Source organism: Cellulomonas sp., from assembly GCF_036279715.1.
Lineage (GTDB): Bacteria > Actinomycetota > Actinomycetes > Actinomycetales > Cellulomonadaceae > Cellulomonas_A.
This window is the reverse complement of record NZ_DASUIR010000076.1, coordinates 1-57,513: the sequence shown is the minus strand read 5'-3', so window position 1 is coordinate 57,513 and position 57,513 is coordinate 1. Positions and strand designations below refer to the sequence as shown.

General features: G+C 71.9%; 51 protein-coding genes (1 of these 51 only partly in view). 31 read left to right on the top strand and 20 right to left on the bottom strand.

The genetic code is table 11. The features are described 5' to 3' along the window. Positions 1 to 371, bottom strand: the 5' portion of a protein-coding gene (locus VFW79_RS08095; protein WP_329676797.1) for a hypothetical protein. 4 nt of this gene lie to the left of the window's left edge; only the first 371 of its 375 coding nucleotides appear in the window; its start codon is at positions 369 to 371; its stop codon lies beyond the left edge, outside the window. A 179-nt stretch (positions 372 to 550) separates the two neighbouring features. On the opposite strand from VFW79_RS08095, the gene VFW79_RS08090 reads away from it, so the two are divergent. From VFW79_RS08090 to VFW79_RS08075, 4 genes are all read left to right on the top strand, one after another. Further along, positions 551 to 1,300: a response regulator transcription factor gene (locus VFW79_RS08090; protein ID WP_329676796.1), complete on the top strand. Its 750-nt coding sequence runs from the start codon at positions 551 to 553 to the stop codon at positions 1,298 to 1,300. A 5-nt stretch (positions 1,301 to 1,305) separates the two neighbouring features. After that, positions 1,306 to 2,877, top strand: coding sequence for a HAMP domain-containing sensor histidine kinase (locus tag VFW79_RS08085; protein WP_329676795.1), 1,572 nt, complete (start codon positions 1,306 to 1,308; stop codon positions 2,875 to 2,877). 108 nt (positions 2,878 to 2,985) lie between these two features. Continuing rightward, positions 2,986 to 4,293: a bifunctional glycosyltransferase family 2/GtrA family protein gene (locus tag VFW79_RS08080; RefSeq protein ID WP_329676794.1), complete on the top strand. Its 1,308-nt coding sequence runs from the start codon at positions 2,986 to 2,988 to the stop codon at positions 4,291 to 4,293. Next, a complete protein-coding gene (locus VFW79_RS08075) occupies positions 4,290 to 6,317 on the top strand; it encodes an ArnT family glycosyltransferase (protein ID WP_329676793.1) in 2,028 nt (675 codons plus the stop codon). Before VFW79_RS08080 ends, VFW79_RS08075 begins: the two co-directional genes overlap by 4 nt. 109 nt (positions 6,318 to 6,426) lie before the next feature. Here the strand turns inward: VFW79_RS08075 and VFW79_RS08070 are convergent, their stop codons facing one another. After that, positions 6,427 to 7,212: a hypothetical protein gene (locus VFW79_RS08070; RefSeq protein WP_329676792.1), complete on the bottom strand. Its 786-nt coding sequence runs from the start codon at positions 7,210 to 7,212 to the stop codon at positions 6,427 to 6,429. Positions 7,213 to 7,376: 164 nt separating this feature from the next. On the opposite strand from VFW79_RS08070, the gene radA reads away from it, so the two are divergent. Then, a complete protein-coding gene (gene radA, locus VFW79_RS08065; RefSeq protein ID WP_329676809.1) occupies positions 7,377 to 8,819 on the top strand; it encodes a DNA repair protein RadA in 1,443 nt (480 codons plus the stop codon). 153 nt (positions 8,820 to 8,972) lie between these two features. Then, on the top strand, positions 8,973 to 10,055 hold the full coding sequence (gene disA, locus VFW79_RS08060; protein WP_329676791.1) for a DNA integrity scanning diadenylate cyclase DisA: 1,083 nt from the start codon (positions 8,973 to 8,975) through the stop codon (positions 10,053 to 10,055). Between the two features lie 39 nt (positions 10,056 to 10,094). On the opposite strand, the gene nrdG is transcribed toward disA, so the two are convergent. The 3 genes from nrdG to VFW79_RS08045 all read right to left on the bottom strand — a co-directional run bounded on the left by nrdG (position 10,095) and on the right by VFW79_RS08045 (position 13,672). After that, positions 10,095 to 10,697, bottom strand: coding sequence for an anaerobic ribonucleoside-triphosphate reductase activating protein (gene nrdG, locus VFW79_RS08055; RefSeq protein WP_329676790.1), 603 nt, complete (start codon positions 10,695 to 10,697; stop codon positions 10,095 to 10,097). Between the two features lie 9 nt (positions 10,698 to 10,706). Further along, positions 10,707 to 12,944, bottom strand: a complete 2,238-nt coding sequence (gene nrdD, locus VFW79_RS08050) for an anaerobic ribonucleoside-triphosphate reductase (protein ID WP_329676789.1) — start codon at positions 12,942 to 12,944, stop codon at positions 10,707 to 10,709. 131 nt (positions 12,945 to 13,075) lie between these two features. Further along, entirely contained in the window at positions 13,076 to 13,672 is a 597-nt protein-coding gene (locus VFW79_RS08045; RefSeq protein WP_329676788.1) for a hypothetical protein, read from the bottom strand. A 101-nt stretch (positions 13,673 to 13,773) separates the two neighbouring features. On the opposite strand from VFW79_RS08045, the gene VFW79_RS08040 reads away from it, so the two are divergent. After that, complete coding sequence (locus tag VFW79_RS08040; RefSeq protein WP_329676787.1) at positions 13,774 to 14,673, top strand: A/G-specific adenine glycosylase; 900 nt, start codon at positions 13,774 to 13,776, stop codon at positions 14,671 to 14,673. A 44-nt stretch (positions 14,674 to 14,717) separates the two neighbouring features. Next, the gene (locus VFW79_RS08035; RefSeq protein ID WP_329676786.1) at positions 14,718 to 15,071 is read left to right on the top strand and encodes a cupin domain-containing protein; all 354 of its coding nucleotides are present in this window, start codon (positions 14,718 to 14,720) and stop codon (positions 15,069 to 15,071) included. A gap of 42 nt (positions 15,072 to 15,113) precedes the next feature. Here VFW79_RS08035 and VFW79_RS08030 read toward each other — a convergent pair whose 3' ends face one another. Together VFW79_RS08030 and VFW79_RS08025 are read right to left on the bottom strand one after the other, a co-directional pair. Beyond that, complete coding sequence (locus VFW79_RS08030) at positions 15,114 to 15,635, bottom strand: amino-acid N-acetyltransferase (protein WP_329676785.1); 522 nt, start codon at positions 15,633 to 15,635, stop codon at positions 15,114 to 15,116. 9 nt (positions 15,636 to 15,644) lie between these two features. Next, positions 15,645 to 16,646 (bottom strand): sugar-binding transcriptional regulator, encoded by a 1,002-nt coding sequence (locus VFW79_RS08025; RefSeq protein WP_329676784.1) that lies wholly within the window; start codon positions 16,644 to 16,646, stop codon positions 15,645 to 15,647. A 117-nt stretch (positions 16,647 to 16,763) separates the two neighbouring features. Between VFW79_RS08025 and VFW79_RS08020 the strand changes: the two genes are divergently transcribed. From VFW79_RS08020 to recQ, 5 genes are all read left to right on the top strand, one after another. Then, positions 16,764 to 18,521 (top strand): glycerol-3-phosphate dehydrogenase/oxidase, encoded by a 1,758-nt coding sequence (locus VFW79_RS08020; RefSeq protein WP_329676783.1) that lies wholly within the window; start codon positions 16,764 to 16,766, stop codon positions 18,519 to 18,521. A 193-nt stretch (positions 18,522 to 18,714) separates the two neighbouring features. Further along, positions 18,715 to 19,452 (top strand): MIP/aquaporin family protein, encoded by a 738-nt coding sequence (locus tag VFW79_RS08015; protein WP_329676808.1) that lies wholly within the window; start codon positions 18,715 to 18,717, stop codon positions 19,450 to 19,452. Between the two features lie 49 nt (positions 19,453 to 19,501). Next, positions 19,502 to 21,019 carry a glycerol kinase GlpK gene (gene glpK / locus VFW79_RS08010; protein ID WP_329676782.1) on the top strand — a complete coding sequence of 506 codons (1,518 nt, stop codon included), beginning with the start codon at positions 19,502 to 19,504 and terminating at the stop codon, positions 21,017 to 21,019. A 202-nt stretch (positions 21,020 to 21,221) separates the two neighbouring features. Continuing rightward, positions 21,222 to 22,073, top strand: a complete 852-nt coding sequence (locus VFW79_RS08005) for an NAD(P)-dependent oxidoreductase (RefSeq protein WP_329676781.1) — start codon at positions 21,222 to 21,224, stop codon at positions 22,071 to 22,073. Between the two features lie 80 nt (positions 22,074 to 22,153). Then, positions 22,154 to 24,190, top strand: coding sequence for a DNA helicase RecQ (gene recQ, locus VFW79_RS08000; RefSeq protein WP_414647912.1), 2,037 nt, complete (start codon positions 22,154 to 22,156; stop codon positions 24,188 to 24,190). A 115-nt stretch (positions 24,191 to 24,305) separates the two neighbouring features. Here the strand turns inward: recQ and VFW79_RS07995 are convergent, their stop codons facing one another. Genes VFW79_RS07995 through VFW79_RS07985 form a run of 3 tightly spaced genes read right to left on the bottom strand, consistent with a single transcriptional unit; the run spans position 24,306 to position 27,058 of the window. Further along, a complete protein-coding gene (locus VFW79_RS07995; RefSeq protein ID WP_329676780.1) occupies positions 24,306 to 25,079 on the bottom strand; it encodes an SDR family oxidoreductase in 774 nt (257 codons plus the stop codon). A gap of 57 nt (positions 25,080 to 25,136) precedes the next feature. Beyond that, entirely contained in the window at positions 25,137 to 26,006 is an 870-nt protein-coding gene (locus tag VFW79_RS07990; RefSeq protein ID WP_329676779.1) for an alpha/beta hydrolase, read from the bottom strand. A gap of 11 nt (positions 26,007 to 26,017) precedes the next feature. Beyond that, a complete protein-coding gene (locus tag VFW79_RS07985; protein ID WP_329676778.1) occupies positions 26,018 to 27,058 on the bottom strand; it encodes an aldo/keto reductase in 1,041 nt (346 codons plus the stop codon). Between the two features lie 62 nt (positions 27,059 to 27,120). Here VFW79_RS07985 and VFW79_RS07980 point away from each other — a divergent pair, with 62 nt between their 5' ends. Further along, positions 27,121 to 27,585: a tRNA (cytidine(34)-2'-O)-methyltransferase gene (locus VFW79_RS07980; protein ID WP_329676777.1), complete on the top strand. Its 465-nt coding sequence runs from the start codon at positions 27,121 to 27,123 to the stop codon at positions 27,583 to 27,585. 12 nt (positions 27,586 to 27,597) lie between these two features. Here the strand turns inward: VFW79_RS07980 and fucO are convergent, their stop codons facing one another. After that, positions 27,598 to 28,749, bottom strand: coding sequence for a lactaldehyde reductase (gene fucO, locus VFW79_RS07975; RefSeq protein ID WP_329676776.1), 1,152 nt, complete (start codon positions 28,747 to 28,749; stop codon positions 27,598 to 27,600). 457 nt (positions 28,750 to 29,206) lie between these two features. Here fucO and VFW79_RS07970 point away from each other — a divergent pair, with 457 nt between their 5' ends. Both VFW79_RS07970 and VFW79_RS07965 read left to right on the top strand, forming a co-directional pair. Further along, positions 29,207 to 30,760 carry an MDR family MFS transporter gene (locus tag VFW79_RS07970; protein ID WP_329676806.1) on the top strand — a complete coding sequence of 518 codons (1,554 nt, stop codon included), beginning with the start codon at positions 29,207 to 29,209 and terminating at the stop codon, positions 30,758 to 30,760. A gap of 16 nt (positions 30,761 to 30,776) precedes the next feature. Continuing rightward, positions 30,777 to 31,262, top strand: coding sequence for a MarR family winged helix-turn-helix transcriptional regulator (locus VFW79_RS07965; protein WP_329676775.1), 486 nt, complete (start codon positions 30,777 to 30,779; stop codon positions 31,260 to 31,262). 24 nt (positions 31,263 to 31,286) lie between these two features. On the opposite strand, the gene VFW79_RS07960 is transcribed toward VFW79_RS07965, so the two are convergent. The 3 genes from VFW79_RS07960 to VFW79_RS07950 all read right to left on the bottom strand — a co-directional run bounded on the left by VFW79_RS07960 (position 31,287) and on the right by VFW79_RS07950 (position 34,249). Further along, complete coding sequence (locus tag VFW79_RS07960; protein ID WP_329676774.1) at positions 31,287 to 32,039, bottom strand: nuclease-related domain-containing protein; 753 nt, start codon at positions 32,037 to 32,039, stop codon at positions 31,287 to 31,289. A gap of 157 nt (positions 32,040 to 32,196) precedes the next feature. Next, on the bottom strand, positions 32,197 to 32,625 hold the full coding sequence (msrB, locus tag VFW79_RS07955) for a peptide-methionine (R)-S-oxide reductase MsrB (RefSeq protein WP_329676773.1): 429 nt from the start codon (positions 32,623 to 32,625) through the stop codon (positions 32,197 to 32,199). A 136-nt stretch (positions 32,626 to 32,761) separates the two neighbouring features. Continuing rightward, a complete protein-coding gene (locus VFW79_RS07950) occupies positions 32,762 to 34,249 on the bottom strand; it encodes a DEAD/DEAH box helicase (RefSeq protein ID WP_414647911.1) in 1,488 nt (495 codons plus the stop codon). Between the two features lie 266 nt (positions 34,250 to 34,515). Here VFW79_RS07950 and VFW79_RS07945 point away from each other — a divergent pair, with 266 nt between their 5' ends. After that, on the top strand, positions 34,516 to 37,944 hold the full coding sequence (locus VFW79_RS07945) for an EAL domain-containing protein (protein ID WP_329676771.1): 3,429 nt from the start codon (positions 34,516 to 34,518) through the stop codon (positions 37,942 to 37,944). A 15-nt stretch (positions 37,945 to 37,959) separates the two neighbouring features. Here the strand turns inward: VFW79_RS07945 and VFW79_RS07940 are convergent, their stop codons facing one another. Beyond that, the gene (locus VFW79_RS07940) at positions 37,960 to 38,676 is read right to left on the bottom strand and encodes a PilZ domain-containing protein (RefSeq protein WP_329676770.1); all 717 of its coding nucleotides are present in this window, start codon (positions 38,674 to 38,676) and stop codon (positions 37,960 to 37,962) included. Positions 38,677 to 38,961: 285 nt separating this feature from the next. Between VFW79_RS07940 and VFW79_RS07935 the strand changes: the two genes are divergently transcribed. From VFW79_RS07935 to VFW79_RS07915, 5 genes are all read left to right on the top strand, one after another. Then, positions 38,962 to 40,929: a putative bifunctional diguanylate cyclase/phosphodiesterase gene (locus VFW79_RS07935; RefSeq protein WP_329676769.1), complete on the top strand. Its 1,968-nt coding sequence runs from the start codon at positions 38,962 to 38,964 to the stop codon at positions 40,927 to 40,929. A 114-nt stretch (positions 40,930 to 41,043) separates the two neighbouring features. Further along, positions 41,044 to 41,718, top strand: a complete 675-nt coding sequence (locus VFW79_RS07930; protein WP_329676768.1) for a hypothetical protein — start codon at positions 41,044 to 41,046, stop codon at positions 41,716 to 41,718. Positions 41,719 to 41,830: 112 nt separating this feature from the next. Next, positions 41,831 to 42,490 (top strand): signal peptidase I, encoded by a 660-nt coding sequence (locus tag VFW79_RS07925; protein ID WP_329676767.1) that lies wholly within the window; start codon positions 41,831 to 41,833, stop codon positions 42,488 to 42,490. Next, positions 42,471 to 42,704: a hypothetical protein gene (locus VFW79_RS07920; protein WP_329676766.1), complete on the top strand. Its 234-nt coding sequence runs from the start codon at positions 42,471 to 42,473 to the stop codon at positions 42,702 to 42,704. The genes VFW79_RS07925 and VFW79_RS07920 overlap by 20 nt, the downstream gene beginning before the upstream one ends. A 47-nt stretch (positions 42,705 to 42,751) precedes the next feature. Continuing rightward, a complete protein-coding gene (locus VFW79_RS07915) occupies positions 42,752 to 43,447 on the top strand; it encodes a DUF1345 domain-containing protein (RefSeq protein ID WP_329676765.1) in 696 nt (231 codons plus the stop codon). A 125-nt stretch (positions 43,448 to 43,572) separates the two neighbouring features. Here the strand turns inward: VFW79_RS07915 and VFW79_RS07910 are convergent, their stop codons facing one another. Next, on the bottom strand, positions 43,573 to 45,489 hold the full coding sequence (locus VFW79_RS07910) for a DUF4914 family protein (protein WP_329676764.1): 1,917 nt from the start codon (positions 45,487 to 45,489) through the stop codon (positions 43,573 to 43,575). 488 nt (positions 45,490 to 45,977) lie between these two features. Here VFW79_RS07910 and VFW79_RS07905 point away from each other — a divergent pair, with 488 nt between their 5' ends. Continuing rightward, the gene (locus VFW79_RS07905; protein WP_329676763.1) at positions 45,978 to 46,931 is read left to right on the top strand and encodes an ice-binding family protein; all 954 of its coding nucleotides are present in this window, start codon (positions 45,978 to 45,980) and stop codon (positions 46,929 to 46,931) included. Positions 46,932 to 47,233: 302 nt separating this feature from the next. Then, on the top strand, positions 47,234 to 47,689 hold the full coding sequence (locus VFW79_RS07900) for a class F sortase (RefSeq protein WP_329676762.1): 456 nt from the start codon (positions 47,234 to 47,236) through the stop codon (positions 47,687 to 47,689). On the opposite strand, the gene VFW79_RS07895 is transcribed toward VFW79_RS07900, so the two are convergent. Together VFW79_RS07895 and VFW79_RS07890 are read right to left on the bottom strand one after the other, a co-directional pair. Further along, positions 47,673 to 47,828, bottom strand: a complete 156-nt coding sequence (locus VFW79_RS07895; protein WP_329676761.1) for a hypothetical protein — start codon at positions 47,826 to 47,828, stop codon at positions 47,673 to 47,675. The two genes, VFW79_RS07900 and VFW79_RS07895, sit on opposite strands and share 17 nt — an antisense overlap. A 38-nt stretch (positions 47,829 to 47,866) precedes the next feature. Continuing rightward, positions 47,867 to 48,265: a hypothetical protein gene (locus tag VFW79_RS07890; RefSeq protein ID WP_329676760.1), complete on the bottom strand. Its 399-nt coding sequence runs from the start codon at positions 48,263 to 48,265 to the stop codon at positions 47,867 to 47,869. A gap of 119 nt (positions 48,266 to 48,384) precedes the next feature. Between VFW79_RS07890 and VFW79_RS07885 the strand changes: the two genes are divergently transcribed. The 4 genes from VFW79_RS07885 (at position 48,385) to VFW79_RS07870 (ending at position 51,492) form a co-directional block, all read left to right on the top strand. Then, a complete protein-coding gene (locus VFW79_RS07885; protein ID WP_329676759.1) occupies positions 48,385 to 49,563 on the top strand; it encodes an MFS transporter in 1,179 nt (392 codons plus the stop codon). Between the two features lie 136 nt (positions 49,564 to 49,699). Continuing rightward, complete coding sequence (locus tag VFW79_RS07880) at positions 49,700 to 50,110, top strand: Hsp20/alpha crystallin family protein (protein ID WP_414647910.1); 411 nt, start codon at positions 49,700 to 49,702, stop codon at positions 50,108 to 50,110. A 197-nt stretch (positions 50,111 to 50,307) separates the two neighbouring features. Beyond that, positions 50,308 to 50,853 carry a hypothetical protein gene (locus VFW79_RS07875; protein ID WP_329676758.1) on the top strand — a complete coding sequence of 182 codons (546 nt, stop codon included), beginning with the start codon at positions 50,308 to 50,310 and terminating at the stop codon, positions 50,851 to 50,853. Positions 50,854 to 51,045: 192 nt separating this feature from the next. Next, positions 51,046 to 51,492 (top strand): hypothetical protein, encoded by a 447-nt coding sequence (locus tag VFW79_RS07870; RefSeq protein WP_329676757.1) that lies wholly within the window; start codon positions 51,046 to 51,048, stop codon positions 51,490 to 51,492. A 165-nt stretch (positions 51,493 to 51,657) separates the two neighbouring features. Here the strand turns inward: VFW79_RS07870 and VFW79_RS07865 are convergent, their stop codons facing one another. Further along, a complete protein-coding gene (locus VFW79_RS07865; protein WP_329676756.1) occupies positions 51,658 to 52,407 on the bottom strand; it encodes a hypothetical protein in 750 nt (249 codons plus the stop codon). 372 nt (positions 52,408 to 52,779) lie between these two features. Here VFW79_RS07865 and VFW79_RS07860 point away from each other — a divergent pair, with 372 nt between their 5' ends. Beyond that, entirely contained in the window at positions 52,780 to 54,870 is a 2,091-nt protein-coding gene (locus tag VFW79_RS07860; protein ID WP_329676755.1) for a S8 family serine peptidase, read from the top strand. A 220-nt stretch (positions 54,871 to 55,090) separates the two neighbouring features. After that, positions 55,091 to 55,384 carry a DUF4287 domain-containing protein gene (locus VFW79_RS07855; protein ID WP_329676754.1) on the top strand — a complete coding sequence of 98 codons (294 nt, stop codon included), beginning with the start codon at positions 55,091 to 55,093 and terminating at the stop codon, positions 55,382 to 55,384. Positions 55,385 to 55,456: 72 nt separating this feature from the next. On the opposite strand, the gene VFW79_RS07850 is transcribed toward VFW79_RS07855, so the two are convergent. Beyond that, positions 55,457 to 56,065: a TMEM175 family protein gene (locus VFW79_RS07850; protein ID WP_329676753.1), complete on the bottom strand. Its 609-nt coding sequence runs from the start codon at positions 56,063 to 56,065 to the stop codon at positions 55,457 to 55,459. Between the two features lie 104 nt (positions 56,066 to 56,169). Here VFW79_RS07850 and VFW79_RS07845 point away from each other — a divergent pair. Further along, the coding region (locus VFW79_RS07845; protein WP_329676752.1) for a PQQ-binding-like beta-propeller repeat protein at positions 56,170 to 57,513 on the top strand (1,344 nt) is incomplete at its 3' end.

Here is a 57,513-nt window from a genome sequence, read left to right as displayed (position 1 = left end):
GGGACCGACGTCGGCATGAGGACCGTGTGCGGGCCGGCTGCCGCGAGCTGGGCGAGCGACGCCGGGTCGGCGTGCACGCAGACGAGCGCTCCCCCGGCCGCTTCGAGCCGACGGGCCGCCTCGTCGACGACGATCGCCGCGTCGACGCTGCGCAGCTGGGCCGCCGAGAGGTCGAGGACGACCATCGACGCGCACGTCGACAGCGCGTCGAGCAGGGCCCGCAGACGGCCGGCGTCGGTGCACGTGAACACCCCGGCCGGCCGCACCGTCGCGGTGAACCAGGCGGTCCCCGGAGCTCCGGACCCCCCGCCTTGCGCGGGCCGCTGGGCGGAGCCGTCGATCCCGGGTTCCAGTGCGAGCGTCGCTGTCATGACCGTTCCTCTCGTCGACACCGTGATGCGACCACCGCGACCGGCGGCCACCACCGACGCAACGCCCGGTGGCTGTGCGTCGTCTGGGACCACACCCCCGGATCGCTGTGAACGATGACCACAGGGTTTTCACAGGAACCCGTCAGAGGGCACTCAGCCAGCGCGCGCACGATGCTCGCATGACCACCACGGCAACCCAGCGCGACCACCTCTTGCGCGTCGACGGCTCGCCCGTCCGAGCCCTCGTCGTCGACGACGAGCCCACCCTCGCCGAGCTCCTCTCGACCGCGCTGCGCTACGAGGGCTGGCACGTCGAGCACGCCCTCACGGGCCAGTCCGCGATCCGGCTCGCGAAGTCGTTCGACCCGGACGTGATCCTGCTCGACATCATGCTCCCGGACCTCTCGGGCCTCGAGGTGATGCGACGCGTCCGCGCGACCGCCCCGACCGTCCCCGTGCTGTTCCTGACCGCCAAGGACGCCGTCGAGGACCGCGTCGCGGGCCTGACCGCTGGCGGCGACGACTACGTGACCAAGCCGTTCAGCCTCGAGGAGGTCGTGGCGCGCCTGCGGGCGCTGCTGCGTCGTGCGGGCGCGGTCAACGAGCGCGAGGAGGCCGTGCTGCGCGTCGGCGACCTGGTGATGGACGAGGACAGCCACGAGGTCTCCCGGGCCGGCACGGACATCCACCTGACCGCGACCGAGTTCGAGCTGCTCCGCTACTTCATGCGCAACCCCAAGCGCGTGCTGTCCAAGGCCCAGATCCTCGACCGTGTGTGGCAGTACGACTTCGGCGGCCAGGCCAACATCGTCGAGCTGTACGTGTCCTACCTGCGCCGCAAGATCGACGCGGGCCGCTCGCCGATGATCCACACCCTGCGCGGTGTCGGCTACGTGCTGAAGCCCGGCGAGGTCGCGTCGGCCACGTGACTGCCATGACCGGGCGCAGCCCCCGCATGCGCTGGACGCTGCGCCGCCGCATCGTCGCCGTCCTGATCCTTCTGCTTGCTGCGTTCGCCGGGACGATGGGTGTCGTCTCGACGCTCGCCCTGCGCGGCTCGCTCATCGGGCAGCTCGACACCCGGCTCGTGTCCGCGAGCGAGCGCGCCGCCCACGCCCCGACGCGCGCCGAGCTCACGGGCACCGCGGGACTGCCGACAACGCCCGTCCCCACCGCGAGCCCCACGCGGCCCTTCGGCCTGCGGGGTCCGGGGCAGGACGTCGGGACCATCAACCTCGACGTCACCGACGGTGTGGTCATCGCCGGGTACCTCAAGGACAACGGGGACTTCCAGCGGTTGACGGACGCCCAGGCCACGACGCTCGCCGCGACACCCGCCGACGGCATCCCGCGGACCGTCACGATCGACGGGCTCGGCAGCTACCGCGTGATCGGCGCGACCGGCACCGCCGGGTCCCTCGTGGTCACGGGTCTGCCGACCGCCACCGCGACGGCGACCGTCGCGAAGTACGTCGCCGTCGAGATCGCCGTGGCCGTCGTCGGCCTCGCGCTCGCGGGCCTTGCCGGCACGGTCCTCGTGCGCCGCGAGCTGCGCCCGCTCAACCGGGTCGCCGCGACCGCGACGCGCGTCGCCGAGCTCCCGCTCGACCGCGGCGAGGTCCTGCTCGCCGAGCGCGTGCCCGAGGAGGACACGGACCCCGGCACCGAGGTCGGGCAGGTCGGCGCGGCGCTCAACCAGATGCTCGGTCACATCGAGCAGGCCCTCGCGGCCCGGCACGAGTCCGAGACCCAGGTGCGCCAGTTCGTCGCGGACGCGAGCCACGAGCTGCGGACCCCGCTCGCCTCGATCCGCGGCTACGCCGAGCTCGTGCGCCGACTGCCCGAGCCCGTCCCCGACACCGCCGTGCACGCCATGGCACGCGTCGAGTCCGAGACCAAGCGCATGACCGGTCTCGTCGAGGACATGCTGCTGCTCGCCCGGCTCGACGCGGGCCGGGACCTCGACCGGGTCGAGGTCGACGTCTCGTCGCTCGCGGTCGACGCCGTCGCCGATGCGCACGCCGCCGGTCCCGACCACGTGTGGCGCCTCGAGCTGGACGGCCACGGCTCCGCCGCGAGCTCGCTGGACGAGCCCGACGAGCTCGCGTGGCCGGACGACGAGGGTTCGGTGGCCGACCACGGCTCGGCGCCAGCACTCGCCCTCGGCGACGAGGCCCGGCTCCGGCAGGTCCTCGCCAACCTCCTCACCAACGCCCGCATCCACACCCCGCCCGGCACCACCGTCGTCGTCAGCGTGGGGGCGACGCCGGACGCCGTGACCCTCCAGGTCCAGGACGACGGGCCCGGCATCCCGGAGCCGCTGCGCTCGCGCCTCTTCCAGCGGTTCACGCGCGGGGACGCGTCGCGCAACCGTGCGGCCGGGTCGTCGACCGGGCTGGGCCTGGCGATCGTGCACGCCGTCGTCACGGCGCACGGAGGCAGCATCGAGGTCGACGGGACGCCGGGGCAGACGTCGTTCACCGTGACCCTCCCCGCCGCACCCTGACCTGGGTCGCCGGCCTGCGGGGCCGCGGGGTCTCCGGCCGCGGGGGTTCATAGCCTCAGCACAGGCGCTGTCCAGGGGTTGCCGACCTTGGCAGACCACGGTGGTCGCATGGACACCACGACAGCCGGGACGCACACCGAAGCCCGCCCGGAGCTCGCCGTCAGCGCGAGCGCACCGGTCCTCGACCTCGTGATCCCGGTCTACGACGAGGCGGCGGGTCTCGAGCGCGCAGTACGCACGACGCGCGCGTACCTCGACAGCCAGCTGCCGTACTCGTCGCGGCTGACCATCGCGGACAACGCCTCGACCGACGGCACGCTCGAGATCGCGCAGCGCCTCGCGGCCGAGCTGACGGGGGTCCGCGTCGTGCACCTCGACGCGCGGGGCCGTGGCCGCGCGCTGCACACCGCCTGGCTCGCGTCGGACGCGCAGGTGTTCGCGTACATGGACGTGGATCTCTCGACCGACCTGTCCGCGTTGCTGCCACTGATCGCGCCGCTGGTCTCGGGGCACTCGCACCTCGCGATCGGCACTCGCCTGAGCCGCACGGCGCGCGTGGTGCGCGGACCCGCGCGCGAGGTCATCTCGCGGTCCTACAACCTGCTGCTCCGGGGGACCCTCGCGGCGCGCTTCTCGGACGCGCAGTGCGGGTTCAAGGCGATCCGGTCCGACGCCGCGCACGCGCTCCTGCCGCTCGTGGCCGACACCGGCTGGTTCTTCGACACCGAGCTGCTCGTCCTCGCCGAGCGGGCCGGCCTGCGCATCCACGAGGTGCCCGTCGACTGGGTCGACGACCCCGACAGCCGGGTCGACATCGTGGCGACCGCGCTCGCGGACCTGCACGGCATCGCCCGCGTCGGCCGCGACCTCGCCGCGGGGCGCCTGCCGCTCGCCGAGCTGCGCGGGCACCTGCCGCTCGTCGGCGATGCACCTCCGCCCGGGCCCGACGACGCGAGCCACGGGACCGGCGACGCGCGCACGACCCTGCTGCACCAGCTCGTGCGGTTCGCCGTCGTCGGCGTCGCCTCGACGATCGCCTACGGGATCCTGTACCTGCTCCTGCGCGGTCCGCTCGGCGCCCAGTCCGCCAACGTCACGGCGCTCCTCCTCACCGCGATCGCCAACACCGCGGCCAACCGTCGCGTCACGTTCGGGATCAGCGGACGGGACCGGGCCGCGACCCACCAGGGCCAGGGTCTCATCGTGTTCGGGCTCGCCTGGGCGCTCACGTCCGGCTCGCTCGCGCTGCTCGGCGTCGTGGCACCGACCGCCGGGCACCTCACCGAGCTCGCGGTCCTCGCCGTCGCCAACCTTGCCGCGACTGTCCTGCGCTTCGTCCTGCTGCGGCACTGGGTCTTCCGGCCCCGCCGCGCCGCCGACTCCTCGATCGACCGTGCCGAAGGGACCGTCCGATGACGACCACACCGACCACCGCCGTGCCCTGGCCCGCGAGCGCCGAGCCTGCGGCGGCCGCCGAGGCGCCCTCGACGGACGCTCCCCGCGCGCGTGCCCTCGACACCGAGACGCGCCGCGCCACGCGCCCCCGCTGGGAACGGCCGGCCGTCGTCGGCCTCCTCGTCGCCACGGCCGTCCTGTACCTGTGGGACCTGTCCGCGAGCAGCTGGGCCAACTCGTTCTACTCGGCAGCTGTGCAGGCGGGCTCGCAGTCCTGGACCGCGTTCCTGTACGGCGCGTCCGACGCGGCCGGGTCGATCACCGTCGACAAGCCGCCCGCATCCCTGTGGGTCATGGCCCTGTCCGTGCGGCTCTTCGGGCTGTCGTCGTGGGCGATCCTCGCGCCGCAGGCGCTCATGGGCGTCGCCTCCGTCGGCGCCCTCTACGCGAGCGTCCGCCGCCAGCTCTCGGCCGGTGCGGCGCTGCTCGCCGGGGCCGTCCTGGCCCTGACCCCGGTCGCCGCCCTGATGTTCCGGTTCAACAACCCCGACGCGCTCCTCGTGCTGCTGCTCGTCCTCGCGACCGCGGCCACGGTGCGCGCCGTCGAGCCGTCGACGCGGCGCCGGGCCGGCTGGATGGCGCTCGCGGGTGCGCTCGTCGGGTTCGCGTTCCTCACCAAGCAGCTCCAGGCGTTCCTCGTGCTGCCCGGCCTCGCGGCCGCCTACCTGTGGGCCGCTCCCGTCCCGCTGCGTCGCCGGGTGCGCGACGGGTTCATCGCGGTCGCGGCCATGGTGCTCGCGGGCGGCTGGTGGGTCGCGCTCGTCGAGCTCGTGCCCGCGTCGGCGCGCCCCTACATCGGCGGGTCGCAGACCAACTCGTTCCTCGAGCTCACGTTCGGCTACAACGGGTTCGGACGCCTCACGGGCGACGAGACCGGGTCGGTCGGCGGCGGCGGTCAGTCCGGCGGCTGGGGCGCGACCGGGATCACCCGGATGTTCGGCTCCGACATCGGCGGCCAGATCGCATGGCTCATCCCCGCGGCGCTCGTCCTCGGCGTGGTCGGGCTGTGGCTGCGGCGGCGGTACGCGCGCACCGACGTCGTCCGCGCGGCGCTCGTCGTGTGGGGCGCGTGGCTCGTCGTCACGATGCTCACGTTCAGCCTCATGGCCGGGATCTTCCACGCGTACTACACGGTGGCGCTCGCGCCCGCGATCGCCGCACTCGTCGGCATCGGCGCGGACCTCGTCTGGGCGCGGCGCGACCAGCCCTGGGCGCTCGGCCTGCTCGCCGGCGTGACGCTGCTGACGGGCGCCTGGTCGTACGTCCTGCTCGCGCGCAGCACCACGTGGCTCCCGTGGCTGCGCTGGGTCGTCCTCGTCGTGGCGTTCGCCGGCGCGGCCACGCTCCTCGCGGGGCGCTGGTACGGCCGCGGGACCCTGCGCGCCGGGCTCGCGCTGGCCCTCGTGGCGGGGCTCGCCGGACCGACCGCGTTCACGCTGCAGACCGTCTCGACAGGTCACTCCGGGTCGATCGTGACGGCCGGACCCGGGGTGACCGGGACGAGCGGCGGGTTCCCGGGCGGTCGGGGCGGCGGCTTCGGCGGTCCCGGCGGCGGACTGCCCGGGCCAGGGACGGGGACGCAGGCCGGCGGGCTGGGCTTCGGCGGCGGCGCGATGGGCGGCCTGCTCAACGGCTCCGAGGCGAGTGCGGCGCTGACCGCGCTGCTGCTCCGGGACGCCGACTCGTACACGTGGGTCGCCGCGACGGTCGGCGCGAACAACGCCGCCGGGTACCAGCTCGCGACCGAGCGGTCCGTCATGCCGCTCGGCGGGTTCAACGGCTCAGACCCCTCCCCGACGCTGGCCGAGTTCCAGGCCGACGTCGCGGCCGGGAAGATCCACTACTTCATCAGCGGGAGCGGGTTCGGCCGGTCGTCGGGCGGCTCGTCCGCGGCGAGCGAGATCTCGACCTGGGTCACGAGCACGTTCAGCCCGCAGACGGTCGACGGGGCGACGGTCTACGACCTGACCCAGCGGGCGAGCTGACCGCAGTCAGGACCTGACGGCGCCGTCGTCAGGTGCGACGACGATCGCCTGGTCCGTCCGGTGCGGGACGGGCCAGGCGACGGTCGGCGCTGGTGCCGCGGCGTGCCGGTCAGAGCGGGTAGGCCGCGTACACGTTGCGGAGGTCGGCGATCGGCGCGGTCGCGCGGAACACCGACGAGCCGTTCGTCCACACCGCGATGCCGGTGCCGTCGCCCGCATCGACGAGCGTGTAGGTGCCGACCTTCTGCCCTGCGGCCGTGACGTCACCGGTCGCCGGGAACCCGGCGGGAGCGGCAGCCGCGGACGCGGTCGACGAGGGGTTGGCGGTGGGCGGCGTGGCCGTCGCGGGGATCGCCGCGACGATCTGCTGCGCGTACGCAGCCGCCGCCTCCGGCGTCTCCCACTGACCGGCCGTCACGACGACCTGGGCCGTTCCGCCGTCGGAGTACGACTCGGAGTACGCCTCGATGGCTCCCGCGGCGACCCAGGTGGGCTCCGACGCGGACGTGGCCAGCGCGTACTGCAGCACGGTCGTCGGCAGCGCCGAGGCGAACGCGGTGGTGGCAGCGCGCGGGACCGGGGCGACCGTCGCCGTCGGCAGCGGCAGCAGGACCGTCGACGCGGTCGGCGCCGGCAGCACCGCGGCGTCGTCCCCGCCCTGCGAGGCGACGATCGCGATGATCCCGCCGACGATGACGACCGCTGCGGCGATGCCGCCGATGAGCAGCAGCTTCCGCCGACGCGCGTCGTCGGGCGTCGCGGGCTCGGTCACGTCGGGGGCTGCGGGCTCAAAGGCCGGCAGGGCGTGCGCGCCGCTCTCCGGCTGGCCGGCCGCCGATGCGGCCCGCGGGGGGACGCTCCAACCCTGCGGTTCGTCCGGTCCGGTGGTGCTCATGCACAGCTCCCCTGCCTGCTCGATGGTCCGCCGGGCACGCGGTGCGGCGACGACTCTCGTGGCAGCCTACTGGCCCGGGCCTGCCGAGCAGGGCGCCGATCGCACACGGCGGTCCCTGCTCCGCCGTCGTGTCGGCCCCCCGGGCTACCGTTCGCCCCGTGACGATCCCCACCGCGACCCGCCGGGCCCCGACCGGCGCCGGCCGCCCCGCACGCCCCGGCTACCGGTGCACCGAGTGCGGCTGGACCGCCTCGAAGTGGGTCGGTCGCTGTGGCGAGTGCCAGGCCTGGGGCTCCGTGGTGGAGGACGGCGGGCCGGGCGGCACCGCGCCACGCACGTCCGTGACGGCTCCGACGCGCAACCCCGCCCGCCCGATCGCCGAGATCGACGTCGAGGCGAGCCGCGCGCGCCCGACGGGTGTGGACGAGCTCGACCGGGTGCTGGGCGGCGGCCTCGTCCCCGGCGCGGTCGTGCTGCTCGCGGGTGAGCCCGGAGTGGGCAAGTCGACGCTGCTCCTCGACGTCGCGAGCCGTGTCGCGCAGGGGGCAGGGGGGCGGCCCGACGGCGCTCGCAGCAGCGGCCGCGTCCTGTACGTGACGGGTGAGGAGTCCGCAGGCCAGGTCCGGCTGCGCGCCGAACGGATCGGTGCGCTCGACCCGAACCTGCTGCTCGCCGCCGAGACCGACCTCGGCACGGTCCTCGGCCACATCGAGCAGGTCGACCCGGTGCTGCTCGTCCTCGACTCCGTCCAGACCATCGCGTCGTCCGCGGTGGACGGCACCGCGGGTGGTGTCAGCCAGGTGCGCGAGGTCGCCGCCGCCCTCATCGCGGCGGCCAAGGAGCGGGACCTCCCGGTGGTGCTCGTCGGTCACGTGACCAAGGACGGCTCGGTCGCCGGGCCGCGCACGCTCGAGCACCTCGTCGACGTGGTGTGCCAGTTCGAGGGCGACCGCCACTCGCGACTGCGCCTGCTGCGCGCCACCAAGAACCGGTACGGCCCGACCGACGAGGTCGGCTGCTTCGACCTGTCCGAGTCCGGGATCGTCGGACTCGCCGACCCGAGCGGCCTGTTCGTCTCGCACGAGCTCAACCACGTCCCGGGCACGTGCGTGACCGTGACGCTCGAGGGTCGCCGCCCGCTCGCGACCGAGGTCCAGGCGCTCGTCGCCCCGAGCATGCTCGCCAACCCTCGTCGCACGACGAGCGGGGTCGACGCGAGCCGGCTCGCGATGGTCCTCGCGGTGCTGCAGCGCCGGGTGGGCGCGCGCCTCGCCGACCAGGACGTGTACGTCTCGACCGTCGGCGGCGCGCGCGTCGTCGAGCCGTCGGCCGACCTGGCCCTCGCGCTCGCGACGGCCAGCTCGCGCGAGAACGTTGCGCTCCCCCGTGGGCTCGTCGCGCTCGGCGAGGTCGGGCTGGCCGGTGAGATCCGGCCCGTGACCGGGGTCGCCCGGCGCCTCGCCGAGGCCGCGCGACTCGGGTTCGTGCGCGCGGTCGTCCCGGCCGGATCGGTCGAGGCGGGCAGCGCTCCCGCGGGCATCGAGCTGATCGAGGTCCGTGATCTCGCGGAGGCCGTCCTGGCCACGGGCGTGGCCGGTCACCGTTGAGAGCCCGGCGCAGGGCGCCCCGACCTCGCGCGGTCCGATAGATCCTGGTTCCGCAGGTCCGAGGCTCGATCGGACCCGTTCCGTGGCCCCCGTGGCGGCGAACCGCCGGACCACATCCAGTCGGGCGTCAGCCCCTGACCGTAGGATTGCGTCGTGTCCTCCACCCCCACGCCGGACGAGCTCCTGCGGTCGACGCTCGCCGCTGTCGCGCCCGGGCAGGCGCTGCGCGACGGCCTCGAGCGGATCCTGCGCGGTCGCACCGGTGCGCTGATCGTCCTGGGCCACGACGACACGGTCGAGGCCATGAGCTCGGGCGGGTTCGTCCTCGACGTCGAGTTCTCGGCGACCCGTCTGCGCGAGCTCGCGAAGATGGACGGCGCGATCATCGTCGACCGTGAGATCTCCCGGATCCTGCGGGCCGGCGTCCAGCTGCTCCCCGACCCGACCATCGAGACCTCCGAGTCCGGCACGCGCCACCGCACCGCCGAGCGCGTCGCCAAGCAGACCGGCTACCCGGTCGTGTCCGTCTCGGCGTCGATGCGGATCGTCGCGCTCTACGTCGGCGGGCTGCGTCAGGTCGTCGAGGAGCCCGACACGATCCTGTCGCGCGCCAACCAGGCCCTCGCGACGCTCGAGCGGTACAAGTCCCGCCTCGACGAGGTCAGCGGCACGCTGTCGGCCCTCGAGATCGAGGACCTCGTGACCGTCCGGGACGTGTCGGCCGTCGTCCAGCGCCTCGAGATGGTGCGCCGCATCGCCGAGGAGATCGCGGGCTACGTCATCGAGCTCGGCAGCGACGGCCGCCTGCTCTCGCTCCAGCTCGACGAGCTGACCGGCGGCATCGCCACGGACCGCGAGCTCGTCATCCGCGACTACCTCGACTCGGCCCGCCCGGACCGCGGTGAGCACGCCGTGCAGGACGCGCTCGCCGAGCTCGACTCGACCGAGCTCCTCGACCTCGCCCACATCGCCCGCGTCCTCGGCCTCCCCGGCGGCGGCGACACGCTCGACGCCGCGGCGGGTCCCCGCGGCTACCGGCTGCTGTCCAAGGTCCCGCGCCTCCCGGCCGCGATCGTGGACCGGCTCGTCGGGCACTTCGGCGGGCTGCAGAAGCTCCTCGCGGCCGGCATCGACGAACTCATGGCCGTCGACGGTGTCGGCGAGCAGCGGGCCCGCGCGGTGCGCGAGGGCCTGTCACGGCTCGCCGAGTCGAGCATCCTCGAGCGCTACGTCTGACGCAAGCACGCACGCGACCTGCACGGGCCGGCATCGCCGCTAGATGAGCGCCCGGCGTTCGAGCTGCTCGTAGCTCTCCGTCGCATCCGTCCGGCGCTCCCATGCCACCGCCGCGCCCGCCGCCACCGACGCGGGGACGTCGAGCACCCGCTGGTTGCGGCTGCCGCGGAACTGCAGGCTCAGGTCGCGCTCAGCGAGCTCGAACGGCCCGTCGACCAGCACGTCCAGGTGCTCCAGCAGGGCGACCTTGTCGGGGGTCTCGGCCGTCAGCTGCTCGAACGTGTAGCCGGTCCAGCACCAGATGTCCTTGCTGCTGCCGAACATCTGCCGGACCCGGCGCACCAGGCGCAGGCACACGCCGGTGTTGAGGAACGGCTCGCCGCCCAGCAGCGTGAGTCCCTGGACGGACTCGTGCGCCAGGTCGGCCAGGATCTTCTCCTCGAGCGCGTCGGTGTACGGCTGCCCGTAGCGGAAGCTCCAGGCCCGTTCGTTGAAGCAGCCCTCGCACGCGAACAGGCACCCGCTGACGTACAGGCTGCACCGCACGCCCTCGCCGTCGACGAACATGAACGGCTTGTAGTCGGCGACGAACCCCTGACTGACCTTCTCGGACCGCCACTCCCCCGGGCTCGGGCTGCGCATCCCGGGTCCTCAGTCCACCGCGGGCGAGGGCGCGCTGGCGAGCTCGGTGCTGCCCTCCATGTGCTTGGCCCGCGAGGCGATCTCGGAGTGCCGCCCGTGAACCATCGGCCGGGCCTGCGGGTTCCCGAGGTAGCCGCACGTGCGCTTCACGACGTCGCACGTGCGCGGGTCCGAGTTGCCGCAGCCGGGGCAGGCGAACCCGCGCGCGGTCGGCTCGAAGTCCCCGGTGAAGCCGCACGCGTAGCAGTGGTCGATCGGCGTGTTGGTGCCCAGGTAGCCGACCCGGTCGTAGGAGTAGTCCCACACCGCCTCGAGCGCCTTCGGGTTCTGCTGCAGCACGGGGTACTCGCAGTAGTGGATGAACCCGCCCGACGTGAACGCCGGGTAGTCCTTCTCGAAGTCCAGCTTCTCGAACGGCGTCGGGCTCTTGCGCACGTCGTAGTGGAAGCTGTTGGTGTAGTAGTCCTTGTCGGTGATGTCGGCCACCGAGCCGAACTTCGCCTTGTCGAGCCGGCAGAAGCGGTCGGTCAGGCTCTCGCTCGGCGTCGAGTAGACGCTGAACTGGTAGCCGTGCTCGGCGGTCCACGACGCGGCGTGGGAGTGCAGCGCCTCGAGGATCTCCAGGGTGAATGCCTTGGCCTCGGGGTCGCCCTCCCAGGAGCCGCCGTAGAACGCGGCGGCGACCTCGTAGAGCCCGATGTAGCCGAGCGACACCGTGGCGCGCCCGCCCCGGAACAGGCTGTCGACGTCGTCGTCCGGGCCGAGCTGCTTGCCGAAGGCGCCGTGCACGTAGAGGATCGGCGCGTTGCCCGGGGTCGCCTGCTTGCACCGCTCGATCCGGTACACGAGCGCGTCGTGCACCGTCGCGAGCCGCTCGGTGAGCAGCGACCAGAACGACTCGAGGCTGCCGCGGGCCTCGAGCGCGATGCGAGGAAGGTTGAGCGTGACGACGCCCAGGTTCATGCGCCCCTCTGCGACGTCGTCGCCGTTCTCGTCCTGCCAGCCCTGGAGGAACGAGCGGCACCCCATCGGCACCTTGAAGCTCCCCGTGAGCTCGACGATCTTGTCGTAGTTGAGGACGTCGGGGTACATGCGCTTGGTGGCGCACTCGACGGCGAGCTGCTTGAGGTCGTAGTTCGGGTCGCCCGGCTCGAGGTTGAGGCCGCGGCGGACGGTGAAGATGAGCTTCGGGAAGATCGCGGTGCGCCGCTCGCCGCCGAGGCCCCCGATCCGGATCTCGAGGATGGCCCGCTGGATCTCGCGCTCGAGCCAGCCCGACCCCAGCCCGAAGCCGAGCGTGGTGAACGGCGTCTGCCCGTTCGAGGTGAACAGCGTGTTGATCTCGTACTCGAGGCTCTGCATCGCGTCGTAGATGTCCTTGCGGGTCTTCTCCTCCGCATAGGGCTGCCAGCTGGACTCGTCGGAGATCCACCGCTGGGCGTCCGCCAGGTGCTTGGCGAGGTTCTTCGCGGCGTAGGGCGCGAGCAGCTCGTCGATCCGGTTGGCCGAGCAGCCGCCGTACTGGCTCGAGGACACGTTCGCGATGATCTGCGAGATCTGCGCCGTCGCCGTCCCGATCGACCGGGGCGGGTCGACCTGGGCGTTGCCGATCCGGAAGCCCTCGGCCAGCATCGTGCCGAAGTCGATGAGGCAGCAGTTCGTCATCGGCGCATAGGGGTGGTAGTCGAGGTCGTGGTAGTGAAGGTCGCCCTTCTGGTGCGCGTTCGCCACGTGCGGCGGGAGCATCCGCAGGCCGATCGCCTTGCCGACCGCGCCGGCCGTCAGGTCCCGCTGGGTGTTGAAGACCTCGCTGTCCTTGTTCGCGTTCTCGTGGACGACCGAGGACTCCTTGTCGATCAGCTGGATGATCGAGTGGTTGATGTCCGTGGTCTTGCTCCGGGCGAAGTCCCGCTGGACGCGGTAGCTGATGTACGCCTCGGCGACGTCGTACTCGCGGCTCTCGAGCAGGATGTGCTCGACGACGTTCTGGATCTCGTAGATCTTGACCGCGTCCGTGAACCGCTCGGCGAGCTCGGCGTCGATGCGCGCGACGAGGTCGTTCAGCGCGCGGTCCGTCAGCGGCGTCAGCTTGCCGTGCACCTCGACGAAGGCCTTGGCCAGCGCGGCCCTGATCCGGGAGTGGTCGAACTCCAGCGTCCGCCCGTCGCGCTTGAGAACCGTCATCCGGCGCGGCCCGGATGCCGTCCCGGCGTCGGACCCCACCTGGTCAAGCTCGACAACAGTCACAGCAACTCCCGATCCTCACGGCCCGCTCACACAACATGTGGTGTGAATGACAACCGTGTAACACTAGATCTGGTGTCAGCAGCGACCTGGGTCCTTAGTCCCGCCTGCATCGCGACCCGCGCGTTCCGGGGTCACCCGAGCACGAACACCGCAGGCTGCGAGCTCACGCCGGCGAGCGTCAGGGTCGCCGAGTACGTCCCCTTGAGAGCCGCCGGCTGGCCACCCGGGCAGCCGGCGGCGGACCGCGTGCGCTGCCACTGCACGGTGGTCGTGTCGGGGGCGCCGGGCGCGAGCAGCAGCTCCCGGGTCAGCGCGTCGCCGGACGCGCAGTCGCGGCTCGACCAGATGCGGTCGGACCCGGACATGATGACGATCTCGCGCTGCGCCTCGCCCGCGTCGACGACGCAGCCGGCGGGGCCGTTGTTGACGAGCGTGACGGTGAGGGTCGGCAGCGCGCCGGCGAGGTACGACGCGCCGTCGGCCGCGAGGGTCAGCCCCAGCTTGTCGGCCGCGCACGGCTGGGGGCCGACGGCGGCCGCGGACGTCGTCGTCGTCGGACCGGGCGCTGCGCCCTTCGCGCCGGAGAACAGGTCGCCGACCTTCCCGGCGACGAACGGCACGACCCACACCGCGATCAGGACCACGGCGACGACCGCCGCCAGGACCACGAGGCGCCGCACCCAGTACACGCGCGCGGGCAGCGAGCCCGCCGGTCGAAGTACCCCCAACGTCTTCCTCCGATCCGCTGCATCCCCGCCCTCGCAACCTACACACCCGGTGTGCCGTCCGCCGGTACCCACGGGCGGGCCGGGCGGGAGAAGATGCCAGCGTGAGCCGCGCCCCCCTCGTCCGCGACGCCGTGCTGGCGTGGTTCGACGTCCACGCGCGCGACCTGCCCTGGCGGGCGCCCGACCGCACCGCGTGGGGCGTGCTCGTCAGCGAGGTCATGCTGCAGCAGACCCCGGTGATCCGGGTCGAGCCGGCGTGGCGTGCGTGGATGGACCGGTGGCCCGAGCCGGACGACCTCGCGCGCGCCGGGACGGACGACGTCCTGCGCGCCTGGGACCGGCTCGGCTACCCGCGCCGCGCCCTGCGCCTGCAGGACTGCGCGCGGGCGCTCGTCGAGCGGCACCACGGCGTCGTCCCCGGGACCGAGGCCGAGCTGCTGGCCCTCCCGGGGGTCGGCGCCTACACGGCCGCGGCCGTCCTGGCGTTCGCGCACGGGCACCGGTCCGTCGTGCTCGACACGAACGTGCGCCGCGTGCTGGCCCGGGTCGCGGCCGGTGCCGCCATGCCCGCGCCGAGCCAGACCGTCGCCGAGGTGCGCCTCGCGGAGACGTTCGTGCCCGACGACGACGCCCTCTCAGCCCGCTGGGCCGCCGCGTCGATGGAGCTCGGCGCGCTGGTCTGCACGGCTCGCGCGCCGCACTGTGACGCGTGCCCTGTCGCGGACCTCTGCGCGTGGCGCTCGGCGGGCCATCCCCCCGATGCCCACGCCGCCCGACGCCGCACCCAGCCCTGGGCCGGCACCGACCGCCAGGTACGCGGTCGCGTCATGGCCCTGCTCCGTGAGGCGCTCGGTCCGGTCCCGGACTCGGCGGTCGACGCCGTCTGGCCCGACGTCCGCCAGCTCGAGCGCTGCGTCGACGGCCTGGTCACGGACGGTCTGGTCGCCCGGATCCCGGGCCCCGGCCCGGACGACCCGGTGGCCTACCGCCTGCCCGCCTGACCCGAGCCAGCCCGGCCCGCGCGCCGATGCGCGACCATGGCGGCATGCGACTGTTCCAGCTGCCCCGGGATGCGCTCACAGCATTCGGCTCGACCGCCGTCAGCATGGACTTCCTGCCGCGCGTGGTGGACGGCAGCGAGTGCCGCGTCACGATCGCCCACCTCGACGCCGGTGGCATCCTCGGCCGCCATCCCGCGACCCTGCGGCAGATGTTCGCCGTGGTCGCAGGCACCGGCGAGGTCGAGGCGGACGGCCTGACACGGGCGATCGGCCCGGGGACGCTCGTCGTCTGGGAGCCCGGCGAGGTGCACCAGACGCGGGCGGGCTCCGCCATGACGGCGATCGTCGTCGAGGTCACGGGGGCTCTCGACCTCGATGCGAACTTCGCTGAGCTCTGAGCGGGTCCTGCTGACGGGCGGGCGTCCGCCGAGGCGTCCCGCTCAGTCCAGCTCGAGCAGCATCCGGGTGTTGCCCAGCGTGTTGGGCTTCACGCGGGCCAGGTCAAGGAACTCGGCGACACCGTCGTCGTGCGAGCGCAGCAGCTCGGCGTAGACCTCGAGGGTCACCGGGGTCCCGTCGATGGGCTCGAACCCGTGCGCCGCGAAGAAGTCGACCTCGAAGGTCAGGCAGAACACCCGGTGCAGGCCGAGCTCGCGCGCGCGGGCGACCAGGGCCTCGAGCAGCGCGTGGCCGACGCCGTGCCGGCGCTGCGTCCGGTCGACCGCGAGCGTGCGGATCTCGGCGAGGTCCTGCCACATGACGTGCAGCGCGCCGCAGCCGATGACGTCGGGCGCGTCGTCGGTACCCATGTCGGCCACGAGGAACTCCTGGACCGCCTCGTAGTACCCGACCCACTCCTTCGCGAGCAGGATCCGCTCCTCGGCGTACGGCTGCACGAGCTCGCGGATGACGCGGACGTCCGCGGGGAGAGCCGGCCGGACGCGCAGGGGTGTGGTGCTCACGCCCCCAACCTACCGAGCGGCCTCGCGCACGCCGTTGCGCGCTCGCTGCATGCGCGCGAGCGCGAGGAGCCCTGTCGCGGTCAGCTCGTCGACGACGAGGTCCGTGACGGTCCCGGCGCGCAGCGCGGCGAGCAGCGGGACGATCTTCCCGTCGCCGGCGGCGACGCACACGCGGCGCGGGATCCGCTGCAGGTCGGCGGGTGACGGCCCGGTCGCGCGCGCGTTGAGCGGAACGTCCTCCCATGATCCGTCGGCCCGGAGGAACACGGTGCAGACGTCGCCGACCACGCCCTCGGCGTGGAGCACCGCGAGGTCCTGGGCGTCGAGGTAGCCCGCCGAGTACACATGGCTGGGGAGGGTCCCGGCCACGGCCCCGACCGAGAAGACGGCCAGGTCGGCGCGGGCCTGCACCTCGAGGACGCGGTGCACGGAGCGTTCGCGCCACATGGCCTGCTTGGTGTCGGTGTAGTCGAAGAACGCGGGCACCGAGAAGTGGTGCACGGTCGCGCTGAACGCCGTCCCGAAGCTCGAGATGAGGTCGCTCGCGTACTCGAGCCCGCCGTTGTGGAGGTTCGCGGCGCCGTTGAGCTGGACGACGATGCTGCCCCGGGTCGGTTTCGGCGTGAGGTGGCGGGAGACCGCGGCGAGGGTCGTGCCCCAGGCGACGCCCAGCACCATGTCGGACTCGAACCAGGAGCCCAGCAACCTCGCGGTGGCGCGCGCGACCTGGTCGAGGCGTTCGTTGTCGCCCGACGAGTCGGGCACCGGGACGACGTACGCGTCGATACCGAACGCGGCCTTGATGGATCGGCCGAGCCCCGGTGCACGCGTGCTCGCGGGCCGCAGCGTGATCTCGACGAGGCCGGTGTCGCGTGCACGTTTGATGAGCCGGGACACGGTCGACCGCGACGTCCCGAGGTGCCGTGCGATGACCTCCATCTTGAGGTCCTGGAGGTAGTACATCGACGCCGCGCGGAGGACGTCCTGCTCGCGGTCTTCCGTCGGGCCCACCGTTGCACGTTCGTGCACAGGGGTTGCGCGTTCGTTCGCCACCCCCCGACCATAGCCATCACACCCGGGTTTAGTCACTGCCCGGACCAAGGAAATGACGGCAGGAGCTCGGCACATATGAGGACCGCACCGCTGACCCCTGGGCTGCGCGAGGACGCGTTCGCCGCCATGCGCGCGAGCACCGAGGCCGGCCGCGAGCTCGACGTCCTCGTGATCGGCGGTGGTGTCACGGGCGCGGGCGTCGCACTCGATGCTGTGACCCGCGGCCTGTCCACCGCCGTCGTGGAGGCGCAGGACTGGGCGGGCGGCACGTCGAGCCGATCGACCAAGCTCGTGCACGGCGGCCTGCGCTACCTGCAGATGCTCGACTTCCACCTCGTCCGCGAGGGGCTCACGGAGCGGGACCTGCTGCTCTCGCGCATCGCGCCCCACCTCGTCAAGCCCGTCAGCTTCCTGTTCCCGCTCGAGCACCGGGTGTACGAGCGGGCGTACATCGGCGCTGGCATCGCGCTCTACGACTTCCTCGCGAGCTTCACGGGTCACAAGCGTGTGCTGCCGCTGCACCGTCACCACACGCGCAAGGGCATGGAGCGCCGCTTCCCCGACCTGCGGCACGACGCCGCGATCGGCGCGATCGAGTACTGGGACGCGAGCGTCGACGACGCCCGGCTCGTGTCGACCCTGATCCGCACGGCGGTCTCGTACGGCGCGTACGCCGCGTCCCGCACGCAGGTGGTCGCGCTGCAGACCACGTCGGGCGGCGCCGTCACGGGCGCCGAGCTCGTCGACCTCGAGACCGGCACGCACTTCGACGTGCGCGCCCGCCAGGTCATCAACGCGACCGGGGTATGGACCGAGCGGACCGAGTCGCTCGCGGGCTCGGAGGGCGGGCTGCGGGTGCTCGCGAGCAAGGGTGTGCACATCGTCGTCCCGCGCGCACGGATCGAGGGCACCGCCGGGCTGATCCTGCAGACCGAGAAGTCGGTCCTGTTCATGATCCCGTGGTCGCGCTACTGGGTCATCGGCACGACGGACACGCCGTGGACGCTCGAGCTGCAGCACCCGGTCGCGACGTCGGCCGACATCGAGTACATCCTCGAGCACGCCAACGCCGTGCTGTCCCGGCCACTGACGCGCGAGGACATCATCGGCTCGTGGGCCGGCCTGCGACCGCTGCTCCAGCCGGGCACCAAGGCGGGCACGTCGTCGTCCAAGGTCTCGCGCGACCACACCGTCGCGAGCCCCGCGCCGGGCCTCACCGTCATCGCGGGCGGCAAGCTCACGTCGTACCGCGCGATGGCCGAGGCTGCCGTCGACTTCGCGCTCGGCTCCCGCGCGACGATCCTGCCGTCCATCACGGACCACATCCCGCTCGTCGGCGCCGAAGGCCTCCAGGTGCTCCAGCGGCAGAGCCGTTCGATCGGGCAGCGGTACGGCTGGGACCGGGCGCGCCTCGACCACCTGCTGCACCGGTACGGCAGCCTGCTCGGCGAGCTGCTCGAGCTCGTCGACGCGAACCCGTCGCTCGGCAAGCCGCTCGAGCACGCGCCCGCCTACATCGGCGCCGAGGTGGTCTACGCCGCGAGCCACGAGGGGATCCTGCACCTCGACGACATCCTCATGCACCGCACGCGTCTCAACTACGAGCAGGCCGACAAGGGCGTCGGCGCGCTCGACGAGATGGCCGACCTCGTCGCGCCGATCCTCGGCTGGGACGCCGCGCGCCGCCAGACCGAGATCGACGCGTACCGGGAGCGGGCCGAGGCCGAGGACGCCGCGGCGCTCGAGCCCGACGACGCGAGCGCGGAGACCGTCCGGCTGCGCGCCGCCGACCTCGCCCCTCTTCTGGACCAGTCGTCGCCGCCCGGGCACTGACGACGCCAGACCCACGACAGTCCGGCCGGGCGGCCCCGACGGCCCGGGCAGGTGTACCCAGGGGCAGGCAGTTCGTCATCGTTTGTCAGTGTTTCTCACAGTCAGCACGAGCCCCGTCGTCCCCGGTCCCCGGGCGGCGGGACCCCCCTCAAGGAAGAGGTCGACCGTGGACACCATCTCCACCGGCACATTCATGACATCCGAGATCATCGGGACAGCAACCCTGATCCTGCTCGGCTGCGGGGTGGTCGCCAACGCGATCCTGCCCCGGAACAAGGGCTTCAACGGCGGCTGGCTGCTCATCAACTTCGGGTGGGGGCTCGCCGTCTTCGCCGGCGTGTACGCCGCCTTCAAGTCGGGCGCCCACCTGAACCCCGCAGTCACGCTCGGCCTGTTCGTCGCCGATCTGCCGTTCGCCCAGACGAAGGGCGCCGACGGCACCGTCCTGGCCCAGGTCGACCCGACGGTCGCCAACATGTTCCTGTACTTCGCCGCCGAGCTCATCGGCGCGATGCTCGGCGCGGCCCTCGCCTTCCTGGCGTACAAGAAGCACTTCGACGAGGACGCCGACCCCGCGACGAAGCTCGCGGTGTTCTCCACAGGCCCCGCGATCCGGTCCTACGGCTGGAACTTCGTCACCGAGGTCCTCGGCACGTTCGTGCTGGTGTTCTGGGTCGTCGCGGCCGGCAAGTCGCCGTCGGGCCTCGGCCCGCTCGCCGTGTCCCTCATCGTCGTCGGCATCGGCGCGAGCCTCGGTGGCCCGACGGGGTACGCCATCAACCCCGCCCGTGACCTCGGCCCGCGCATCGTGCACGCCCTGCTCCCCATCAAGGGCAAGGGTTCGAGCGACTGGTCGTACTCGTGGGTGCCGGTCTTCGGCCCCCTCGTCGGCGGCCTGCTCGGCGGCCTGATCGGCGCCTGGTACGTCTGAGCGTCCCCTCACCCCTGAACTCCCCACTTCGCTGAAAGAAGGACCTCCCATGGCTCAGTACGTCCTCGCGATCGACCAGGGCACGACCAGCACCCGCGCGATCGTCTTCGACCACGGCGGCCAGATCGTCGCCTCCGGCCAGAAGGAGCACGAGCAGATCTTCCCGAGAGCCGGCTGGGTCGAGCACAACCCCGCGGAGATCTGGACCAACACCCGCGAGGTCGTCGGTCTGGCCCTGACCCGCGCCAACCTCACGTATCGCGACATCGCAGCGGTCGGCATCACGAACCAGCGGGAGACCACCGTCGTGTGGGACCGCACGACCGGCGAGCCCGTGTACAACGCGATCGTGTGGCAGGACACCCGCACCGACAAGATCGCCGAAGAGCTCGGGGCCCTGGGTGGAGGCGCCGAACGGTACAAGGACAAGGTCGGGCTGCCGCTCGCGACCTACTTCTCCGGTCCCAAGATCAAGTGGATCCTCGACAACGTCGACGGTGCCCGCGAGAAGGCCGAGCGCGGCGACCTCGCGTTCGGCAACACCGACTCGTGGGTGCTGTGGAACATGACGGGCGGCCTGGACGGCGGCGTGCACATCACCGACGTGACGAACGCGTCGCGCACCATGCTCATGAACCTCGACTCCCTCACGTGGAACGAGGACATCGCCAGGGACATGACGATCCCGCTGTCGATGCTCCCCGAGATCCGCTCGTCGTCCGAGGTCTACGGCGAGGGCCGTGAGGGCGGCATGCTGCCGGGCGTCCCGCTCGCGGGCATCCTTGGCGACCAGCAGGCGGCGACGTTCGGGCAGGCGTGCTTCGAGGTCGGCACGGCGAAGAACACGTACGGCACGGGCAACTTCATGCTGCTCAACACCGGCACGTCCCCGGTCCCCTCGAAGAACGGGCTCCTGACGACGGTCTGCTACAAGATCGGCGACCAGGCACCCGTGTACGCGCTCGAGGGGTCGATCGCGGTGACGGGCTCGCTCGTGCAGTGGCTCCGGGACAACCTCGGGTTCATCTCGTCGGCGGCCGAGATCGAGGAGCTCGCCGCGACGGTCGAGGACAACGGTGGCGCCTACTTCGTCCCCGCGTTCTCGGGGCTGTTCGCGCCGTACTGGAAGTCGGACGCGCGCGGCGCCCTCGTCGGCCTCACGCGGTACGTCACGAAGGCCCACATCGCCCGGGCTGCGCTCGAGGCGACGGCCTTCCAGACCCGCGAGGTGCTCGACGCCATGAATGCCGACTCGGGTGTGGACCTCACCGAGCTCAAGGTCGACGGCGGCATGGTCGCCAACGAGACGCTCATGCAGTTCCAGGCCGACATCCTCGGCGTGCCTGTCATCCGTCCGCAGGTCGCCGAGACGACGGCCCTCGGAGCGGCGTACGCCGCGGGCATCGCCGTCGGGTTCTGGAACGGCGAGCAGGACGTCATCGACAACTGGGCCGAGGACAAGCGCTGGGAGCCCTCGATGGACGCGACCGAGCGCGACCGTCAGTACCGGCTGTGGAAGAAGGCCGTCACGCGGACCTTCGACTGGGTCGACGCCGACGTGAGCTAGCTCTCTTCCGTTCGTCCGCCAGCCGCCACCGCGAGGTGGTCCCCTGCGGCGTGACGTGGACCCGCCGCTGGGCCACGGAGCACCCTCGGGACCGCCTCGCGGCGGTGCGTCCGGGCAAGCCGGCCGCACAAACGGACGAACTCGACAGGATCGGGCCCGGAAAGTGCGCGGTCGGCCGCTCCTGAGATGGCAAGATCCCCACATGACAACTGTGGCTGTGACCGGCGCTTCCGGAAAGGCGGGTCGCGCCGTCGTTGCCGACCTGCTCGCACACGGGTACGACGTGCGCGCGAGCGACGTGACCGGCACGCCCGGCGACGAGGGCGACCTCGGCACGCCCCTGATCCACGCGGATCTCACCGACTACGGTCAGGCGATCGAGGTCCTGGCGGGAGCGCACTCCGTCGTGCACCTCGCGAACATCCCGGCGCCCGGGCGCGCGACGCCGCCGGCGACGATCAACATCAACAACGCCATCAACACCAACGTGTTCCTGGCCGCGTCACGGCTGGGCCTGCGCAAGGTCGTGTGGGCGTCGAGCGAGACCACCCTCGGCCTGCCGTTCGCCGAGCCGCCGCGGTACGCCCCCGTCGACGAGGCGCACTACCCGCTGCCGACGACGACGTACGCGCTGTCCAAGGTCGTCGCCGAGGAGACCGCGCGGCACATCTCGGTGCTCTCCGGGATCCCGTTCGTCGGGCTGCGGCTGTCCAACATCTTCCGGCCGGAGGACTACAGCCGGGTGCCCGAGTTCTGGGACGACGCCCGGCTGCGCGCCTGGAACCTGTGGGGCTACGTCGACGCCCGTGACGTCGCCCAGGCGTTCCGACGCGCGCTCGAGGTCCCGACGTCGGGCTCGCAGAGCCTCATCATCGCCGCGGCCGACACGATCATGGACCGCCCGTCGGCCGACCTGATGGCCGAGGTGTTCCCCGACGTCCCGCTGACCCGCGAGCTGATCGGGCGCGAGACGCTGCTCGCGATCGGCGCGGCTCGTGACCTCATCGGTTACGTGCCCGAGCACTCGTGGACCGACGAGGTCACCGGCGGCTGAACCGCCTGCTCACCCAGCTCCGCCCCCGGCCCCTGTGGACGGGGGCGGAGCTGTGGGTGGGGTGCTCGTAGGGTGGGGGCGTGAATCCGGGGCCGCTTGCGTACGAGGACGTCCCGCCGTACGACCCGACCTACGACGACGCACCGCCGTACGACCCCGCCTACGACGACGTGCCGCCGGCCGATCCCGCCGATGATGGCGGCGTGCCGGCCGACGACGACGGCTGGCGAGCACCGCGTCCGGCTCCGGCCCGTCAGACTCCGGTGCCTCCGGCCCGGATCGACGGCCCGGCACCCGAGCCGATCGACGTCCTGCGCAGGGTCTTCGGCTACGACGCGTTCCGCGGCGACCAGGCCGAGATCATCGACACCGTGGTGGCGGGCGGCGACGCGCTCGTGCTCATGCCGACCGGCGGCGGCAAGTCGCTGTGCTACCAGGTCCCCGCCCTCGTCCGACCCGGTACGGGCGTCGTCGTCTCACCGCTCATCGCCCTCATGCAGGACCAGGTCGACGCGCTCTCGGCCCTCGGGGTGCGCGCCGGGTTCCTCAACTCCACCCAGGACTTCACCGAGCGCCGCCGCGTCGAGGCCGCATTCCTGGCCGGCGAGCTCGACCTGCTGTACCTCGCCCCCGAGCGGCTCCGCGTCCCTGACACCCTCGACCTGCTCGGCCGCGGCGAGATCGCCCTGTTCGCGATCGACGAGGCGCACTGCGTGTCGCAGTGGGGTCACGACTTCCGGCCCGACTACCTGCGGCTCTCGGTGCTGCACGAGCAGTGGCCGGATGTCCCTCGCATCGCCCTGACAGCGACTGCGACCGAGGCGACCCACGCCGAGATCGCCGAGCGCCTCCAGCTGACGGGCGCGCGGCACTTCGTGGCGAGCTTCGACCGGCCCAACATCCAGTACCGGATCGCACCCAAGGCCACCCCGCGTGCGCAGCTGCTCGACCTGCTGACCACCGAGCACCCGGGCGACGCGGGCATCGTGTACTGCCTGTCCCGTGCGTCGGTCGAGCAGACCGCGCAGTACCTGTGCGACCACCAGATCCCCGCACTGCCGTACCACGCGGGCCTCGACGCGCGCGTGCGCGCCACGAACCAGTCCAGGTTCCTGCGGGAGGACGGGCTCGTCATGGTCGCGACGATCGCGTTCGGCATGGGCATCGACAAGCCCGATGTGCGGTTCGTCGCGCACCTCGACCTGCCCAAGTCGGTCGAGGGCTACTACCAGGAGACCGGCCGGGCGGGTCGCGACGGGCTGCCGTCGACCGCCTGGCTCGCGTACGGGCTGCAGGACGTCGTGCAGCAGCGCCGCATGATCGACACGTCCGACGGTGACGCCGCGCACCGCCGCAGGCTCGGCGCGCACCTCGACGCGATGCTCGCGCTGTGCGAGACGGTCACGTGCCGCCGTGTGCAGCTCCTCGCCTACTTCGGCCAGGCCAGCACCGCATGCGGCAACTGCGACACGTGCCTCGCACCGCCCGAGTCCTGGGACGGCACGGTCGCCGCGCAGAAGCTGCTCTCGACGGTCCTGCGGCTCGAGCGCGAGCGCGGGCAGCGGTACGGGGCCGGTCACCTGGTCGACATCCTGCTCGGCAAGGCGACGCCGCGCGTGACGCAGCTCGGTCACGCGACCCTCAGCACGTTCGGCCTCGGCACCGACCTGGCCGACGGCGAGTGGCGCGGCGTCGTGCGGCAGCTGCTCGCGCAGGGCCTCCTCGGCGTCGACTCGGACGGCTACGGCACGCTGCGGCTGACCTCGGCGAGCGCCGAGGTCCTCTCCGGTGACCGCACCGTGCTGCTGCGCCACGAGGCACCGAAGGCAGCACGCACCCCGCGTGCGGCCCGGACCTCCCGGCGTGGCGGCGCCCCGGCAGCCGTCGTGGGCCTCGACGAGGGCGCCGCGGCAGTCTTCGAACGGCTGCGCGCGTGGCGGGCCGCGACCGCGAAGGAGCAGGGCGTCCCGGCGTACGTCGTCTTCCATGACGCGACCCTGCGGGAGATCGCGACGCGCATCCCGGCGACGATCGACGAGCTCGGCACCGTGACCGGCGTCGGCGTGACGAAGCGCGACAAGTACGGCCCGGACATCCTGGCAGCCCTCGCAGGCTGACCCGACAACGCCGACGGCCGCCCCCGATCGGGATCGATCAGGGGAGGTCGCCAGCTGGCAACGGCTCAGCGCGTTGCGCTCGCCGAGCTTCCTCGTCTCGGCGAGCGCCCTGGGTTCACCAGGTCGAGTCGCCCCGGATGACGACGTCGGAGCCGCCGTCGATGAAGACGATCTGCCCGCACACGTGCGTGTTCTCGTCGCTGATGAGCCAGGCGTGCAGTCGGGCCACCACCTCGGGGCCCATGAAGCCGTGCAGAGGCATCGGGACCTGCTCGGAGAGCGCCGCGCGGGCCTCCTCGGTCGCGATCATGTCCTGCGTCATCGGGGTGACGACGATGCCCGGGCCGACGCCGTTGAGCGGGATCCCGGCCCCGGCCCACTCGGGCGTTGCTGCCACGCGCCGCATCCAGCGGCTGAGCGCGTTCTTGGAGCTCCCATAGATGAGCGCACCCTGCCCGGCCTCGATGAGCTCGCCGCAGCGTCGGAGCGCCCCGGCCTCATCCCCGGAGAGCGCGAGCTCGACCAGCTCGCTGTCGTTCGGCATGAGGCTTGCCATCGAGCTCGTGAGCGAGGCGTGCGGCGCCGCAGACCCGAGCAGGAGCGGCCGGAGGCCCTCGAGCGTCGCGACGGCGCCGAAGAAGTTGACGGCAATCGTGGCGGGGCTCTCGTGCGCGAGACCGGCGTTGGCGATGACGGCATCGATCGTGCCGCCGCTGAGCTCGCGGACCCGCTCGACGAGATCGGTCCGACCTTCGGGGGTCGTGAGGTCGACGGTGACCTCGGCGTCGTGGAGGTCGACACCGATCACCCGGTCTCCGCGCTGCTCGAGGAGCTCTTTGGTCGCGTGGCCGATGCCTGACGCGGATCCTGTGACGACGACGGTTCGCATGGACGACTCCTCGCACCTGGGGACCGGCGCCAGTGCCGGACCCTCACCTGTCTCACGCTATGGACGCCCGGCGTCGGGGTGCGCGCGACCTTCGTCCGTGGCGTCGACACGCTCGAGCGCGTCGTCGAGAGCCGCGAGGTACGTCGCGAGCCCCTCGTGACGCACGCTGTGCCCGACACCGGCGATCGGGACATGCACGAGCAGGTCACCGAGCAGCGCCGCCGCCCGCTGCACCTGTGCCGTCCCCACGATGGACCCGCGTGCCTGGTCGCCCGTCACGAGCGTCACCGGGCATGCGACCTGCGCGAGCGCCTCGACCCAGTCGCGACCGTGCCAGTCGTGCGCGATGCGTCCGAGCCGCTGGTCGACCTGCGTCTTGGAGCGGGCCCAGGGGACGACCTCGTCGTCGGTCCAGGTCGGGTTCTCGCGACGGGCCCACCGTTCGAGCTCGCCCGCCGGGACCCCGGCGAACATGGAGAGCCAGCCCTGCAGGAACTCCGGCGCAGGGCCGGGCGTCGGCGCGCCCGTGTCCCACGCAGGGTCCTCGAGCACGAGAGCGGCGACGAGCCCGGGTTCCGTGATCGCGAGCTCCTCGGCGACGACCCCGCCGAGCGAGTGGCCCACGACGACCGCGGGGCGACCGGCGACCGCGCGGAGGACCTCGGCGGCGTCGGAGGCGAGCGCGCCGATGGTGAACGGGTCGTCGCCGAGCGGCGTGCGACCGTGGCCCCGCGCGTCGACCGCGACGACCGGTCGGCCGCCGGCGAGGTGGCGCACGACCGAGCCCCAGCACTCCGCCGAGTCCGTCACGCCGTGCAGCAGCAGGACGGGCGCCCCGGCCCCACCGCCCCACCGGATGAACGCGACCTCACGGCCGTCCGGCGCGACGACCACGTCGGCGACCGCGTCGATCGGCTCGCTGCTCACCGGGCCAACGCTCATCGGGCCGTCCCGTCGACCGCGAACGGCTCGATCGCTGCGAGCTCGTCAGAGGTCAGCGGCGGTGCGGCGAGCGCGGCGACGTTGTTCTCGAGCTGGGCGACGCTCGAGGCGCCGATGAGCGCGGACGTCACGCGCGGGTCGCGCAGCAACCACGACAGCGCGAGCTGCGCGAGACTCTGGCCCCGGCCGGCCGCCACCTCGTTGAGGGCGCGCGCCCGCGCCAGGTACGTCTCGCTGATCTTGTCGGGCCGCAGGAAGTGCCCGACGGCGGCCCGCGACCCCGCGGGGACCTCCCCGGACAGGTACCGGTCGGTCAGCAGCCCCTGCGCGAGCGGCGAGAACACGATCATGCCGATCCCCAGGTCGCCGACGACGTCGAGCAGGCTCTCGCCATCGGGCCCACCGAACCCGGGGCCCTCCACGTGCCGGTTGAACATCGAGTAGCTCGGCTGGTGGATCAGCAAGGGTGTGCCCAGCTCGGCCAGGACGCGCCGGGCCTCGCGCGTCTGGGCGGGCGAGTAGTTCGAGATGCCGGCGTACAGCGCACGCCCGCTCGTCACGGCGGTGTGCAGCGCGCCCATCGTCTCCTCGATCGGCACCGACGGGTCGGGCCGGTGGGAGTAGAAGATGTCGACGTAGTCGAGCCCCAGCCGCGCGAGCGACTGGTCGAGGGACGACAGCAGGTACTTGCGCGAGCCGCCGTCGCCGTACGGCCCGGGCCACATGTCGTAGCCGGCCTTCGAGGAGATGACGAGCTCGTCGCGGTACGGGCGCAGGTCCTTCGCGAGGTGGCGGCCGAAGCTCTCCTCGGCGGACCCGTACGGCGGGCCGTAGTTGTTCGCGAGGTCGAAGTGCGTGACGCCGAGGTCGAACGCGCGCCGCAGGATCGCGCGCTGCGTGTCGGCCGGCGTCGTGTCGCCGAAGTTGTGCCAGAGCCCGAGGGACAGGGCCGGCAGGTCGAGACCGCTGCGACCCGCGCGGCGGTAGGTCATCGCGGCGTAGCGGTCGTCGCTCGCGCGGTACAGGTCGTCAGACATGCCCAAACCCTACGTCGGGTCCCCACGCCGGGTCGGTCGCTCATCGGTGGGAGGATCGCCCGGTGCTGCACATCGTCTTCTTCGAGCCGCGGATCCCCGGCAACACCGGCAGTGCGATCCGGCTCGCCGCGGCGACGGGAGCGACCCTCCACCTCGTCGAGCCGCTCGGCTTCGACCTGTCCGAGCCCAAGCTGCGGCGTGCGGGGCTCGACTACCACGACCTCGCGCACGTCGTCGTGCACCCGACGCTCGAGGCAGCCCTCGCAGCGTTCCCGGGCGTGCGCGTGTTCGCGTTCACGACCCAGGCGGCGACCCGGTTCTCGGACGTCGCCTACCGCGCCGACGACGCGCTGCTGTTCGGCCCCGAGCCGACCGGGCTGCCCGACGACGTGCTCGCCCACCCGCGCATCACCGACCGCGTGCGCATCCCGATGCTCACGGGTCGCCGGTCGCTCAACCTGACGAACGCGGCGTCGATCGCGACGTACGAGGCGTGGCGCCAGCTGGGGTTCCCGGGCACCGACTGACGTGCAGGTCGGTCAGAAGATCGCGCGGAACAGCGTGAGGATGTCGGACTCCGAGACGGGCCGCGGGTTGCCCGCGCGGCAGATGTCCGCGTAGGCAGCTGCAGCCAGTGCCGGGAGGTCGGCCTCGACGACCTGGATGTCGCGCAGCCGGCTCGGGACACCGAGCGCGTGTCCGAGCGCTGCGACCGCGTCGACCGCCGCCTGGCGCGCCTGCACGAGAGGCAGGTCGGCTGTGTTCGGGACACCCATGGCCTTGGCGATGTCGCGGAGCTTGGAGCCCGTGTACCCGCCGTTGAAGGCCATGACGTGCGGCAGGAGGACACCGTTGGCGATGCCGTGCGGCGTCCCGTAGAACGCGCCGAGCGGGTGCGCCATCGCGTGCACGAGGCCGAGGCCGACGTTCGAGAAGCCCATGCCCGCCATGTACTGGCCGAGGGCCATCTTCTCGACGGCCAGTGCGTCGCCGCGCGCCGCGGCCGGGAGGGCGGCGGCGATGATCTCGATGGCCTTGAGCTGCAGGACGTCGGTCAGCTCCCACGCGTCGAGCGTGGTGTAGCCCTCGATCGCGTGCGTAAGCGCGTCCATCCCGGTGGCGACCCGCAGGCTGCGCGGCATGCCGTCCATGAGGTCGGGGTCGATGATCGCGACGACCGGGATGTCGTGGGGGTCGACGCACACGAACTTGCGCTGCTGCGCGGTGTCGGTCAGCACGTAGTTGATGGTGACCTCGGACCCGGTGCCGGCGGTCGTGGCGACCGCGACCATCGGGACGCTGGGGTTCTTGGTGGCGGCCTCGCCCTCGAGGCTGCGCACGTCGGCGAACTCGGGGTTGGCCGCGATGATGCCGATCGCCTTGCACGCGTCCTGCGGTGACCCGCCGCCGATGCCGACCAGGCAGTCGGCGCCCGCGGCGAGGAACGCCGCCACCCCGGCCTGGACGTTCTCGATGGTCGGGTTGGCGGACACGTCGTCGAACACCGCGTAGGCGAAGCCCGCGGCGTCGAGGTGGTCGGTGACGCGCCGGGCGACGCCGTTGCGCGCGAGGGTGGGGTCGGTGACGACGAGCGCCTTGGTGTAGCCCTTGCCGATCAGCTCGCCAGGGATGTTCGCCACGGCGCCGCGACCGAACCACGCGGTCTGGTTGAGGATCATCCGATGGGCCATGGCGCAACTCCTAGGACGGCCCCGCTCGCCGGGGCACAGTGTGCAGGGCCCGGGCACCCGCGTGAGCCGGGGGCCACCGGGGATTGCTCCTCCGAGCGTCCCGCGCCGCGCTCGCAGGACGTCAGGACATTCGTCCCGGATCCGCGGGAAACCGGGCCGAACCGGTCAGCCTGATCGCGGCCCGGGCCGCCGCGTGACGAAGGACACGCACCCGGGTCGGGCCGTCGACCTCGAAAACAGTTGCCTCACGCAACCGTTCTGGTAAGTTGTCTGTAGCAACCACACATTCGTCGGCGCCACCTCCGCACTCTCCCGCGACGACGCCACGCCACGCGCGCCTGCCGCCGCAGCCGGGCTCGACCACCCCGCTGAAGAGAACGAGAGCACCGTGTCCGCACCCACCGTCACCCTCGAGACCGACCGCCCCGAGGGTGGCACCGCGCAAGAGCCCGCCCGCATGACGCACCGGGAGATCCTCGAGGCGCTCTCCGGGATCCTCATGGGCCTCTTCGTGTCGATCCTCGCGACGAGCGTCGTGTCCAGCTCGCTCCCCCGCATCGTCAGCGACCTGCACGGGTCGCAGTCGTCGTTCACCTGGGTCGTCGTCGCGACGCTCCTCACCACGACCGTCTCGACGCCGATCTGGGGCAAGCTCGCGGACCTCGTCGACCGCAAGAACCTCATCCAGCTCGCGCTGGTCATCACGGTCCTGTCGTCCGCGGCGGCCGGCCTCTCGCACAACGTCGAGATGCTCATCTCGATGCGCGCGCTCCAGGGCATCGGCGCGGGCGGCCTCACGGCGCTGGGCACCGTGCTGATCGCCGACATCATCTCGCCGCGCGAGCGCGGCAAGTACATGGGCCTCATGGGTGCCGTCATGGGCGTCGCGATGATCGGCGGCCCACTGCTCGGCGGAGTCACGACCGACGGTCCCGGCTGGCGCTGGAACTTCTTCGTCGGCGTGCCGTTCGCGGTCGTGGCGATCCTCGTGCTGCAGCGCACGCTGCACCTGCCGGTCCTGCGCCGACGCAGCGTGACGATCGACTACGCCGGCGCGCTGCTCATCTCGGCCGGCGTCACGACGCTGCTGCTCTGGGTGACGTTCGCGGGCTCCACGTTCGACTGGGCCTCGTGGCAGACGGCCGTCATGGTCCTCGGAGCGCTCGCGCTGCTCACGTTCGCCGTGTGGGTCGAGTCGCGCGCCGCCGAGCCGATCATCCCGCTGCGGCTCTTCAGCAACCGGACGGTCGTCCTCGCGCTCGTCGCGAGCATCGCGGTCGGGGTCGCCCTGTTCGGCACCTCGGTCTTCCTCAGCCAGTACATGCAGGTCGCCCGCGGCAAGACCCCCACGATCTCGGGCCTGCTGATGATCCCGATGATCCTCGGGCAGCTCATCTCCTCGACGCTCAGCGGCCGCATCGTCAGCCGCACCGGCCGCTACCGCACGCTCATGATCAGCGGAGCCACCCTGCTCACGATCGGCCTCGGGCTCATGGGCACGATCCGCTACGACACGAGCTTCGCGCTGGTCGGCCTCTACATGTTCGTGCTCGGGGTCGGCGTGGGTGCCCTCATGCAGAACCTCGTCCTCGCCGCACAGAACACCCTCGAGATCCAGGACATCGGCTCCGGCACCGCGACCGTCGCGTTCTTCCGGACCCTCGGCGGCGCCGTGGGCGTCTCGGCGCTGGGCGCCGTGCTGGGCTCACGCGTCACGACGCTCATGATCGCGGGCCTCACCAGGCTCGGCATCGACGTGTCCGCCCTGAGCGGCGGCACGGGTGCGATCCCGGACGTCTCGACGCTGCCCGGTCCCATCCGGACGGTCGTCGAGGCGTCGTACGGCCAGGCGGTCGCGGACCTGTTCCTCGTCGCCGTCCCGATCGCGCTCGTCGCGCTCGTCGCGGTCCTCTTCCTCAAGGAGGTCCCGCTGGGGCACCGCTCGGGCGTCGAGCTTCGCCTCGAGGTGGCGCAGGTCCTCGCCGACGACGACGTCGCTCCGGCCGCCTGAGAACCGGGACCGCACCGTGGACACCGACGAGCGCACCGTGCCAGGCATCGACCCGGCCCACGACCCGTTCCGGGCCGTCGAGAGCGAGCTGGGCCTGCTGCTGCGCCGTTCGCATGCGATGTCACGCCAGCTGACCCGGCAGGTGCACCCCGACCTCGAGCCCTCGGCGTCACCGCTGCTCGCGCGCATCGCCAAGACCCCGGACGTCCGGGCCTCCGAGCTCGCCGCCCTCTTCGGGGTCGGGCGCGGCACGATGTCGCGCCAGCTGGCCCGGCTCGACGAGCTGGGGCTGATCGAGCGCCGTGCCGACCCCGACGACTCCCGCGGTCAGCTCATCCGGCTCACCGAGCTGGGCACCCGGCGGTCGGAGGAGGTGCGGGCGGCCGGCCGGGCATTCCTGCGCAGGGCGTTGCGGAGCTGGTCGGACGACGACGCCGCGCTGCTCGCGACGCAGCTCGCGCGACTCAACCTCGATCTCGGCGCGCCCCAGGACCTGGGTTGAGCCGGGGCGTGGACTGACGCGGGGTCAGCGCGCCCAGGTCGTGCGCTGGCGGGCGATCGCGGCGATGGCATCGGCCCGGGCGGGCTCGAGCCGGGGCGGGAAGCGGCGGAAGACCCCGGGGATGTCGTGGCGGGCCACGACGAGAGCGTCCTCGGGCGGAGCGTCCGCACGCATCTCGAGGATGCCCTGCAGGACGAGCACGGCGCGCACCGCGAGCTCGGACCCGACCGCGGAGCGCAGGACCCCCTGGACCCGCGTCGCCTCGAGCCGCGCGTCCCGCAGGTACTGCACGGGGCTGCCGTCGACGTCGATGGTCCGGTCGTGGATGTGGATGACCGCGCCGGGGTGGGCGTGCGACGTGATGCTGAAGATGCCGCCCGGCCCGATGAGCAGGTGCTCGACGACCGTGCCCTGCCGACCGAGCGGGACGGCGTGGACGACGTGCCAGCCCTCGTCGGTCAGCCGCTCGAGCCTGCTGCGCACCGAGCCGCCCCGCTCGCCCGAGCGGACGTCGGCGGCGGACGCGGCCTCGTCGTCGAGCGCTGCCATGAGGGCGAGGTCGACGGTCGAGCCGAACGGGATGACGAGCTCGGCGACGTCGGAGCGCAGGTACGCCTGCGCGGCACGACGCACGCCCTCCTCGAGCACGGGCATGTCGACGCTGACCTCGCCGGACTGGAGGTCGACGACACCGACCCGCTTGCCGCTCTCGGCCGTCACGTAGAGGCGGTCGGCGCCGAAACGGCGCCATCGCCTCACGATCAGGGTCTCCTCCACGTCCCCATTATCGGCACCTGCACCCTCGCCCTGAACCGTTGTCGGCCGGCGTGGCCCGTCGTCATCGGCGTGGTGCGGCGTGTCGGCGGGGACGCGCCGGACAACCCGGGCACGGACTGACAGCGCCCGGGAGCCGTTGCGCAGGTGGGACGCTCGCTCAGGACCCGGACGGCTCGAAGGTCAGGCTCACGGAGTTCATGCAGAACCTGTCGCCGGTGGGCGTCTGCGGAGCGTCGTCGAACACGTGCCCGAGGTGCGAGCCGCACCGGGCGCAGCGGACCTCGGTCCGGACCATGCCGAGCGTGCGGTCCTCGATGAGCTCGACGCGGTCGCCCGCGAGCGGCGAGTAGAAGCTCGGCCACCCGCAGTGCGCGTCGAACTTCGTCTCGGAGCGGAACAGCTCGTTGCCGCACGCGCGACACCGGTACACGCCCTCGCGGTGCTCGTCGAGCAGCGCACCCGTGCCTGGCCGCTCCGTGCCGGCGAGCCGCAGGACCCGGAACTCCGCGGGATCGAGCTCGACGCGCCACTGCGCCTCGTCCTTGGTGACCTCGTAGGCCCGGGCGTCGTCGTTCGTGGGGCTCATGGCGCTCTCCTTCACGGGGTGGCGCATCCGCGCAGCGCTGACGGCGCGGGCGCTCCAGGCACAACAGGCCGGTCCCGCGGAGCATTCCGCCGGACCGGCCTGGTGTGGCTGGGACTGCTGGGTGCTGCTGCGACGCTCAGCGAGCGCGGCGACGTCCCGCGTTCGAGCCCATCGAGAGGGCGACAGCACCGTTCGACCGGCTCTGGCCCGAGCCGGGCGTCGAGGTCGAGCCCGACGTCGACGTGGAGTGCACCGGCCGTGACCCACCGGTGGGCGCGGACGACCGCGAGCCGGTCGAGGCTCCGCGCGTCCCGCCCGAGCCGTAGCTCCGACCCTGCGACGAGCCGCCGCCGGTCGAGCTGCTGCGGCCACGCCCCGCACCGCGTCCCGCAGCGGGGGCACCCGAGCGGCCGCGCGACCCACGCGTGTCGTCGCGGTTGTCGTTCTTCAGCAGACCGTGCGCCTGGACCTGCGCGGCGGTCGGCGCGACGTGCGCCGCGACCTCGCCGACGAGCTCGGCGACGACGCGCGACCCGGCGCGCACCGACTGCGGCTGGACCGTGATCTTCGCCAGGCGGGTGAGCGTGCGCACGTCGCCGGCCTGCTCGGGGAGCATGACCGTCACGACGTCGCCGCCGTTGCCCGCGCGGGCGGTACGGCCCGAACGGTGCAGGTACGCCTTGTGCTCGGCCGGCGGGTCGACGTGCACGACGAGCTCGATGTCGTCGACGTGGATCCCGCGGGCGGCGATGTCGGTCGCGACCAGCACGCGGACGGCGCCCGACGTGAAGGCCTCGAGGTTGCGCTCACGCGCCGGCTGGCTCAGGTTGCCGTGCAGGTCGACCGCGGGGATGCCCGCCGCCGTGAGCTGCTTCGCGAGCTTCTTGGCCTGGTGCTTGGTGCGCATGAAGAGCAGGCGGCGGCCGGTGCCGGACGCGAGCTCCTCGACGACGGCGCGCTTCGTCTCGATGTCGGCGACGGCGAGCACGTGGTGCGTCATCTTCGCGACGGGGGACTCGGCGGTGTCGACCGAGTGCGTGAGCGGGTCGACCAGGTAGCGGTGGACGATCTGGTCGACGCCGTTGTCCAGCGTCGCGGAGAACAGCATCCGCTGGCCGCGCTTCGGCGTCTTGTCCATGAGGCGCTTGACGCCCGGGAGGAACCCGAGGTCGGCCATGTGGTCGGCCTCGTCGAGGATCGTGATCTCGACGGAGTCCAGCGAGCACAGACCCTGCTTGATGAGGTCCTCGAGCCGGCCGGGGCAGGCGACGAGGATGTCGATGCCGCCGTTGAGCGCGCTGACCTGGCGGTTCTGGGAGACCCCACCGAAGATCGTCGTCGTGCTCAGGCGGAGCTGCTTCGCGAGCGGCTCGAGCGTCGCGGCGATCTGCGTGGCGAGCTCGCGGGTCGGGGCGAGGATCAGGCCGCGCGGACGGGCCGGACGACGCTTGACGGTCGAGGCCGACTCGGCCAGGCGGGCCACGAGCGGGAGCGAGAACGCGAGCGTCTTGCCAGAGCCGGTGCGGCCACGGCCGAGGACGTCGCGACCCGCGAGCGTGTCGGGGAGGGTCGCGGTCTGGATGGGGAACGGGTCGGTGATGCCCTGCTGCGTGAGCGTGCTCACGAGGACAGCGGGCACACCGAGGGACAAGAAATCAGACAAAGGAGTATCGCCTTTCCGGCGGTGGAAGGTCGGGGCTCGCGGCGGCTCTGCGGGACAGGTCCCACCGGTGCTCCACGACGTCGAACGCGCCAAGAAGTGCGCGTCAGTACCCCCATTGTGCCTCACGGCACGAGATCGACCGCCCAGAGTGGTCAACATCACCCCACAACGGTCGATGAGAGCGTGTGCGCCGACGCCGTCGATGCCCTGACACCGGAGGAAAGACCGTGGCAGAGTCGGACAACCTGCTCGTCCTGGCACCCTGGACCGCCGGCTTCTACTTCGGAGAGATCATCTCCGGGATCACCCGCGAGGCGGCCGCGGCCGGTCGCCGGGTGATCGTCGCGCAGACCCTGCACACCGGCCAGCAGACCGACCTGCACGTCGCCGCGCCCGACTTCTCGACCCGGTGCGCGTGGGACCACGTGGCCGGCGCCGTCGCGGTCGCCGCCGCAACCCAGGGCCCGTACCTGCACGCGCTGCGCCGGGCGGGCAAGGCTGTGTCGCTCGCGAGCAACGACATCCCTGGCTTCGACGCACCCGTCGTGATGCCCGACAACGACGGCGGCACGCGCGCCGCCGTGCAGCACCTCCTCGAGCACGGGCACCGCCGCATCGGCTTCGTGGGCAACCTCACGCAGTCCGACATGCGCGAGCGGTACGCCGCCTACCAGGACACCCTCGTCGAGGCGGGCCTCGCGCCGCGGCCCGAGGACTTCTACCCCGCGTCGGACAACGTCGCCGACGGCGGGAAGGAGAGTGCGCGCCCGTTCCTCGAGCAGAGCGACCGGCCGACGGCCGTCGTGGTCGCCACCGACCTCAACGCGCTGGGGTTCATGCGCGCGGTCACCACTGCCGGGCTCGACGTGCCCCGGGACGTCGCCGTCGTCGGCTTCGACGACATCGAGGCCGGTGCGTTCGGCAACCCGTCGCTCGCGAGCGTCAACCAACGGTTCGACGTGATCGGTGCGCTCGCCGCGCGGCTCCTGATGGCACAGATCCACGGCGAGGAGCCGAGTGCCGACACGCACGCGCCGCCGTCGCACGTCGTCCGCCGCACGTCGTGCGGATGCCGCAGCCTCGACGACCGCACCCCCCGCGGGCCCGGGTCCGTGCGCGACGAGACGAGCGAGACCCTCCGCCGCCGGCTCGAGTCGGCGTTGGCGACGGCCACCACCGAGGGGAGCGTCGGCGAGGCCGTCGCGACGGCCGTCGCCGCGATCTCCACGGCGACCGAGCGCCTCCTCGGTGCGGGGCACGTGCACGCCGCTGATCGCCTGCTCGACACGATCACCCCGCTCGCCGCCCTGGCCACGCGACCCGGCGCCCTCCTGCTGGTCGACTCCGCGGTCGACGGGTACCTGCGGACCGTCGCCGAGCGCCTGCCCGACGAGGCCCGCACGACCCGAGCGGCCCTCGCCCAGGTCGGCACCCGTGCCTCCGGTGCCCTGTGGCACCTGCAGACCACGTCCTCCCTCGACCGGGTCGCCGGGCTCGAGGCGGCCCTCATCGAGGAGTACGAGATCGGTCGCGCGCTGCTGCGGCACGGGACCGCGGACCCGCGGCGCCTCGACTGGCTCGCCGGCTCGCACGTGCGCACAGCCGTGCTCGCGCTGTGGCGCGGCGACGGGCTCGTGATCGAGGGCGTCCACGATGCCGACGGCCTCCTCGGCGACCTCGTCGGGACCGTCACGACCCCGGAGACGTTCCCGCCGCTCGCCGTCGTCGAGTCGACGAACCCGAGCGTCCGTGAGGTCGTCTTCGTGGTCGCCGTGCGTGCCAACGATCGCGACTGGGGCATGCTCGCCGTCGTCGACACGATCAACACGACCTCGATACGGGAACCGTTGAGCCACTGGGCCGCGCTGCTGTGCGCCGCGTTCGAGCAGGAGGACCTCGCCGCGACGCTGCGCACGAGCGAGGAGCGCTACGGCCTGCTGGCCCGCGCGATGAACGAAGGTCTCTGGGACTGGGACGGCACCACCGGTCGATTCACGCTCTCCGAACGATGCGTGACGCTCCTCGGCATCGACCCCGCGGCCGTGGACCCCGGAGAGGCCTGGACGGCCAACGTCCACCCCGACGACGCCGCGCGCGTCCGGGCGCAGTTCGCCCGCGTCGTTCACGGCGAGCTCGCCATGGTCGAGGTCGAGCACCGCTACCGCCCCCCGCTCGCGACGGAGTACCGCTGGATGCTGGCCCGCGCGATGCCGGTGCACCGCGACGGCACGTCGTCGCCCAAGCTCCTCGGCTCGATCACCGACATCGACGACCGCAAGCAGCTCGAGGAGACGCTGCGGCACAACGCGCTCTACGACGCCGCGACAGGGCTGCCCAACCGCAGGATGTTCCTGTCCGAGCTGACCCGAAGCGTCGAGCGGTGGGTCCTGCAGCGCACGCCGTTCGCCGTCGTGTTCCTCGACCTCGACCGGTTCAAGGTCGTCAACGACTCGCTCGGCCACCAGGTGGGCGACCTGCTGCTGCAGGAGGTCGCCGAGCGGTTGCGGGACGCGCTGCGGAGCCATGACACCCCGGCACGGTTCGGCGGCGATGAGTTCGCGGTGCTGCTCGACGACATCGGACCCGACGACGTCCCGATGGTCGTCCGGCGCATCCAGGACGCCCTCGCGCGGCCGGTCGAGATCGACGGGCACGCGTTGTGGGTCACAGCGAGCATGGGCGTCGCGTCGTCCGCGGTCGACTACGCCTCGGCCGAGGACGTGCTGCGGGACGCCGACACCGCGATGTACCACGCGAAATCGCTCGAGCCCGGCACGTTGTCGTTCTTCGACGCCGCGATGCACGACGACGCCGTCAGCCACGTGCACCTGCAGGCGGCCGTCCAGGCGGCGCTCGACCTCGACCAGTTCGTCGTGCACTACCAGCCGATCGTCGACCTCGTCGGGGGCCGCGTCGACCGGTTCGAGGCGCTCGTCCGGTGGCAGCACCCCGAACGCGGGCTCATCGGGCCGGACGAGTTCCTGCCGATCATGCAGGAGACCGCCCTCATCGTGCGGCTCGGGCGCTGGATCATCGGCGAGGTCTGCCGCCAGATCGCCGCCTGGCGCTCCGTGCACGACGGCGTCGTCACCGTGAGCGTCAACGTCTCCGACCGCGAGTTCTGGCACCCCGGGCTCGTGGACCACGTGCGGGCCTGCCTCAGAGAGCACGACCTGAGCCCGGAGACCCTCACGCTCGAGATCACCGAGGGCGTGATCATGCGCCGGCCCGAGCTCGCCCGCCACATCATGGACGACATGCACAGGACCGGCCTGCGCCTGCACATCGACGACTTCGGCGCCGGGCACTCCTCGCTGCAGACCCTGCACCGCTACCCGGTCGAGGCCCTGAAGATCGACCGGGCGTTCATCACCGGTCTGACCGAGGGGACGACGAGCCTCGAGCTCGTGCGCGCGATCATCGCGATGGCCGACGCGCTGGGGCTCGAGGTGATCGCCGAGGGCATCGAGACGACCGACCAGCTCGCGATGCTGCGCGCGATCGGGTGCAGCATCGGGCAAGGGTTCCTGTTCGACCGGGCGGTGACCGGGGACCGCGCTGCCGTGCTCCTCGGTGGCTCGTTCGCGACCGGCGAGGACGTCGCGTCGGACGACCTCGTGCTCGACAGCCTCTGGACGGCGAGCTCGGTCGGATAGCCGTCCGGCCTGCCGCTACACGGCCCGGAGCCGCTCGCGGCGCTGGTCGCCCTGCGTGCGCAGCACGTAGCCGAACAGCGAGTCCGTCTGCCGCACGGTCATGCCGACGAACCGACAGCCGTAGTGCGTCCCCGTGCGTGACTCCTCGCCGCGCACGACGATCGCGTCGATGACGAACGGCGCGTCGAGCTCCTCGAAGCGGAACCGGATCAGGCTCCCGGTGGCGAGGTCGACGCGCGCGAGCATCCGCATGCCGTGCGCGCTCACGTCGAGCATCGTGAAGTCGATCCGCCTGCCGGTGGCGGTGGCCGGCTCGGTGACCGTCGCGGTCGCCGTCGTCGCCCCGCCGGGGCCCCTGTCGGCCCCGCCGTCGGTCGAGCCGTCTGGCCGGGCCGCGCCGTCGGGGGCCGACACAGGTAGATGCGGCACGACGGTGCCGCGACATGGGATCGCGACGCGCACGCGCACCACCTCACGCTTCTGCAGCGTGGAGACCAGGCCCAGGTCCGCGACGTCGACCTGGTCGGGCGCGACCCGCGACACGAAGCCCGCATAGAGGCACTCGCCGCGCACCTCGTCGAGCACCCGGACCGTCACGTCGTCGCCGGGCGTCAGCCCGACCGCCAGCTGCGGCGTCGCGACCGTGAGCACGTCGCCGGCGAACTCCAGCACGAACCCGTCGACGATCACCTCACCGTCGACATGCACCGTGCAGAGGGCCAGGTCGTGCATCGTCGCTCTTCGTCCGTCCAGGGTCCGAGGTCCGTCCGCCGCAGCGCGGAGAGACACCTTTGTCGACGTTATCGACCGCCCCGGCGAGTTCTGCGGACTTGGCGGGGTGAACTCGCCCGCGCCGGACCCGCTGGCCACGCCGACTCGGCAGGACTCGCCCAAAACGTGCACCGCGCCCTACTGTCACCCTCAGGGCCGCCACCGCGTTCGCCCCCCGCCGTCACTCGTCATCGTGAGGTCCCGCTGTCGAAGGCACGCCGTCGTTGGTCGCTGACCCGGTACTTCGTGGCCGTCAGCGTCATCGGCATGCTCGCGCTCGGCGCCGCGCTGATCCTCACGATGTCGAACATCATGCAGGGCCAGGCTCAACGCAACGGCGTCGCCTCGGCGCAGACGGTCAGTCGCTACGCGAGCGCGGCCGTCCCACCTGACGCGTTCACGCTCGGCGTCGTCGACCCCACGCAGCACGCTGCCGTCACCGCGTCCATCGAGGGCTTCGCGGGTCGGCTCGTCGGCCTACGGCTGTGGACCCGCGACGGCGACATCCTGTACGACTCGCAGAACGCCGCGACCGGGTTCCCGGACGGGGACCGCCTCGACGCCGCCGTCGCCCAGGGCACCTCGGACGCACGGCTCATCACCGATGTCGAGGGCGCACAGGCGGGCGGGACCGAGCGTCAGGTGCTCGACGTCTACGTCCCGGTGCGCGACTCCGGCGAGATCGTGGGCGCGGCCGAGGTGATGCTCGACTACACGCCGACGGCCGAGGCGCTGCGCGCCGCCATCCGGACAGTCGCGCTGGTCGTCGCGGGGGGCCTGCTGGCGCTGTGGCTCGCGCTGTTCCGCACGGTGCTGACCTCGTCGCAACGCCTGCACGCGTCGGCCCTCGACAACGCCCGCCTCGCCCTGCTCGACTCCCTGACAGGACTGCCCAACCGGCGGATGCTCGCCGACCGCATGCGGCGCACGATCCTCGAGGCCAAGCTGGCCGGCACGCGTGTGGGCCTCGTCCTGCTCGACGTGGACCGGTTCAAGGACATCAACGACTCGCTCGGGCACGATCGCGGTGACGAGCTGCTCGAGCTGGTCGCGGACCGGCTGCGCGGAGCCCTGCGCGACAACGACATCGTGGCGCGGCTCGGCGGTGACGAGTTCGCAGTCCTCCTGCCCGACGTGCGCTCGATCGAGAACGCCGAACGGCTCGGGCACCGGGTCAGATCGGTCTTCGCGACCCCGTTCCTCCTGGGTGACCTTCCCCTGCACGTCGAGACGTCGATCGGGGTGGCCTGCCTGCCCGACCACGCCGACGACGCCTCGGACCTCATGCGCAAGGCCGACGTCGCGATGTACACCGCCAAGACGCACCGGCTCGGCGTGGCGGTGTACTCCCCCGACGAGGACGACTCGTCCCCCGCCCGGCTCGTCCTGCTGGGCGACCTGCACCGTGCCCTGGCGGTCGGAGGCGAGCTCGAGCTCCACTACCAGCCCAAGGTCGACCTGCGCTCGCGCCGGACCGTCGGCTTCGAGGCGCTCATGCGGTGGCGGCACCCGACCCGCGGGCTGCTGCCCCCCGACCTGTTCATCCCGCTCGCCGAGCAGTCGGGCCTCATCCACGAGCTCACCCGCTTCGCGCTGACCACGGCCGTCGCCCAGCTCGCCACATGGCGCGACGCGGGCCGGAACGTCCCCGTCGCGGTGAACCTCTCCGCGCACGACGTCGCGTCACCGACGGTCGTCGAGCTCATCGAGCGCCTCCTCGACGAGTACGACGTCCCCGCAGCGCTGCTCGAGGTCGAGATCACCGAGACCGCGCTGGTCGCGGACCGGTCGCGCGTCGTGCCGGTGCTCGAGCGGCTCAGCGCGATCGGTGTCCGCGTCGCGATCGACGACTTCGGCACCGGCAACACGTCGATCTCCCAGCTCCTCGACCTGCCGGTCGACCTGCTCAAGATCGACCGCATGTTCGTCATCGACCTCGCAGCCGACAAGCGCGACGGCTCCAGGCTCGTCGTCAAGGCCATGGTCGACCTCGCGCACTCCTTCGGCCTGCACGTCGTCGCAGAAGGCGTCGAGGACACCGCCACCGCGGACCTCCTGCGCGAGCTCGACGTCGACCACGCCCAGGGCTTCCTGTTCGCTGCCGCGCTGCCGCCCGACGACCTCCCGCCGCTCGAGGGCCCGCCCGAACGGTGGACCGGCCGGGTCCGGCGCGCCCAGCCCAATGCGACCATCGGCGGCGAGGTGGGCGTGTAGCCCCGGCGGCCTGCGGCATGATGGTCCACTCGGGCGAGTGCCCGATCGGGCCTCAAGCCCGGACGGCAACCTGCCGATGCAGCACCCAGTCGACCGCTCTCTCGAGGGACCTTGATGGACGAGCTCTTGCAGGAGATGATCACGCCCGCGCCGTCGCGCAGCGACAAGGCCCGGCGCCGGCGGCTCGTCTCGACATTCGCCATCGTCACCCTCGCGGTCGTCGGCATCACAGCCCTGACGACCTCTGCGCTGTTCACGGACAACGAGGCGATCGTGGGCGGGGCCATCACGACCGGCACCGTCGACCTGTCGACGAGCGGGGTCCTGACGTTCGACGTCCCCGCGCAGGGTCTCGCACCAGGTGACGCCGCGTTCGCGACGGTCGACGTGAAGAACACCGGCTCGCTGGCCTACCGGTACGCGGTCCAGTACCAGGCGACCGACGTCCCCGTGCCGCCCGCCACCGCGCCGACCGCGTCCCTGTCCTCCCAGCTGTCGTTGAAGTCGTACGTGCTGGGTTCCGGCGGGGTCGGCTCGTGCGACCACACGGGTACCGACGCTGCCGCCCCGCTCGCGTCCGTCGGGCCCACACTCACGACCACTGGCCTGACGGCGTTCATCGGCGACCCGGCACAGGGCGCCCAGACCGGCGACCAGACGCTCGCGGCGACCGACGTCCAGACGCTCTGCTTCCGTGTCGACCTGCCGACCACGACGACCAACGAGTTCCAGAGCACGTCGACGACGATCACGCTCCGCTTCGACGCCGAGCAGACGGTCAACAACTGAGCGAGCGCGCGCACACTAGATCCTGATGACCAGGATCCGCAGTGCTCTGCACCGCGTTCCGACCGAGCGTCGGGCCGCCCCGACGCGAGTGCGACGCCAGCCCCGACCCCGCGTGCCCCTGTGGCGACGCGTCGTCATGGTGACGCTCTGGACGGTCGTCGTGGTGTTCGCCCTCGCCTACGCGACGTCGCTCGCGGTGCCGCTCTGGTTCCAGGTCCACGGGCAACGGCTCCTGATCGTGACCTCCGGGTCGATGTCGGGGACCGAGTCCGGTGGGTTCGACGCGGGTGACGCCGTCGTCATGCGGAAGATCACCGATGCGTCCCAGCTCAAGGTCGGTCAGGTCGTGTCGTTCGTGCCGCCCGGCTCGGACCACCTGGTGACGCACCGGATCGTGTCGCTGCACCAGCTGCCCGTGATGCAGCAGGACCCGACGACGGGTCGCATGGTCGAGACGCTCGACCCTGTCACCGGCAAGACCCTGAAGAAGCCGTACATCATCACGCAGGGCGACGCGAACTCGGCGCCCGACCCGGACGCGACGCCGCTCACGCGTGTCCGCGGCGTCGTCCTGACCGTCTATCACGAGTGGGGCTGGGTGCTGCAGTGGGCCCGCTCCGCCGACGGACGGTTCGCGATGCTCGCTCCCCCGCTGCTGGCCCTCATCGTCATGGAGGTCCTGTCGCTGGTGGACGCGCGGCGCGCAAGCCCCGAGCAGCCCCGCGAAAGGCACCCGAACGAGGTGGCGGTCGATGACCTCCTCCTCGACTGACCGCCGGCTGACCGACGAGCGGGCCCGGTCGCGCGCCCGGCTCGGTCGCCTCGTCGCCGCGCTCGTGCTGGGGCTGGCGGCGCTGACCGGAGCGGCCCTCGAGTCGACGTCGTCGCTGCTGACGGACCAGGTGACGGTCGACCTGGGAGTGACGACCGCCCCGGACTTCAACCCCACAGCGACCGCGACCCCCACCGCCACGCCAGCCCCGTAGGGCGTGCCCCGACCCGCCCCGACGGTGCCACGGCTACTGTGCGGAGCATGCGCTCCGGACGCCCGACAGCTCCCTCAGGATCCGGCTCGAGCGGACGGTCCACCGGGGCCGATGGGCTCGGCGCGTCGGCGCGGACGCGGCTCGTCGCCTCGCTGGTCGTCGGGCTGGTCGCCGGATTCCCGCTCTCCGTCGTTGCGACCTGGCGGGTCGGGCTCCTCGCCGGCTGGATGGCCGCCGCCGCGACCTTCGTCACGTGGATGTGGCTGACGATCGCCCGTATGGACGCGGAGTCCACCCGGGCGCACGCCGTGCGCGAGGACTCCGGGCAGGCGCTCACCGACGCGGCGATCCTCGTCGCCGCCGTCGCGAGCCTCGGCGCGGTTGCCCTGCTGCTGCTCGGTGACGCCTCGATCGTCGGCGGCAAGCCCGCCCAGGCCGCGATCAGCCTGGTCAGCGTGGTGCTCGCCTGGACCATCGTGCACACGATGTACACGACCCGGTACGCGCGCCTGTACTACGGCGGTGTCGTCGGCGGGGTCGACTTCAACGGGACCGAACCGCCCCGGTACACCGACTTCGCGTACCTCTCGTTCACGATCGGGATGACCTACCAGGTGTCCGACACCAACCTGCGCAGCACGGAGATCCGCGCGGCCGCACTCCGGCAGAGCCTGCTGTCCTACGTGTTCGGGACGGGGATCATCGCGTCGATGATCAACCTCGTCGTCGGGCTCGGCAAGTAGCCCTCGGCACGTAGCCCTCGGCCAGCAGCCCCGGCACGGGAACGGCCCCGCCCGCCCGGTTCGGGCTGACGGGGCCGTTCGTGTCCGACGGTCGGGTGTGGTGACCAGTCAGTCGATCGTGGCGCTCAGATGTACAGGGGTGTGAGCGCCACGTAGTCGTCGATCGAGCCGTCCCGCATGCAGACCTCGATGATCTGGCGGCCCAGCGGGTCCAGGTCGTCGGTCAGGAACTGCGCGAGCTCGCTCTTGAAGAAGTCGGTGATGATCTTGGCGCCGGCGTCGTACGCCTCCTCGCCGACCTGCGACTGCTGGTCGGGCCGGAGGAACGTCGGCCGGATCAGCTGGCCGTCGATCTTCATCTCCTTGAGCGTGTAGCCGAACAGGCTGCAGCGCGACGCGACGAGCTCGTCGGCACGGAGCCTGCCGCCACCGCGACGTGCGAGGTACTCACGGGTCAACCACTCGGCCGCGAACCCGACCTTGTACGCACCGATGTGCTGGTTCGGGGTCAGGATGTAGCGCGTGCGGTAGGAGTCCACGAGCTGCTGGAGCAGCAGGTTCGCGGCGGCGACCTTGGTGCCGGTCGAGAACGGCCAGTACGAGCCGACCCCTTCGGCGACCATGCCACCGTGCGACAGCTTGTCCGTCGCGGCCTTGCTCTCGCCGATCGACGGGTTCTTGTCGCCGCGGGGAGCGATCAGGCGCCACAGCCACGCGAGCGACGGCGGCACGATGTGCATCATCCCCATGATCCCGTAGGTCGGGTCGTGGCGGGTGCACGCCGGCATCCGGGCACCGAACGTCCGGACGTCGATCGCCTCGGGCTCGTTGATGACCCCGTGGATGAGGCGACGCGGCACCACGACGCGGGGGTTGGGGCACGGCTTGCCGTTGGAGTCCATGATGTGTTCCCACGGCAGGCACGTCGCGTCGGGCACGCCCTCGATGTTGAAGAAGACGAGCGGCTCGTCGGGGTGGATGCAGACGCGCTCGAAGTTCGCGTCCTCGCCGTACAGCTTGAGGTTGTCGACGCGCACGAACCAGCCGTCCTCGGCGTCGGCCACGACGAGCTTGCCGTCGCCGCGCTGCAGGTCCTTGTGGCACAGGGTCATGTCGTCGGTGATCGGCGCGAGCGCGCTCGTCTCGCCGAGCGTGATGACGTACGGCTCGTCGGTGACGACGTTCGTGCCGAGCAGGATCCGGCCGTCCTCCTGACGACGGATCTCCTGGCACATCTCCGACTTGCCGCCGCCGGACGCGCCCTCGTGCATGATGACGGTCTCGTTCTCGTAGGGCGTCGTGACGCGGACCGAGGACGCGTGGGCCGTGACCCAGCCCTCCTGCTCACCGATGTCGAGCAGGACCGAGAACACGCCCTTCTTGGCGCTCGGTCCCGGGTACAGGTTGTACGCGAAGACCTCGTGCAGCGTGGTCGAGCGGTCGTGGACGACGACCTGACGGCCACCGAACTGGGTGTGCCGGAACGGCGGGGCGACGTAGATGATCGAGCGCGGGGTGAAGTCACCGATCTGGTCGAACGTGACCCAGCCCTGCAGGTCCACGAGCGTGAGCGCGAAGAACGCGGCGTTGACTGGACAGATCGCGAGCGACGGGTAACCGTGCGTGAGCCCACCGGCCATGAACGGCACGACGACGAGCTCCTGGCCCGCCAGCCAGTCCAGCGTGTCCTGCTTGACGGGCGCGAACTCGGAGCCGAAGACGTCGCGGTACCGCGGCTTGTCCGTCGGAAGGTCGTCGGCGATGCGCATGCAGTCCGGGTCACGCCGGCGCATGTAGTCCTCGGGGTAGTTGACCGCGATGCCGTTCTTGCACCGCACGACCGTCGCCTCGGTCATCGGGACGCCGTCGACGTCGTAGTCGACCGAGAAGATCGGGCCACCCTCAGGCCCGAGGCACAGCTGGTAGAGCTCGGCGCGGGAGGACGGGACGATGACGTTCGGGCAGGCGTCGAGCGCAGCCTGCACGTCGACCGGAAGTGTCACGTCGGCAGGCAGGGTCAGTCTGGACACAGTCTGGCTCACGGCTTCTCCTTCGTCGGACCACCTGATCGAGTCGGCACCGGGGGGCCGGGCCCCCGGATCGGACCTCAGCTCGGGGGCAAGCGCACCGTACTCTTTGCCGGGAGATTACGACTCGATGGCTCAGGGCGTCTGGGACCTTTGGGTGAATCCGCCCGTGACCAGGGCGAGGCTCCCCTGACGCGTCTCACCATGCGGTCTAGGTGAGGCCCCGTACACTTGCTGCAGGTCGTCCTCCCGCCAGTCGGGATGTAAGACACTCATCGTCCGCACAGGAGTCGCGGACCTCTCCGGTAGCTCCGCCGATCGTGGGTCATCCCGACGGCTCAGCAGCACCGCGACCGCCTGGACACTCCCGATGTCTCCGCCCGTCGGGCCGCGAGCATCGCGGCGGTCACGTAACCACCGAACACACGCCTCCAGGTTCGATGCGAGCGGCAACGACGCCGGTCGGATCGCCCACCCACGCTTCACGATCAAAGGATCGACCGATGACGCTCTTCACTTCCAGCCGGGGTGCGAGCCGCACGCGTGCGGCCGTGGCGCCCGCCGCGACGCTCGTCGCCATGACATCGGTCGGGCTCCTGATCGCTCTCGCCGGCTCCGCCCAGGCCGCGACGCCCGCCCCGCCGCTCGGGACCGCCGACAGCTTCGCAGTGCTCGCTGGGGCAGGCGTCACGAACACCGGCCCGACGACCCTCAGCGGCGACCTCGGGTCCTACCCGACCCTGACGATCACCGGTGACGCCTCGATCGTGTTCGCCAGCGGGGTCAACCATGCGGGCGACGCTGTGACGCAGGGCGCGCAGACGGACCTGACGACGGCCTACGACGCTGCTGCGGGCGCAGGACCGACGTCCCCGATCACGGCCGATCTCGCCGGGATGACCTTGATCCCCGGGGTCTACGCCTCGGCCTCGTCGATGGGCCTCTCGGGTGAGGTCACGCTCGATGCCGGCGGCGACCCCGCAGCCGTCTTCATCTTCCAGGTCGCCTCGACGTTGACGACCGCGCCCGGAAGCCACGTCACCCTCGCCGGCGGGGCGCAGGCGTGCAACGTGTTCTGGCAGGTCGGCAGCTCGGCGACCCTCGACACGAACTCGGTCTTCCGGGGCACGGTGCTCGCCATGACCTCCATCACGGCCAACACCGGCGCGACGATCGAGGGCCGACTGCTCGCCCGCAGCGGCGCGGTCACCCTGGACACGAACACGGTCACACGCCCGTCCTGCGCGACGGTCCCCACCGCTGCCGCAACGGTCGCAGCGGCCGCCGCGGCCCCCCAGGTCACGGCGGTCCCGTCCGGCCCGGTGAGCACGGGTGACGGCAGCACGGCTCCCGGTGCGACCACCGGCGGCGCCGGCTACCTCGGCGCCGGTGCGGCTGTCCTCGCCCTGGGTGTCGCGGCACTCGTCGTGACGCACCGCCGCCGTGTGAACGTCTGACCGCACGCACGCAGTTGCCCGCACGCATCGAGAGCCCTCGCCCCCGCTGGACCCCGTCCAGGGTCCTGACGGGGACGGCGGCTCTCGTCGTGGCCGTTGTCGCCGGGGTCGCCGGGTGCTCGACGTCCACGGAGGGCGTCCCGTCACCGACCGCCTCCACGGTCTCCGCGGCACCCCCGTCGTCGCCGACCGCAACGCCGACCGCACCTCCGGTCCCGTCACCCTCGGCCAGCCCGCCGTCCGCATCCGCCCCGCCGGTCCCGTCCCCGGGGGTCTCGCTCGCTGCCGTTGCGGCGAAGCCCATGGCCCGGTCCGTGCCTGTCCGCCTCGTGATCCCGGCGATCGGGGTCGACTCGAAGCTCATGGAGCTGGGTCTGCACGACGACGGGACGATGGAGGTGCCGCCCGCCGGCTTCCCTGCCGGCTGGTACACCGGCGCACCGACTCCCGGCGAGCTCGGTCCCGCCGTCATCGCGGGACACGTCGACTGGACCGGGCCGGGGGTGTTCTACGACCTGCACAAGCTCGTGGCCGGCAACGAGGTCCGGGTGAAGCGCGCGGACGGCACCACGGCGATCTTCCGGGTCACCCGGGTCGAGGAGTACCGGAAGGCCGCGTTCCCGACGGCTGAGGTGTACGGCGACATCGCCTTCGCCGGACTGCGTCTGATCACGTGCGGCGGGTCGTTCAACAAGCGCACCGGCCACTACGAGGACAACATCGTCGCGTTCGCGGAGCTCGTCAAGCCCGCCTCGTGAGGCGTCGGGCGACGCCGGGCACGACGACGCCCACCTTCATCCCGGGCCTGAGGTCGCCGCGCACGACCATCGCCTGGTAGGCGGCCATCCCCGCATCGGTTCCCAGCGCCGCCAACTCGAAGCTCAGGCCGTCGGGCATCGGGACGAGGTCGCCCGCGAGGTCGATTCGGCAGTCGGCTAGAAGACGTCGACCGTCGCGTCGAGCGCACCCTGGAGGACGACGAGGTTGAGGATCGCGACCGCGATCTTCGCTGCACCCAGGAACGCGAGCGCCCACCACAGCACGCGCGTGGCGACGTTCACGGGGCGGACAGCCAGGACGGCCAGCAGCCCGGCCACCACGACAGTCGTGGCCACCATGTACACCGGGGTCGACCCGATCAACGCCTGGCCGGCCGCCGAGAGCGGGTTCCCCTCCCGGATCCCGCCCACGTGGCCGACGGCGGACGTCGTCACCATGTCGATCACAGCCCCGGCGATCGACCACCTCGACAGGTTGCGCCGCCAGCTCGGCCGCGCCCAGGACGCACCGGTCCGGCCCACCCAGACGCGCAGCGTCGGGCTCGGCAGCGGCACGTGGGTGTCGATGCTCAGCGGTTGGAGATCGGTGGTGTCGATACTCGCACCTTCGGCACCGGACCGGCGGTGATGAGGGTTCCGCGTCGCCGGCAGGAGCCTGGGGTAGCGTCCGCACCGTGCGCAGGATCACCCCGTCGAACGTCGTGCTGATCGGTCTCACCAGCATGTTCGTCGACCTGAGCACCGAGATGGTCTACCCGATCGTCCCGCTGTTCCTGACGGCGACCCTCGGGGCCACCCCAATGGTCGTCGGGGTCATCGAGGGCATCGCGGAGAGCCTCGCGTCGTTGCTCAAGGCGTTCAGCGGGTACATCGGCGACGTCCGCCAGCACCGCAAGCGGCTGACGTTCCTCGGGTACTCGGGCTCGGTCGTCTACAAGGTGCTGCTGCTCGCGGCCGGCTCGTGGGGCGGTGTGCTCATCGCGAGGGTCGTCGACCGCGTCGGCAAGGGGATCCGCACGGCGCCGCGGGACGCCCTGATCGCGCAGTCGAGCGACCCGAAGAAGCTGGGCGGCTCGTTCGGGATCGCGAAGATGCTCGACATGGCCGGCTCGTCGGTCGGCGCGCTCCTCGCCGTCGTCGTCGTCGCCACGGGAACCGCATACCGCGAGGCGTTCGCATGGTCGATCGTCCCGGCCGTGCTCGGCATCCTCATCATCCCGGCCGTCCGCGAGAAGCGAGTCCCGCTGCCCGACGGCGCCCGGACGAAGCTGCTCGGCGTCCACCTCGGGCTGCGCCTGCGGCTGTACCTCGTCGCCGTGCTGATCTTCTGCATCGGGAACTCCTCGAACGCGTTCCTGCTGCTCAAGGCCTCTGCTCGGGGATTCTCGGCGACCCAGGTCATGCTGCTGTACCTGGTCTTCAACGTCACGGCGTCCGTGCTGGCGATCCCGGCCGGACGCTTCTCCGACCGGTTCGGTCGCCGGTCCATGCTGGTCGCCGGCTACCTGCTGTCGGGGCTCGTCTACCTCGGCTTCGCCTCCGTCACGTCCCAGCCGGTCGTGGTGGGCCTGTTCGCCGCGTACGGCGCGTGCACCGCATTCCTCAGCGGTGCCGAGCGCGCCTTCATCGCCGAGGCGGCCCCGTCGCACCTGCGCGGCACGGTGCTCGGCATCTACGGCACGCTCCAGGGCATCGGGCTGCTGCTCGCCTCGATCATCGCGGGTGCCCTGTGGGACGGCGTCGGCTCGGACGCACCCTTCTGGTTCGGTGGGGCGCTCGCCCTGCTGGCTGCGGCCGCCGTGTCGGCGATCCTCGACCCCCGGGTGCGTCGCCGACAACGCGCCGTCGTCTGAGCAGTCTCGTCCTCGGTGCGTCAGCGCCGTCTACCCACGCAGGACATGCGGTACAGCGAGGTCTAGCGTCGAAGCTGGCGGGGCTTCAGCCGACGCCCTGCGCGGAAGCCGTCCTGCAAGGGAAGGGAAGTGGACCATGTCCATCGTGCGGCGCGAGCGGACCGACCTGCCGGACATGTTCCGGCGGTTCTGGGAGACCGACTGGGACAAGCCATGGCTGCGTGTCGAGGAGTTCGTCGAAGGCGACGCGCTCGTCGTGAGGGCTGAGCTGCCTGGCATCGATCCTGACAAGGACGTCGACCTCGCCGTCGTCGACGGGGTCCTGCACATCACCGCCAACCGCGAGGAGAAGTCCGAGCACAAGGAGAAGGACTCCTACCGGTCCGAGTTCCGGTACGGCTCCTACTCGCGCAACATCCCGCTCCCAGCGGGGTACTCCGAGACCGACGTGAAGGCCACCTACCGCGACGGCGTCCTGGAGATCCGCGTCCCCACCACGGAGCAGCCCAGGGCCGCGGGCGTGAAGATCCCGATCGCGCGAGGCTGATCCAGGCGCGCACGCCGACCGCATCCCGCCGTCGTGAGATGAGGTCGGCGTCGTCGTGCGCGGACGCGGGACCCGGCAGATCCACAGCCCATATCGCCACAGAGCGACCCCCGACGCCCCTAGGCTGTTCGAGAGTCCTGTGCGCTGGCTGTATGCGTCGGGACGTCACTCTGCCCCTGCCGACACGGAGAACCGCCATGAGCTTCCAGACCCCGCCGCCGCCCCCCGGCAGCTACCCCTCGGCGCCGCCGCCCGGCAGCTACCCCTCGATGGCTCCTGCCCCGTGGGAGACGCCCGCCGTCCAGGGCCCGCCGCCCAGCACCGTCGTCAACGCCTTCAAGCTGATCCTGGTTCAGGTCGCGCTGAGCCTGGTCAACATCGTGGTGGCGCTGCTGACGACGGACGCGATCAGGGAGCAGGTGCGTACCAGCTCGCCGTCGCTCGACCAGTCCATGGTCGACGCCGCGGCGGGCGTGGCCATCGCCATGGCCGTCGTCTTCGGCCTCATCGGCATCGGCGTGTGGATCCTGGTCGCGTTCAAGGTGCGCGCGGGCAAGAACTGGGCACGCATCCTGACCTTCGTGTTCGCCGGCCTGGGCCTGCTCAGCGGCCTGGCGTCCTTCGCACAGCCCGCCTCCGCTGTCAGCCACCTCCTGGCGGTGGTGGCCTTGGCCATCGACATCGCGTTGATCGTCCTGCTGACCCGCGGGCCGAGCGCCGAGTACTTCCGTCGCAAGTACTAGATCGCCAGCCAGCCACCAGCGTCATCCGGAGCGCCCCTTCTCGCCTGCGAGGAGGGGCGCTCTGCGTCGTGGCGGCACGCGCGGCGAGACGCCCCCCTCGACGGCAGGGACAATCGGGGCGATGGTGTGTATGCGCAGCGCTGCGCCGCGATCGTCAACGACCTGGCCCCTCGGCCGGAGAGGCACGTCGACATGACCACTGAGATCGTCGGTACACCAGCCGTAGACAGGGCCGCCCTCGAGTTCGTCCTCGACCACGAGAGGCGAGCGGGCCGCGAGCCGATCGACGCCCGCTCCACCGCGTCGACGCCGGCCGACGTCGTCAGCGGCGACCGGCTCATCGAGGTCAAGGCCTACAGCGGGACCAGCCGCGGCAACGACCTCTGGCTCGAGACGCCCCAGGCCCAGGCCGCGGTGTCCCGTGGCAACGTCCACCTGTACCTGGTCGAGAGCGTCGGTCAGGGCGACCCGGCGCTGTTCCGGCTGCTCGACATCCACGGCGAGCTGCTGCGCCGACTCATGACACGCGCGGTCGAGCGCAGCTATGTCACGGTCCCGTGGCCCGAGGTCGAGTACGACGCGCTCAGCTCGACCGAACGCGCAGGCGTCAACGAGGAGCGCGCGTCAGACCCGCGCTGACCGTCGGTCCACCTCCGGCGAGCCGCGTCCGCGTACCACTGGGCGAACGGGGCTCCCGGAGGACGAGGAGCGCCGCGAGCGCGCCCGCAGCCCACCACAGGTCTTCGTGAAGGTCTTCGTGACCCTGCAGCAGGGCGTCGAGGTCCGGTAGCACGCCGGGTGGGCTCAGCCGTCGGTCTTCAGGCAGCCGAACCGCGTCGACGTGAGCTCCACGGAGTACGGCGAGTCGGCCGAGCACAGGCCCGAGTCGGTGACGATCTCCGAGATCACGTAGTCGTGCGACGACGAGCACGCCACGGGCTCGAGCATCGCGGTGCCGTCCTCGCCGGTGGCGTCGTTCCAGCAGCCGCCGACCGCGTCGGACCCGGCGACCGGGCTCCCGTCCGACGTCTGGGTGATCTGGACCAATGCCGTCACGCCGACGGCCACGCAGACCGCGAGCGCGCCGACGACGACGACCCGGCCCGTCGGGTTCGCGCGCGCGCCGTCGGTTCGCGCCGCCCGGTAGGCGCCGAAGGCCCGCCAGAAGAAGAGTGCACCGACGATCATCCCGCCGGTCCAGACTGTGCCGCCGGACCGCGACCGGGCCGCGAGGATCGCCGACCCCGCTCCCAGCAGGAAGGTGACGACGCCGATCAGGAACAGGGTCCATGCCGTGCGTCGGGTCGCCACGACGTTGACGTCGGCAGCCGTTGCCAGGGTCGCCGCAGCTGCGTCACGCACGGACCTCGGGTCCCACGCGGGCACCGTCGGGTCGGCGAACCCGACCGGCGGCACGAAGGCCTCGCCGGGCTCGGGCACCCAGAAGACCCAGCCCTCGGGTGCGGCCGGCCACTCCAGCTCGGGCTGCCATCCGGCGGGCGGCTCCCAGCCGACCGGTGGGCTCGGCCAGGTGGGTGGGGGGTTGTACCGCATGGCGGTGTCCTCGCTCTGTCGCAGGTCGTCGTGACGGGCACCCACGGCCTGGTCAGATGCCAGATCGGTCCGATCAGGGGGCACCTGATAATGGCGTGCCACACGCGTCGGCGTGGGCGGTTCGGCCGACGAACCTGGATGCGCACCGCGGGGCGGCGCTGCTGCTGCGGAATCGTTGCACCCTTCGCCGCGACGTGCCGACTGCCGATGTACCCGAAGGTCATGGCGGAGCAGTGCGTTGCAGCCTGGTTGACCCCTCATGATCGGGTCGAGCCGACCGAACGGTATGACGCACCCCTCGCCCGGGCAGTGGCTGGGGGCGCAATGAACCTGGCAGTGCCGCTGGGCCGAGAAGCCGGAAGGACCACACGCGTGCTGAGCATCGCTGCGACCGGAGTCCGCACCGCGATGACCGTGATTCTCGCTTCGGTGCTGTCCCTGACTCCGCTGACGGCGCTCGCAGCCGCTGATCATGCCGTCAGCGCGTCGGCGACGGCCGACGGCTCCGCCAGCACCTACATCGTGCAGGTCGATCCGGGCAGTGCCGGTGTCGTTGCCGAACAGCTCGCTGGCCTCGGTGCCGCACCGCACGCCGAGTTCACCCAGGCGTTGGACGGGTTCGCGGTCAACCTCACGGCGCCGGAGGTCGAGTCCCTCAAGGTCTCGCCCCAGGTGGCTGACGTCACCCCGAACCAGGTGTTCACCATCACGGGCACGCAGGCACCCGCGCCGTGGAGCCTCGACCGGATCGACCAGCCGTCGCTGCCCCTGGACGGCCAGTACTCGTACCCCGGCGGTGCCGGTGCTGGCGTGCCCGTCTACGTGGTCGACACGGGCGTCACCCCACACCCGGGCCTGGGCGCACGTCTTCTCCCTGGGTACACCGCGGTCGCCGACGGCAACGGCACGACAGACTGCAACGGCCATGGCACCCATGTCGCCGGGACGATCGCCTCGACCGGCTACGGCGTCGCCAAAGCCGCTCTGATCGTGCCAGTGCGGGTGCTCGACTGCACGGGGTCGGGTTCCACGGTGCAGGTCATCACCGGCCTCGACTGGGTCGCGGCACACCACGCTGCCGGAGCTCCCGGGGTGGTCAACCTGTCCCTCGGTGGACCATTCGACGCCGCCTTGAACGCAGCCGTGGCCGGACTCGTCGCCGACGGGCTGACGGTCGTGGTGGCCGCCGGCAACGACGGCGGCGATGCCTGCACGCGGTCGCCGGCGTCAGCACCGGACGCCGTGACGGTCGGCGCCTCAACGCCGCAAGACGCGCGCGCGTGGTTCTCCGACTGGGGCAGCTGCGTGGATGTCTTCGCTCCCGGCGTCGGGATCGAGTCGATCTCGGCGACCAGCCCCACGGCGGTCGTGACAATGTCCGGGACGTCCATGGCCGCTCCGCACGCCGCTGGCGTCGCCGCGTTGTACCTCGCGCAGGACCCCACCGCCACTCCCGCGCTGGTCACGGAGACCATCCTGTCCGGCGCGAACCCTGTCGTCACCAGCCCGGGCCCATCGACGACCAGGCGATTGCTGTCCTCCCGCGCCGCAACGCCGAGCGCACCGCCGTCGGTCTCCGCGACTTCGGTGGCCACCACGACGTTCACGATCGTGTGGGACGCCCCGACCACCTCCGCTGCTCTCGTGACCGACTACGTCGTTCAGCGATCGTCCGACCGGTCCACGTGGTCGGCGGTGGCGCGCGCACCTTCGGTCGAGCGCGCCCAGGCTGTGGATGGTCTGCAGGCCGCCACCGGGTACTGGGTGAGGGTCGCGGCCGTCGCCGGGCTGGATGTCGGCGCGTGGTCGACTCCGATCTCGGTCACGACCCCGCGTGCGCCGACAGCGACTGAGCTGTACGTGACCAGCGTGTATGCCGCGCTCTTCAACCGTGCCCCGGACCCGAGCGGGATGTCCGGCTGGACCGCGGCGCTGGACGGCGGCACCCCGCTCAACGCCGTCGCTGATGCGATCACCTCCAGCTCCGAGTACCGCGCAGGGCTGATCCGCGAGTCGTACCAGACGTACCTCGGGCGCGAACCGGAACACGCAGGCCTCCAGAACTGGCTGGGGGCCATGAATCAGGGGCTGACCATCCAGCAGATGCAGGCCGGATTCGTCGCATCGGATGAGTATTACGCGCGGGCCGCAGGCGACCCCTCTGGATGGATCGGCATGCTCTATGCCAACGTGCTGGGTCGTACGGCCACGCCCGACGAGGTCGGCGCGTGGACGACGGCACTCTCCGGCGGCGCGTCTCGCGTGGAGATCGCTCTCGGCTTCCTGATCTCGAGCGAGCACCTCTCGACAGTCATCGACGGGAACTACCGGCACCTGCTCGGGCGCAGCATCGACCCGACCGGGCAAGCCGGTTGGGTCAGCGCGATCCAGCAGGGAATCCGACTCGAGGCCGTCATCGGCAGCATCGTCGCGAGCCCCGAGTACTACTCGAAGAACACGTGATCGGCGCGCTGGCGACGTCAACGCACCGTGTCGCGTCCGGCGGTGAAACTGACGTTCGCCGGTGCTGCTAGCTCGGAACAGTGGCGCTCTTCGCCGCGACGTGCCGGCCGCCGATGTAGCCGAACGTCATGGCGCGGCCGATTGTGGAGCCCGGCCCGGGATGGGTCCGGCTCGACTTGGCTGTGTCCGCACCGCACCGCACCGTGACGGAGGTCGATCCATGTCGTTCCAGGCGTACCTCGACGCGATCGAGGCCCAGACCGGTCTGACACCCCGCCAGCTCGTCGACCTCGCCCGCAGCAAGGGGTTCGACGAGCCGGGGGCCAAGGCGGGCGACGACGTCGCGTGGCTGAAGGAGGACTACGACGTCGACCGCGGGCACGCGATGGTCCTGTGGGACGTCATCAAGAACGGGCCGCAGATCAGCACCAAGCACGTCGGCACGACGGGCGCCCGCAGCGACGAGTCGGACACGCTGTGGCTCGACGGCAAGGCGACGCGACCGCAGCCGTAGCAGAACGACGGACTGCCGACCCCCGCGTGACGCCTCCGGACGCATGCGAGCGGAGACGTCCGCGGGGACGCGTCACTCCTTCGCGCCCGGCACCGCGATCCGCTCGATCCGCCTGTCCGGGATCAGCCACAGCGCCGCGACCGCGACGTACAAGCCGTACGACAGCGGCGTCCACACGAACGCCGCGCCGATGCCCAGCGCGTACAGGACCGGCGAGACCTGCCCCTTGCGGTCGCGTCCGACAGCCCGTGCGAGCACCCCGCGGGACCCGCCCTCGCGGACGATCATCCTGCTCAGCACGAAGTAGGCGACCGCTGCCATCAGCAGGATCAGCCCGTAGAGCGCGGCAGGAGCCGCGGCGCCGCGGCTCTCGCCGAGCAAGCCCGTCGAGAACGGGACGAGCGAGAGCCAGAACAGCAGGTGCATGTTCGCCCACATGATCGAACCGCTGACGTGATCGGCCGTGCTCATCAGGTGGTGGTGGTTGTTCCAGTAGATCGCGATGAACACGAAGCTGAGGACGTAGCTGAAGAGCACCGGGACGAGGTGGGCGTCGACGAGATCGGCGAACGTCGCGACATGCCCCTCCTCGAACGCCGGCACGCGCAGCTCCAGCACCATGATCGTGATGACGATGGCCAGGACGCCGTCGCTGAACGCTTCCAACCGGCTCGTGCGCATGGCGCCGACTATCGCCGATGGCCACGCCGTCGTCCAGGTGTCCTCTCGAGACAGGCCGACCGGTCTCGCCACCGCGCACGGACGCGGGTCGGTACTGTCCGGTCATGGCACGACGCGGCGAGATGCAGGAGGTCGAGCTGCTCGACGGCGTCGACGACGGCGCCGGCCATGAGCCCGGCGTCGGCCCGCACCCCGGCGCGACCGCGCGGACGCGCGTCAGGCGCCGGTGGCTGATCGGCGGCGCTGCGGCGCTGGCGGTGACGCTCGGCGTGGCGCAGTGGGTCGTGACCGCCCGCGAGAGTGCCACGCTGGCCCGGCTCGCCCACGTCCCCGGAGTGCTCTCCCCCGTCGACGAGACACTCGACATCGTGCGGCGGGTCCCGGCCGCCGACGTGGCGGAGCTGTTCGGCGTCGCCGGTGCGGGGCTCGAGCGTGCCGAGGACGGCTCGCAGAGCTTCACGTGGGTCGACCCGGCGGGCGGCCCCGGCTGGACGACCGAGCTGCTCGGCCCGAACGCCGCGCTGGCCGGCGCACACCATGTCTTCGGAGGGACCAGCTGCCCGACCGACAACGCACCCGCCACCGACATCGGCACTGCACACCGGGTTGTCTGCCTGGTCACCGACGGCGGCACACCCCTGGAGGACGGGGGCACCCACGAGGCCGTCCCGGCGAGCAGCCGCCAGGTCGTCGTCCTGTCCACCAAGGACGGCGCTGTCGAGGCGCGGTGGCCGCTCGAGCGCGGCCAGGCCATCGCGCTGCTGCCCCCCGACATCGTCGTCGTCGGCTCGATGGCAGCGGACTCCGGTGAGGTCACCGCCTACGACCTGCTGACCGGCGACGAACGATGGACGCACGAGGCGCACCTCATGACCGCGACGGGCTACGCCGAGGGCGGCATGGGTATGAGCCTCTTCCGGGCGGGAGACCTCGTCGCGTACTCGACGCCCGAAGGACGCCTGACGCTGCTGTCAGCGGCCGGTGACGTCGTGCGCGACGACCTCGGCTACCAGGGTGACGTCGGCGGGAGCTGGATGATCGACCCCGCCACCGGCACGCTGGTCGTCCAGTCGCACACCCGTGACGGGAAGGCCCACTCGACGGTCCTCGCGGTGGACGGCGATCCGGCCGGGGATCTGACGGTCGACGGGCAGCTGGTCTACGCGTCCGTCGACGACGGCAGCGTGCCGGGACTGATGCTCAGCTACGACACGGCGTTGCACGGCTGGGACAGTGGTACACGGACCGCTCGGTGGTCGCACGACGCGTACCAGACCACCAGCGCGGTCATCCTGCGCGGCACCGTCTACGCCGCGACCGCTCGCGGCATCATCGCGCTCGACGGCGCGACGGGCGCGCCGCTGTGGAGCCGCGAGGGCAACAACACCCTCATCCCCGGGACGTTGTTCACCGACGGCCGCCACATCCTCCTAGCACCCGACACCTCC

Bases quoted from the DNA above. Each gene is read 5' to 3' on its own strand.
- VFW79_RS08090 (WP_329676796.1), top strand. From the start codon at position 551: ATGACCACCACGGCAACCCAGCGCGACCACCTCTTGCGCGTCGACGGC.
- VFW79_RS08085 (WP_329676795.1), top strand. From the start codon at position 1,306: ATGACCGGGCGCAGCCCCCGCATGCGCTGGACGCTGCGCCGCCGCATC.
- VFW79_RS08080 (WP_329676794.1), top strand. From the start codon at position 2,986: ATGGACACCACGACAGCCGGGACGCACACCGAAGCCCGCCCGGAGCTC.
- VFW79_RS08075 (WP_329676793.1), top strand. From the start codon at position 4,290: ATGACGACCACACCGACCACCGCCGTGCCCTGGCCCGCGAGCGCCGAG.
- VFW79_RS08070 (WP_329676792.1), bottom strand. From the start codon at position 7,212: ATGAGCACCACCGGACCGGACGAACCGCAGGGTTGGAGCGTCCCCCCG.
- nrdG (WP_329676790.1), bottom strand. From the start codon at position 10,697: ATGCGCAGCCCGAGCCCGGGGGAGTGGCGGTCCGAGAAGGTCAGTCAG.
- VFW79_RS08035 (WP_329676786.1), top strand. From the start codon at position 14,718: ATGCGACTGTTCCAGCTGCCCCGGGATGCGCTCACAGCATTCGGCTCG.
- VFW79_RS08020 (WP_329676783.1), top strand. From the start codon at position 16,764: ATGAGGACCGCACCGCTGACCCCTGGGCTGCGCGAGGACGCGTTCGCC.
- VFW79_RS08015 (WP_329676808.1), top strand. From the start codon at position 18,715: ATGACATCCGAGATCATCGGGACAGCAACCCTGATCCTGCTCGGCTGC.
- glpK (WP_329676782.1), top strand. From the start codon at position 19,502: ATGGCTCAGTACGTCCTCGCGATCGACCAGGGCACGACCAGCACCCGC.
- VFW79_RS08005 (WP_329676781.1), top strand. From the start codon at position 21,222: ATGACAACTGTGGCTGTGACCGGCGCTTCCGGAAAGGCGGGTCGCGCC.
- VFW79_RS07995 (WP_329676780.1), bottom strand. From the start codon at position 25,079: ATGCGAACCGTCGTCGTCACAGGATCCGCGTCAGGCATCGGCCACGCG.
- VFW79_RS07985 (WP_329676778.1), bottom strand. From the start codon at position 27,058: ATGTCTGACGACCTGTACCGCGCGAGCGACGACCGCTACGCCGCGATG.
- fucO (WP_329676776.1), bottom strand. From the start codon at position 28,749: ATGGCCCATCGGATGATCCTCAACCAGACCGCGTGGTTCGGTCGCGGC.
- VFW79_RS07970 (WP_329676806.1), top strand. From the start codon at position 29,207: ATGACGCACCGGGAGATCCTCGAGGCGCTCTCCGGGATCCTCATGGGC.
- msrB (WP_329676773.1), bottom strand. From the start codon at position 32,625: ATGAGCCCCACGAACGACGACGCCCGGGCCTACGAGGTCACCAAGGAC.
- VFW79_RS07940 (WP_329676770.1), bottom strand. From the start codon at position 38,676: ATGCACGACCTGGCCCTCTGCACGGTGCATGTCGACGGTGAGGTGATC.
- VFW79_RS07930 (WP_329676768.1), top strand. From the start codon at position 41,044: ATGGACGAGCTCTTGCAGGAGATGATCACGCCCGCGCCGTCGCGCAGC.
- VFW79_RS07920 (WP_329676766.1), top strand. From the start codon at position 42,471: ATGACCTCCTCCTCGACTGACCGCCGGCTGACCGACGAGCGGGCCCGG.
- VFW79_RS07915 (WP_329676765.1), top strand. From the start codon at position 42,752: ATGCGCTCCGGACGCCCGACAGCTCCCTCAGGATCCGGCTCGAGCGGA.
- VFW79_RS07905 (WP_329676763.1), top strand. From the start codon at position 45,978: ATGACGCTCTTCACTTCCAGCCGGGGTGCGAGCCGCACGCGTGCGGCC.
- VFW79_RS07900 (WP_329676762.1), top strand. From the start codon at position 47,234: ATGGCCCGGTCCGTGCCTGTCCGCCTCGTGATCCCGGCGATCGGGGTC.
- VFW79_RS07895 (WP_329676761.1), bottom strand. From the start codon at position 47,828: ATGCCCGACGGCCTGAGCTTCGAGTTGGCGGCGCTGGGAACCGATGCG.
- VFW79_RS07880 (WP_414647910.1), top strand. From the start codon at position 49,700: ATGTCCATCGTGCGGCGCGAGCGGACCGACCTGCCGGACATGTTCCGG.
- VFW79_RS07875 (WP_329676758.1), top strand. From the start codon at position 50,308: ATGAGCTTCCAGACCCCGCCGCCGCCCCCCGGCAGCTACCCCTCGGCG.
- VFW79_RS07870 (WP_329676757.1), top strand. From the start codon at position 51,046: ATGACCACTGAGATCGTCGGTACACCAGCCGTAGACAGGGCCGCCCTC.
- VFW79_RS07865 (WP_329676756.1), bottom strand. From the start codon at position 52,407: ATGCGGTACAACCCCCCACCCACCTGGCCGAGCCCACCGGTCGGCTGG.
- VFW79_RS07855 (WP_329676754.1), top strand. From the start codon at position 55,091: ATGTCGTTCCAGGCGTACCTCGACGCGATCGAGGCCCAGACCGGTCTG.
- VFW79_RS07850 (WP_329676753.1), bottom strand. From the start codon at position 56,065: ATGCGCACGAGCCGGTTGGAAGCGTTCAGCGACGGCGTCCTGGCCATC.